Origin of the sequence: Pontibacter beigongshangensis, assembly GCF_014332515.1 — a bacterium.
In the GTDB taxonomy this organism is placed as follows: domain Bacteria; phylum Bacteroidota; class Bacteroidia; order Cytophagales; family Hymenobacteraceae; genus Pontibacter; species Pontibacter beigongshangensis.
The window spans coordinates 1-57,671 of sequence record NZ_VFSD01000017.1 but is presented as its reverse complement, the minus strand read 5'-3'; the positions used below and the strand labels follow the sequence as shown (position 1 = coordinate 57,671).

Below are 57,671 nucleotides of genomic sequence, written 5' to 3'. Positions count from 1 at the left end.
GTCTGCCAGATGCCGGTTACAGGCGTGTACCAGATAGACTCCGGTTTCTTTACCTGCTTACCGCGTGGTTGCGGGCCGTCGTCGCTGGGGTCCCAGACGCTGATGGTAATTTCCTGCTGATTGGTGTTGTTGAGCAGCGGCGTGATATCAAAACTGAAAGGGTCGTAGCCACCCTGGTGGCTGCCGGCCTTCTTGCCGTTCACATACACATCGCACTGCCAGTCTACGGCTCCGAAATGCAGCAGCACCTTCTGCCGACGCAGTTTGGCGGGCACCTGCACCAGCCGCCTGTACCACAGCACCTGCTCCGCTCCCACTGTTTTGCCAACGCCCGACAGCGCCGACTCTACCGGGTAGGGCACCAAGATGTTGCCATCGAAGGCAGTGGGTCTGGTTTCCTGCTGCGCCTTTGGCAGGATGGCGTACTCCCAAAGGCCATTGAGGTTCTGCCAGTTATTGTCGCGCACGAGCTGCGGACGCGGGTACTCCGGCAAGGGGTCGGCTGGATTTACTTTTTCGGCCCAGGGGCTCATAATCTTCCCTGCCACAGGCTGCCACTTGGAAGCTTGGGCGGCAAGTAAACCTGCCTGCAAGAGCAGGACAAACAGGAAAAGGATGCGTTTTTTTCTCATGTTTTTATGGGTATGTTGACGTGGCTGGTATGGGTATGATGAACTTTTATTGGCAGCTCTCTCAGTTCCATTTCAAAAAACAATCTCGGAGCAAGGGGAGCTTTTGCAAATTTTTTTGGCAGAACCTTTCTATAGGCCCCCTACCCCAAGAATTTATAGAATTTAAAAATTTCAGAATGCCCACAGCGCAAAACAGTTTTGTTTTATCCTTCTCTTTCAGAATAATTCTATACACTTCTAATTTTATATATAAAATTGAACCGCAATTATTCTAGTGCCTGCATATGTAAGGAGAGGCATATTCCAATACCTATTGGTGCCAACGGTCTTAGCTGCTGCTGGACTCGGTGCCTTTATGCTACCTTGTTGTATGGTGAAAGTCTTAGCGCTCACGGCTGGGATTCGTGAGATAGCCAGCTCAGGTCCTTCATTTCCAAATCTTCTCATCTTCAAATCTTTAAATTGAAAACTTCCAACTTGAACAATTAGTACATCAGCACATTAAACTAAATTATTCTAATGAAAACAGCCCTCCTGAGCCTCTGCCGGTGTTTCGTTTTTTTACAACAGGAACAGGTAAAGAATCAGAAAAGCACCAACTTTACCTTCAGAAAATCTAATTGCACTTATCGCTATTTCACCTCTCCTGATGGCCGGCTAATTTGGGAACTCAGGGAAACAGGCTCCCCAAAATTTGGCGTTCCGTCCGTGTTCCAGGTAAATTTTTGCATGCGGGGGCTGCGGCCACCACTGCAGCCCTGCCCCGGCGATGAGTTGGCGTGGTAAATGATCCAGTCTTCGGTGCCGTCAGGCGATGTAAAGAAGCCGTTGTGGCCCGGACCATAGGCATTGCCTGCCGGACTTTTTGAAAAGACAGGGTTCGGTTTTTTAGTCCAGTCGGCTGGCTTTAAGGGGTCTCCGCCCTCTTTTAAGGTCAGCATCCCCAGGGCGTAATCGTCGGTCCAGCAGCCGCTGGCGGAGTAGATCAGGAAAACCTGGCCAGCTTTGTTCTTCAGCACCTGCGGCCCCTCGTTTACCAGTCCATTCCGCTCCCAGGGGTACACCGGCTCCGATAGCATCACTCTTTCGCCTTCCAGGGTCCAGGGGTTGGTCATGCGGGCTATGTAGAGCTGCTGTACGCCGGGGTCATTGTCGCCGCGCCATCCCGACCATAGAAAATACTGTTTCCCGTTGTGCTCCAGCACGGTTCCGTCTATGGCCCATTTGTCGGAGGAGTCTGCAATCTTGCCTTTAAACTCCCAGGTGCCGGTGGTAGGGTCTGCCGAGGCGTTTTCCAGCACGTACATCCGATGGTCTTTGTCCTGCCCTCCATCAGCGGCAAAATAGACATACCACTTGCCATCGACAAAGTGCAGTTCCGGGGCCCACAGGTTGCGGGAGTAAAGCCACTGCGCAGGAGGAGTCCAGATGGTTTGCAGCGGCGCCTCTCTGAGCTGCGACATGTGCCTGGTCCTGGCCAGCGCAATGCGGTTTCCTAAGGTGTGGGTGTAGTAGTAGAAGCTGTCTTTCTGCGCCACCCAGGGGTCGGGGCCGCTGGGGAGCAGCGGGTTGGTAAAAGTTGTTTCGGGGCCGGCGGGTGGCGGGGTAGTGGTGTTCTGGCCAGGGTCTGAGTCGTTTTTGCAACCTGCGCCGCTACACAGCAGGAAACAATACAATGCGAAAAATAAAATTTGGGGAGTTCTCATAAGCATGTATGTCATATGCGCTTTTTTATGGGCAACTGTGCAGCTGCTCCCGGCACTTTTCCAGGGGTTCGGTGCCTACACCAGATGTTTCCTGTATACGGATTATTCTAATAAAAATGGCCCTCCGGAGGTTCTGCTGCTGCTCCGTGCCGGGTTGGCTTTTCATTATCCCGAAGTGCTGGCTCCACTTTTATCTGCCATCCGGACGCCTCTGAACATGGTTTGCCAAAGGATCAAAAAAAGTCAGGGCCCTGCCATGCCTTTTCAGACATAAAGCGGGCCCTGACAGGAAGCACCTTAAATTAGTAATTCGGGTTTTGTTTTAAGTTCGGGTTAATATCCACGTCTCGTTGCGGCAGCGGCAGGATCCTGTGGCGATCTAACCTGAACGTGCTGAAGGCCGGGTCCCGTTGAATAAGCACTTTCAGCTTTTCCTCATTTTCGAAATAGCCCCAGCGGTCCAGGTCGTTCCAGCGGTGGCCTTCGCCGGCCAGCTCGGTTACGCGCTCATGCTCTATCTGCAGGCGAAATGCCTCCTGGCTCAGGCCTGGTTTAGCCTGGGTGAGGGTGCGCAAGCCAGCTCTTTGACGTACACGATCCACATGCGGATAAGCCTCTGCCGTTCTGCCAAGTTCGTTCAGCACTTCAGCATACATCAGCAACACGTCGGCATACCGGATATAGCGGTAATTGTTGGCCGATCGGAAACCTTCGCCGTTACGTCCGGGCTCGGCATCATTAGAAAATTTGCGTAACCAGACTCTGTTGTCTGTGGCACCATACCGCTGCTCAAAGGTCTGCCCGTAAATCATAGTGGAGGCAGGACCTCTTTCATCCATAAAATCGAAGAAAAAGGAAGCCGCCACCCGTGGATCTCTCTGACCGTTGGCAGTTTGCTCGTTAAACTCATTCAGCACCCAGCGGTGTATTTCAGCATCGGAGAAACCAACGTTTGCCGGCGCAATAAACTGAGCGAGCGGAGAGCCATAGTTATGGTTTGGCGTCTGTACGTCGTTGTCTGTAAACTCTGACTCGTTGGTGGCAAACTGCCACTCGAACACCGACTCTACGTTGTTTTCGGTTGTTGAAAGGAAATTATGGCGGAAGTCAGGCACCAGGTTATACACATCCTTGCCCTCGCCGGTCACGAGCCACTCCAGCGGCACCCGTGCGGCATCCCAGTTGCGCTGCTGCATGTACACCTTCGCCAGCAATGCATAGGCGGCTCCTTTTGTAACACGGCCTAAGTCATTGCCCGAATAGCTGGTTGGCAAGACCTCTGCAGCTTCTGTGAGGTCTCTGGCTGCCTGTGCCCAAACTTCTGCTCTGGTGGCATTTTCCGGAAGGTCGGTTGGCCGTGATGGTTCCAAAATAAGCGGCACGTTTCCGTACAGGCTGGCCAGGTTATAGTAGAAGTAGCCTCTGAAAAACTTAGCCTCTCCTAATAACCGGGCTTTTAAGGTCTCATCCATTTCAATATCCGGAATATTGGCCAGCGCCTGGTTGGCTCTGAAAATACCGATGTAGTTATCGCCATATATCCAGTTAAGCTCCCCAAAATTGTAATTTGTAATCAGGAACTTATCCATGTTGTTGGGGATGTCTACCCGGGGGCTGCGGCTAAAGGCCTCATCGGATCGAACAGTGTAGTAGAACCATTGCCACAGCACAATCGGCCCGCGGTGCAGGGTACTGTAGATCGCATTTATGCCCTGTTGCGCATCGGTGCTATTTTGCCAGAACTGGTCTACAGTTGGGCTGTTTGGGTTCGGAATGTCCAGGTCGTTGTCGCAACTGGCCAGGAACATGCCGGCAGCCATAAATAGATATAGTATCTTTTTCATAAAGAAATCCTTTGCAATTATCCTTAAAACTCAAAATTCAACCCAACAGAATATACACGGCTGGCTGGCCAGTTTCCGGCATCCATCCCTCTCTCCAGAATACTTACGCCTGTTACGTCGGGGTCAAGGCCGCTGTAACCGGTAAAGGTCAGCAGGTTCTGGCCACTGATAAACACACGGGCATTGTTTGTATGGATTCTGCTCAGGAATGAGGCTGGCAGGTTATAGCCGATTTCGATGTTACGAATGCGTAGATAAGAAGCACTCTCCAGCCAGCGGTCGCTTTCACCTTTGTTGTTCAAAATGACACCTTCCTCTGTATTCCGGGCCAGTCTTGGGTCGGAAGTATTGGTATTTTCAGGCGTCCAGGGGCTGATGTCGCGACGGAAGTTGGTGTTTACATAAGAATCGAGGATTCTTCTTACGTCGTTGTAGACCGTGTGCCCAAACACGCCCACCAGTTGCAGGTTAAAGGTGAAGCCTCTGTATGCGGCGTTAAACTGAGCACCTGTCTGCAAAGTTGGCCAGGGCGACCCACTAAAAGTCCGGTCGTCGTCGTTGATCTGGCCATCATCGTTCAGGTCCTGAAAGCGGATGTCGCCTGGCTTGGAGAAGGGCTGAATAATGGTACCATCTGAGTTTACATGGTTTCTAACCTCCTCTTCACTCTGGAAGATGCCGTCTGTCCGGAGCACATACCACTCGCCTATACCCCGGCCTATTTGAGAACGGGTGTTTCCGGCCACGATATAGTCTATTCCTTCTCCCCTGTTACCAACATCTTCTACTTTATTCTTAATAGTGGTGAAGTTGGCCGACGCGTCCCATTTAAAGGCATTCTCCTGGCTGCGGTAAGTGGCAGAGAACTCGAACCCCCGGTTACTGATAGAGGCTGCGTTCACAAAGGGGTTGCCCCCCAGGTTTCCTGTATAGAAAGGAATCGGCAGATCAACCAGCACATCTTCTGACAGAGAATAATAATATTCGGCAGATAGCACTACTTTATTATTAAACAAGGAAGCATCAAAGCCTATATTTTGTGATGTTCTGGTTTCCCAGCGCAGGTCTTGGTTCACCAGGCTTGCCTGATAGGCACCTACAGTAATCACATCGTTATTTGGCCCAAAAACTGCTCGTGGGTTATTGTTTATTACGCCAATATATTCCCAGGCCCCCAGCGCTGCCGCAATACCTAACTGTCCGTACGAGGCTCTGAGTTTTAGGTCGGACACCCAGTCTGCGTTAAAGAAATTCTCATCACTTATTCTCCAGCCAAGTGCTATGGAAGGGAAGAATTTGCTGCGGTTATCGGCACCAAACCGTGAGTCCTGGTCGTAACGGCCAGTCAGGGTTAACAGGTATTTGTTGTCGTATGTATAGTTTAGGCGGCCTAGTGTACCTAAAATGCGGTAATTTTCAATTACGCCGCCTTCAGATGTCTGGTCGCCGATGGCAGACCCGATGGTGGTCAGGTACTCGCCGCCGAAGTTCACCAGCTCATTACGTCTTGCCTCCACTCTATCTCTGCGGCTGTACTGCTGCGTATACCCAACCACGCCATTAATATTATGGCGATCAAAAGTTTTATTGAAATTAAGGGTATGCTCTAACAGAATAGTGTTAAAATTCTGTCTGTCCTGATACACGTGCGTAGGCTCAAACGCCTGCGCCAGCACCCAGTTGCCCTGTCGGCGCACGTTCTGATGAAAATCGAAGCCTGCATCCAGACCGGCGTTAAAACGATACGTTAAGCCGTCCAGGATTTCCACATCAGCATAGGCATTTCCTACTACCCTCGAGTACTTATGCGTTGACTCAAAAAGCTCTCTCATGGCCAGGTAGTTCCAGCCATAAATAGGAGCAAACGTCTGGTCGCCTAAGCCCCAGCCACCAGGGTTTTCGGGCGTTATTAAGTTCGGATGCCTTACCGGAATAACCGGCAGCAGTTGTGGCATGTCGTAGAAAGGGTTCACCAGCAGCGGGCGCTCTTCCCAGGAGTGGGTCAGCACCAGGTTCTCGCCAAAGGTAAAGCGGCCTTTTTTGCCTTGCGTGTTTATACGTACACTGGCCCGGTCGAAGGTATTTCCTTTTACCACTCCATCGTTCGTGAAATAAGAACCGGAGATGAGGTAGTTACCTGCCTCGCCACCGCCAGATAAGGTCACGTTATAATCTGAGAGCGTTCCGAGCTGCGTTGTTTCGTCCTGCCAGTCGGTGTCTGTAACAGTCCAGTGCCTTACGCTGTTAGGGCCTGTGGCAGGGGGCGGCGTAAGCGAAACGCTGCCGGGAGGGGTATCGCCGGAATTAAGGAACTGCTGGCGTTGGGTGGTCGCAAATTCTTCGGCATTCATCACATCCCACAGCTTGGGTATTTGCTGCACACCCTGCTTAATAGAAACGCCTATTTTGGCAGGCCCCTCTGCTCCTCTTTTGGTGGTAATGATAATTACACCGTTACCGGCCCTGGAGCCGTAAATGGCAGCCGCCGAGGCATCTTTCAGGATCTGGATGGACTCAATGTCGTTTGGATTGATGGTAGGAGAAGCATCTGCGATCATACCGTCGATTACGTAGAGTGGGCTCGTATTAGAAAAGCTGGCAACACCCCGAATATCGATGGCAGCACCGGCACCCGGACGACCGGAGTTACGCACGGTAACACCTGGCGCCAGGCCCTGAATAGACTCTGCTACAGTAGCGGCCGTTACTTTGTTAGACTCCTCAGGAGCAATAACGGAGGCAGCACCGGTCAGGTCTTCTTTCCGGATGGTCTGGTAGCCGATCACCACCACCTCACCCAGAGTTCTGGAATCCGGTGCCATCTGGATATTAATAGAAGAGCGGTTGTTAACAGGAACCTCCTGCGCTGTATAGCCTACATAGGAGAACACCAGCGTGCCGTTTTCCTGTCCGTCAGGCACGTTCAGGGAGAAGTTTCCGTCCAGGTCGGTCACAGTACCCTGTGTTGTCCCTTTTAAGACAACCGTTACACCGGGCAGGCCGGCACCGTTTTCGTCTGTTACCTTGCCGGTTACCGTTATGGCAACCCTCAGGTCTGTGCTGATCGCGTGCCGGGAACGCAGGTAGTCGTTGTCGGCAGCCGCAGCGGTGCTGTGCAAAGCGAACTGAACCAGCATAATGGTTGCAGTTGTACTTGCCACACCTGTTAAGAGATTTGATAAAGTTCTGTTCATAAAGCTTTTGGCATGTAGGTAATTAAGTTATAAAACGAACCGGAAATGGCAGGATTCAGCCACCATAAACTGTAGAAAGAGCATGATGGGCAAAGGCTGTTTAAGTGGAAGGAAAAAGGGCGTTAGTAGTTTTTTTATCATATATGATCCGTGGTAGTTTGTGTCTAGTACGTTAAATAGAAAAAGTAGGTCTTAAACGTCTATTTGTTTTCTGTCTGGCTTACAAAAAGGGCTTTTGAGCTACCATTTCCGCCCCAGTTTTTTTATTCCCAGAACAGGCAATCTTATCATTTACAAGACTTACAAAACCCGTCGGCATCAGGCTAGTATTTTCAAATTAAGCAAGCTAATTTTGAAATTTCGTCAGCTAAATACGGGATAAATTAAAACGATTTTAATCTGTAAAATGTATCTTTGACACCTATTCTTACAGCTAGATTCTTCTTCGCCTTGAAATAATCAGGCTACTAAAACACAAACCTGGTCCTCACCTAAACAATCGCACGTTATCGACTTGATATGACATAAGTTACAGACAGGCTATTCGTTCTAGGGAGTTGTTAAGCTACGCGCTTTAATTAGAAAGTCAAGCATACCAACAAAGATGTTTTCTGCCATCTCAGTCAAAATACATTCCCCAAAACCTGAGCAATAATACGAAAATAATTTAATAATGTTAATCTGACATTTATAACAAACGATTGTTATTTTAAATAAGATTTTTAAACTTGTTGTCAGGCGGCCATGCAAGCTACCTAAGCCTTAACTATTTCGCACAATAGCGGTTATAAGCCCGGTTCAAAATCGAGCACGATGGAGTTCATGCAGTAGCGTTTGCCGGTGGGGGGCGGGCCATCATCAAACAGGTGCCCTAAGTGTGCATCGCAGCGGCCGCAGAGCACTTCTATCCGTTCCATACCGTATGAGTGGTCATCCTGGTATGAGACCCCATTTTTCCGGAGCACCTCAAAAAAGCTGGGCCAGCCACAGTCGCTGGCGAACTTGGCATCGGAGCGGAAAAGGGCGTTGCCGCAGGCCCCGCAGTAGTAGGTGCCAAGGCCGGTGTGGTTCCAGTACTGGCCCGTAAAAGCACGCTCCGTCCCTTTTCTGCGGGCTATCTGGTACACATCGGCCGGCAGCACTCTGCGCCAGGTAGAATCAGCGAGTTCGAGCCGGGCGGTATCGGTGCGGGAGTAGTAGGGGTTGTCTGGTCTTTGCTGGTTGCCAGTAGCTGCCGTGTAGCGCACATTTGCTCGTGCCGGCTCTTCCTGCCCGGTATCAGCAGGAGACTGGCAACCAAGCAGTGCCACCATGGTAAGCAGCATAAAGGTTATCATTGAGTTCATAAACAGGGGTTCATCGGTTAAATTATGTGGTTAGTCAGGCCTCAGCAGTAGGTTTATTAAAAAGGCAGCAGCCTAACATCGGGTTATGGCCTGCCGCTTTACTTTCAGGCATGCTCCTTGAGAGGATAATCGTGTTCCTCTTAAGACGTGGTGACCCGGCTGGCGGTAAGGCTTGCATAATATCTTATATACGTGAAAAGCTGAGCAGGCAGATTGTTTTCAGAAACAGGCAATTTATTTTTCGGGTTGGGTTAGGCCTGAGGTATGAACAGTGCGATTGTTCTACTGAAAAGGCCACTCCGCAGCTGATCTGACAGCGATAAATTGATTACTTGCCTGCTGCTGCTTATAACACAACAAAAGAGCTTTGCAGATTACCTTTCCGTTCACTGTCCCCTAAGAGTGAACTTCTGGATTGCCTGCTGCAGCCAATTATCTTACAAAACAACAAGGGCGTGCAGTTTGCTCAAGCGGCGCGAATAATTGGAGTGCATTACATATTTTGGGCGTGGCTATTCTGGTAAATATTGGTTCCATCTGTCTTAGCTGCTGCTTTATCCGAAGCCCTCTTAACTATCTTATTGCATAGATTAGGCCCCGAGCGCTCACGGCTGGGGAAGGGGCCCTCTATAAGCGAGGCCTCACCGCTGGCCATCGGCGCTGTGTTCGCTCCTGTCAGGGGTGCAGGCCCCCCTTCCCCCGGCGCGTCACGCCAGAGACTGGGATTTCTTCGATAGCCAAGGTCACTCATTTCCAAATCTTCTTATTTCCAAATTTACAAATTGAAAAATTAACACATTAAACTAAATTATTCTAATGAAATTTGTCCTCCGGAGGCTCTGCTGCTTTTGCTGCTGCTGAAATGGACTTAGGCAACAGGATTGCCTACCAAAAATGCTTCGGGATGTTCGACAACCTTTGTAGAGAGCCCCTTCTTCACAGATTTGTAATATGAAAGTACGTAGTCGAAATTACTACCTTATAACCTGGCGAAGTGTGCACATGCGCAGCAGTTGCATAATCGCGGCAGCCTGCCAGCAGCATACCCAAAATGGCCGCCTTTTCGTTAGCTAATTATCCGTAACCAAAAAACCTGCACATGACGCTTCGCAAAACGTTTATACTCCTGGGGATGAGCCTGTTCCTGCAACTGACTGCCTTGGCTCAACAACCCGGGCAATACCGCTTTACTCTCGACCTGACAAAGGTGCAGAACGACAGAGTAATGGTAAGCATGCTCGCCCCGGTTATCAGCCAGCAGGATATTGTGTATAACATGCCCAAGATCGTACCCGGCACCTACTCTATCTCCGATTTCGGCAAGTTTTTAACCGAATTCAAAGCGTTCGACAAGAATGGCACGGAACTCAAAACGGAGCAACTGGACCAGAACCGCTGGAAAATAAGCAATGCCACCGCCCTGCACAAAGTAACCTACTGGATAGACGACACCTTCGACACGCCGAAGCGCGAGGACGTGATTTTTGAACCGGCCGGCACCAACATAGAAGAAAACAAAAACTTCCTGCTCAACACCTTCGGCTTTATCGGCTACTTCGACAACATGAAGCAGGTGCCCTATGAACTCAACATCACCAAACCGTCGGGTTTCTACGGCTCCACTCCCCTGCAGGCCGTATCGACCACCGCCACCTCCGACAGGTTCCTGGTCGACAACTACGTGGATCTGGCCGATAACCCCCTGATGTACAACGTGCCCGACACTACCGTGCTGCGGCTCGGCAATACCGAGGTCCTGGTATCGGTGTACAGCCCATCGGGCAAGGTAACTTCCGGGCCCGTGGCTGCCAACGTGCAGGACATACTGGAGGCACAGCGCAGCTACCTGGGCGGCACCCTGCCCGTAGACAAATACGCCTTCCTGATCTACGTGCCGGAGAAAGTGGGCAAGTCCGGTTCGTACGGAGCGCTCGAGCATTCTTACTCCTCGGTTTATTTCCTGCCCGAAATGCCCGAAGCACAATTCACCTCCACCGTGCGCGATGTGGCGGCCCATGAGTTTTTCCATATCGTGACCCCGTTGGCCATTCATTCTGAGGAGATCGGCAACTTCGACTTCATAGACCCTAAAATGTCGAAGCACCTGTGGCTGTACGAGGGTGTTACGGAGTACTTTGCCTCCCATGTGCAGATCTACGAAAAGCTTATCTCCCTAGAAGAGTACATGGACAAAGTGCGCGAATACATCTACATGGCCAGCACCTACAACGACACACTACCCTTTACCGAAATGAGCGCCAGGGTACTGGAGGAACACGAAAAGCAGTACCCGAATGTATACCAGAAAGGGGCCCTGATCGGGCTGGCGCTGGATGTGCGGCTGCGGGAGCTGTCGGAGGGGCAATACGGGCTGCGCAACCTGATGCTGGACCTGGCCAAGACCTACGGCAAAGACCAGCCTTTTCAGGACGATGCCTTGTTTGATAAGATTACAGAGCTGACTTATCCGGAGATCAGGGAGTTCTTTAGGAGTTATGTAGAAGGTCCGGAGCCCTTGCCACTACAGGAGACATTTGCAAAAGTAGGCATCCACTACGAGCCCGACGGCACCCAAACCGTTAACTCCTATGGTGGCTTCGTGCCTGGCCTGGACCAGGAAACCGGTCGCATTACGGTGGCGGAGACAGGCGAGATGGATGAATTCGGGCGAAAGATCGGGTTCAGGCCCGGTGACCAGCTCCTCTCCATGAACGGCAAGGAAATAACTCCCGAAACAGTGCGCGACGTGATCGGTGTTGAGTTGCAGCAGGCCGCTCCCGGAAGCAAAATTGAGTTTATGGTGGCCCGGCCTAACAAGGCCGGCAAGCTGAAGAAAAAGAAACTCAAAGGCCGCGTAACCGCAACAGAAAGTTTTGTGATGCACCGCCTGGAGCCCGCCCCTGCTCCTACAGGCCCTCAGCTGGAACTGCTCAGGGCCTGGCTGAATTTGTAAGGCCAAGCGCCTGGCTGTCCGTCAGGTTAAAATATGTTGCTTCGGTATAAACAATCAGTTCCTTGGCCAGTTACTAAGACAGAAATCTATACCTTTAAACAACTTGTCGGATGCGGGGCCTGATTATAGTTCTAAGGTAACAGGCCGCATGCTTGTCGTTGTTCTAACAAAGTTCTGCCAGATGCAGCAGCCACAGGAGCAGCTAATTGCTCCGGAGGGCCATTTTGATTCGCATAATTTAGTTTAATGTGCTATTGGTTTAATGTGCTGATGTGCTAATTATTCAATTTGGGATTGTGAAGCACTGAAAGCTTTTGGAAAAGGAAATGAATGAGCAAACAAGAAACTTTTAACTATTAACTTACTACCCCCCTTCATGCGCCTGCCCTCTTACCTGCCTTCTTTATTCCTGCTTATGCTACTGTTCCTGGGTCCCGTAACTAGGGCGCAGGTTGTAAAAGCTACCATTAAAGGTCAGGTGCAAACGGCTTCTGACGGGCAGCCACTGCCTGGAGCAACCGTGGGAGTTCCCCAACTGGGCATCGGCGACATTACCGATGGCAAAGGTTTTTACAGCTTCGGGCTGCCGGCCGGCGACTATACGCTACAGGTTACTTTTATCGGCTACGAAACAATTTCCCGGCAAATCACGGTCAATAGCTCCAGCCAAACCATAAATTTCAGTTTACAGGATGCCGGCAATGTGCTGCAGGAGGTGGTGGTGGAGGCCAATACCCTGCGCCAGAAACTTAACACCCCCCGGATGAGTGTTGAGCTGCTTACCTCCACAGAAGCCAAACTCCTGCCTGCCCTGTTCGGAGAAGTTGACCTGATTAAAACGCTGCAGCTCAAGCCGGGCGTGCAGTCTGGCGGTGAGGGTGCTTCGGGGCTTTATGTGCGTGGCGGCGGCCCCGACCAGAACCTGGTGCTGCTCGATGATGCCGTGATCTACAACCCCGCCCACCTGTTCGGCTTCTTCAGTGTGTTTAACCCTGATGCTGTGCGGAGTGTAGAGCTTTATAAAGGTGGATTCCCGGCGCAGTTTGGCGGCAGGCTATCGTCGGTGGTGGATGTGGAGCTGAACAAGGGCAACCCCGAAAAATTTACGGCCACCGGAGGGCTGGGCCTTATTTCCTCCCGCCTTACGCTGGAGGGTCCTATGGCCAAAGACAAGGCCTCTTTCATCCTCTCGGGTCGCCGCACCTACTCCGATGTCTTTACCCGCCTGCTGAACAAGGCCAATGAGGGCAGCGCCGACTACAGCCCCATCCCCGACTATTATTTTTACGACCTCAACGGGAAGTTCAACTACCAGCTATCCTCCAAAGACGAACTGACCTTCAGCAGCTATTTCGGCAGAGACTTCTTTAACTTCAGCGACAACAACTTTAAAGTAGGGTTTGACTGGGGCAACTCCATGGCTTCGCTGCGCTGGCGCCACCGCTTTAACGCCGGGGCCTTTGTAACCACCTCCGTCTCCACAAGCAATTACCAGTACACCATAGCCAACCAGATAGAAGAGTTCTCCCTCCGCCTACGGTCCGATATACAGGACTTTACCCTGAAAACCGACTTTAACCTGACCCTGAACGACAGGCACCACCTGAAGGTAGGGGCCATGGCTACCAGCCACAGCTTTACGATTGGCCGCCTCAACTTCGGCGGGGGCGACGACAGGTTTTCGGTATCGGCCGGCAACAGTTTCAGGGCAACGGAGTTCGGCACCTACATTTCTGACGATTTTGAAGTGAACTCCCTTCTGACCCTGAACTATGGCCTCCGGTTTTCGGGGTTCAGCAACAAAGGCAAAAACTATTTCGGCCTGGAGCCCCGCGCCTCGGCCAAATACAACCTCACCGAGACCCTGGTGCTTAAGGCAAGCTTTGCCAGCATGATGCAGTATATCCATCTGGTGGCCAACTCCGGCGCCTCGCTGCCTACAGATGTGTGGTACCCATCCTCCCCCAACGTGAAGCCGCAGCGATCGCAGCAGGTAGCCGTAGGAGCCAGCAAGCTATTAGGAAAAGGCAAATACCTGCTCACCAACGAAGTCTATTATAAATGGATGCACAACCAGCTCGACTTCCGCGATGGCGCCAACCTTTTTGTAAACGACAGCCTGGAGAACGAGTTCTTGTTTGGCAAGGGCGAAAGCTATGGCAATGAGCTGTACCTGGAGAAGATAACGGGCAAAACCACCGGCTGGATCGGCTACACCCTCTCCTGGACCTACCGGCAGTTCGAGGGCATAAACGACAGCCGCAAGTTCCCGAACCGCTACGACCGCCGCCACGATATAAGCGTGGTGCTGCTGCACCGGCTCAACAAGCGCATCAGCCTGACAGGCGCCTTTGTGTACGGCACTGGCAACGCCTACTCGCTGCCAGTGGCCCGCTTTGCCATGCAGGATGTAGAGGGCCGCTCCGCCTCCATTATTCCCATCTACTCCGAGCGCAACAGCTTCCGGCTGGCCGCCTACCACCGCCTGGACCTGGGCATGGTGCTGAAGCTGAGGCCGAGGCGCGGCGAGTCTGACCTCACCTTCAGCGTGTACAATGCCTACAACCGGCGCAACCCGTATTTTGTGTATTTCGACCAGGTAAATGAAGAGGATGATAAGACGCCTGTCGCTTTTAAGGCCAAGCAGGTGTCGCTTTTCCCGGTTATTCCTTCTGTTACTTATAACTTTAAATTCTGATGAAGCAGAGGCTCTTTTTTTCTTATATGCTGCTGCTGGCGCTGCTGGCAACCGCCTGCGACCTTCAAAAAGACATAGAAGTGGAGTTGCCCCCTTACGAGCCGGAACTGGTGGTAGAAGGATACCTGGAATATGGTAAGCCCTACCGCATAACGGTGCTCGAAAGTTCCAGCTACTTCGACAAACCGGAGGTCCCGCTGGTGCCCGATGCAAAAGCCTATATTACTTTCCGTGGCCGCCGCATAGAGTTACATTACCAGCCTCACGCAGACCAGGTGCACAACAAATACTATACCCACCGCTCCGATGAGGTTATGCGGGGCCGGCCCGGCGATGTATACACCCTGGAAGTGAGCGATGACCGGGGTCGCAAGGTAACTGCCGTTACCACCATTCTGCCTCATGTGCCTATCGATACCATAGAATGGCGCTTTAACACCAGAGAGGAGGCACTGCTGCTGACTTCCTTCCAGGACGATCCGGACCGCGCCAACTACTACCGCTATGTAGTGCACCGCGACAGTGTGGAAAGAGCATCGGCCCGCGAAATTGTGACCGACGACGGCCTGACCAACGGCCAGCTGGTAACCCTGGGAGGCGGCTACAACTACGCCAAAAACGATACGCTCATTATCTCGCTTTACCATATCGAGGAGAAATACCACGACTTCCTGCGCTCGACCTCAGATGCCAAAAGCTCAAACGGCAACCCGTTTGCACAGCCATCCCGCATAAAGTCTACCGTGGAGGGTGGCATTGGCGTGTTCACGAACCTGGTGTACGACCGGAAGATGATCATCATCAAATAGCGGATATTATGCAGCAGCACCTGCGGAGGGGCTTTTTCATTCGAATAATCAGTTTAATGTGCTGATGTGCTAATTATTCAATTTGGGAATTCTTCCATTTGAAAATTTGGAAATGAATTATTCACATTTTTAATGAACGACTAACGCATACCTCTTATTTTTTAACTTTAGAAGAGTCTTTCGTCCTTTTTTGCCTCTGGAGGGCCCTTTTCATTCGAATAATTCCGCACCCAATTGGCAGTGGTAACACCCGCAGCGCCTACTGCTGCCTGATCAGCTCCCGGATCAGCAGGGTCATGCGGGGCTCGGCTTTGGCGGCTGCCTCCAGGATATCGGCCAGCGCTACTTTCTTTATTCTGTCGGGGGTGCACATGTCGGTTATCACGGATATGGCAAACACGGGCAGGTCCATGTGGCGGGCAGCAATCACCTCCGGCACCGTAGACATGCCCACGGCATCGGCCCCGATCATAGACAGGTAGCGGTATTCGGCCTTAGTTTCCAGCATGGGGCCGGGCACACTCACATACACGCCTTCCTGCAGATCGAAGTCAGCATCTTCGGCTATGACCATGGCCTGCCGGATCATTTTTTCGTCGTACACCTCGCTCATGTCGGGAAAGCGCACGCCCAGCTCCTCCAGGTTTCTGCCTACCAGCGGGTTGCCTGGCAGCAGGTTAATATGGTCGGTGAGCACCATCAGGTCGCTTGTTTCGAACTGTGGGTTCAGGCCGCCTGCCGCATTAGACACGAATAGCTTCTGCACCCCCAGCAGCTTCATCACCCGCACCGGAAACACCACCTGGTTCATGGTATAGCCCTCGTAATAGTGGAACCGCCCCTGCATCACCACCACGTTTCTTTTGGCCAGGGTTCCAAAAATCAGCCTGCCGGAGTGGCTCTCTACCGTAGAAACCGGGAAGTTTGGGATATCTGCATACGAAAGGCTGTACTGTACCTCTATCTCCTTTACCAGCCCTCCAAGCCCGGTGCCCAGTATGATCCCGAATTCAGGTGTAAACCCTTCTACCTGTTGCTGTATAAAAGCCGCTGATTCCTGTAGTTGCTGCATTTTTTAATGTTGAATTTTGATTGAATGATTGAGTGCGTTTAGAATGAGTGAATTTTGAAAAGGTGAATAAGTGCTTTAACCTGTGGCTTTTACGATGATGTTGCGCTGGCTTTGGCTGCTCTTCATCTGTTCAGAAGGCACTCTTCCAAATTATTATAATGAAAAAGGCCCTTCAAGGCAAATTCTGCCGCAGTTGCTGCTACAGTACAAAGCCTCGAAAGGCAGGTTATCTGTCTCGAACTCAAAATTAACAAATTCACGCATTTAATATTCATTCACTCATTCAAAACCAAAAGCCGCTCCCGGAATCAAATCCGGGGGCGGCTTTTGGGTGTTTCAGGCTGTTTCTGCAGCTTACTGTATCGAGAGCTCGTAGGGCATGCGGGCTTGTATGCCCTGCAGGTTCTCAACTTTCTTGTAGAGCTGGTACATGGGGTAAAGTTCACCCATCTCTGCTTTCACGGCACGTTCTTTTACCTGTGAGCCCATATCGCCCAACAGGCCTTCGAACAGGGATTTGGCGCGGGGCAGCTCCCGCAGGCGGTAATCGTCTTCTATGCCAGCCCGGGCAGCAGCAATCTCGATGGCTTTCTCCAGGCCGCCATGCACATCTACCAGTTTCCGCTCCTTGGCCTCGATGCCTGACCATACCCTGCCGGAGGCGAACTCCTTCAGCTGGTCCTGGGTCATGTTGCGCCCTTCAGCGGCTTTGCTGGTAAACACCTCGTAAATCTTGTTTATCTCGCGCTGTACCACCTCCTTCTCAAAGTCGGTCATGGGGCGGCTGATGGTCGGCACATCGGAGTACTGGCCGGTGCTCACCCTGTCGGTGGTAATGCCGAGCTTGTTCTTAAAAAAGCCTTCCATGTTGGGCACAATGCCAAACACCCCGATGCTGCCGGTAATGGTGTTGGGGTGCGCCACAATAGTATCGCAGCCCATGGCCAGGTAGTAGCCACCGGAGGCAGCCACATCAGACATAGAGGCAATAACGGGTTTTACTTTTTTGGTGAGCTGTATCTCGCGCCAGATCACATCGGAGGCAAGGGCGCTGCCGCCCGGAGAACTGATGCGCAGCACCACCGCCTTGGTGCGCTCGTCGAGGCGGGCCGTGCGTATGGCCTCGGCAAAGCGGTGGCTGCCGATGTTGTCCTCCTTGCCCTCGCCATCCACTATGTCGCCTTCCGCATAGATAACGGTAATCCTGTTTTTCGACGAAGATTTCTCCTCCGATCCTTCTGCCTTCTTGTATTTGCTGAGTTGGATCAGGTTCAGTTTCTCGTCATCCTTCAGCCCTGCCTGCTCCTTCATATAGGAAATGGCTTCGTCATGATACCCCACGTCTGTGATCAGGCCCAGCCTTCTGGCATCCTCGGCATCACGCACCAGCATGTTGTTCGATATATCTTTCAGTTCCTCCAGGGTCTTGCCTCTTGCCTGGGCAATGTTCTGCAGCTGGTAATCGTTTATGGAGTTCAGGAAGGAGTTCATCTGGGTGCGGTTGGCCTCGCTCATTTTTTCGAGGAAGAAAGGCTCCACGGCACTTTTAAAATCACCTACCTTAAAGATCTGGGCCTCGATGCCGAGCTTCTCGAGGGTGCCTTTAAAGAAAAAAACTTCGGAGCTGATGCCATTGAACTCCAGCGAGCCCAGCGGGTTCAGGTAAATCTTGTCGGCTACGGAAGCCAGGTAATAGGCTTTTTCGGAGGTGACATCGCCGTAAGACACAATGTATTTGCCCGACTTCTTAAACTCGATCAGTTCGTTGCGGATTTCCTCCAGCTTGCCCATGCCGGCATCCACAAAGCCCATGTTCAGGAAAATACCGTTTATGTTCTCATCCTGGGCAGCCTTGCGGATGGAGGCCTTTATCTGGTCCAGGCCATCGGTGCTGGAGAAGGAACCAAATGAAAAACCGAGCTCCTGAAGCGGGTTGTTCGGATCTCTTTCCGCAATTTTCCTATCCAGCTTCAATTCCAGCACAGAGTTCTCGGATATTTCTACTTTACCTTCGGAAGCGGTGGCGGCTACTATGCCGATCATGATCAGCATACCCACAAAAAAGAATATGAACAGGCCCAGTATAGTGGCAAGTACATACTTCAGAAAATTCAACATGCGTTATTTAAGGTTTTAGTAAGCGATAGAATGGCCGGTGCAGGCCTTTTACTACAATAAACAAATTTACTCCTAATAGTTCAACGGATGTACGTGCGTTTTTCTACTATTATACCAACAGGCCTTTTTTATAGACGAACTGATGGTTAAACATATTTTATTTCTGAGGGCTGATGTCCGGGCCAGGCACAAAAACGCTGCTCTCAGTACCGGTACTTGTTTCCCCACTGCGACTTCAGCTGCTTGCGCATGTCATTTTCCCGGGCATTCTGCCCCGGATCGTAGAGTATTCTGTTTACAACGCTATCGGGCATAAACTCCTGGGCCACAAAATTGCCGCTGTAATCGTGGGCGTATTTGTAGTTGCTGCCATAACCGATCTCCTGCATGAGCTTGGTAGGGGCGTTGCGCAGGTGCAGGGGCACGGGCAGGTTGCCGGTTTGCTGCACCAGCTGCTTAGCCTGTTTTATGGCCTTGTAAGAAGCGTTGCTTTTAGGCGATGTGGCCAGGTACACCGTTGCCTGCGACAGGATAATCTCTGCCTCTGGATACCCGATCATCTGCACCGCCTGGAAACAGGAAGTAGCCATGAGCAGGGCATTCGGGTTAGCCAGCCCGATATCTTCTGAAGAGGAAATGAGCAGGCGCCGGGCAATAAACTTGGGGTCTTCGCCGCCCTCTATCATGCGGGCCAGCCAGTACACGGCCGCATTAGGGTCGCTGCCCCGGATGGATTTAATAAAGGCCGACACCAGGTCGTAGTGCATCTCACCGGACTTGTCGTACATCACGATGTTCTGCTGTGCCACCTGCTGCACCATCTCGTTGGTTACCACCACCTGCTCGCCTTTTACCCCCTCGGCCACAATCTCGAGCAGGTTGAGCAGCTTGCGGGCATCGCCCCCTGATATGGTGAGCAGCGCCTCGTACTCCTGCACCGTCACGTTCAGGTTACGGAGCCATTCGTCTTCGGTCAGGGCTTTGTTCACCAGCGCAATCAGCTCGTCTTTAGACAAGTGCTTGAGTATGTACACCTGGCACCGCGACAAAAGGGCCGAGATTACTTCAAAAGAAGGATTCTCTGTAGTGGCGCCTACCAGCGTGACGGTGCCTTTTTCGACGGCGCCCAGCAGCGCGTCCTGTTGCGATTTGTTAAACCGGTGGATCTCGTCTATAAACAAGACAGTGCCGTGCCGCTTGCGGGCCTGCTCAATTACCTCGCGGATGTCTTTCACGCCGGAGTTTATGGCGCTGAGGGCTACAAAAGGCAGCTTCATCTGGTTGGCGATGATATTGGCCAGAGTGGTTTTACCTACGCCGGGAGGCCCCCACAGAATCATGGACGGAATGACCCCGCCTTCTATATAACGCCTGAGGATGCCGTTTGGCCCCACCAGGTGCTGCTGCCCTGCATATTGGTCGAGGGAGTGGGGGCGCATGCGCTCGGCCAGTGGTGTGTTCGGTTGAATCATCAGCAAAAATATTAGCCCCAAAGTTAATCAAAATGGAGCGGACTCCCTTTCAGGAGAAGCAGAAATGGGAAACTGCGATCTACCAAACCTGCCATCGGCAGCAGCAGCAGGAGCTGTCATGCTGCTGGAGGGGCTTTCTGATTGGAATAATTGATCACTCTTTCACCAGTTTCAGCACCTGCCTGTAGTTTTTGTTTGTGCGAAGCTGAACAAAATACTGGCCGGGCCGAAGCTGAGCATCCAGGTTCAGCGTCAGGTCGCCGGTGGCATTTGGTTGCAACTGCCCCCGCCACACCACACGGCCGGTAATGTCATGCACCAGCACCTGCACCGGCTGCCGCTCCCCTATTCCGCTAATGATTACCTGCCCGTTGGTGGTCGGGTTAGGGTACAGCATCACTTCCGGCGTGGCGGGGATGGCAGCCACCGCAGAAGTAGGCGTCATTACCTTTAAGGTGCCCGAAGCCTGACCTGCATAATTTTCATTTGTAATAACGGCCAGCACGGCATACTCGCCAGCTGCCACAGGTGCTTGGGTGCTGCCATTGTAGGTTACCAGCACCTCTAAGCCGGCAGGCGTAGTGGCATACGAAACCCGTATTGGTGCCCCTGTATGGGGTTGCTCCAAACCAGAAAGTGTAATTACAGCAGCGGCTTTGGTGATGGTCAGAGTGCCTGGAACATATGCAAACGAGTAGTTTTCATCCTCTCCACCTGCCACCAAAATCGGGTAAGTGCCTACCCTGCTGGCTGTGGTGGCCGTAGTGGTGGCAGATGGTGCTTTGCTTAGATCTGTGGCTTTATCGCCGATTACAAAACCGCTGTATGTTAACGAGAGTGTCGGGTTTTCCTGGCCAAACACCCGCTGCTTGTCATCGGCCTGCGCTGTGAGTTCCTTCTTAGAGACGGTAAAGCTGCGTTCTACTGCCGGAGCTGCATTATAATTGGCGTCCCCTGCTTTCGTAGCGCTTACGGTTACTACTCCGGCACCTGTTATAGTCAGGGTATGGCCGGAGAGCGTAGCAGGACCCGACACGATGCTGAAGCGAATGTCGGTATCTGCTCCGGTGCCTGAGGCCGATAGCGCAAAGGGAGCATCGCCATATTGCTTATTGGCCGGAGCCCCAAAAGTGAGTTGCTGGGGCGCTTTGCCGATAACCAGTTCTGCCGTGGCCTGCCCTGTGTAATTTGGGTCCGTGATAGTAGCGACTACAGGATAGGACCCGGCGTTTACGGGTGCTGTCGCCTGGCCGTTGTAGGTAATGGTGGTGCTGAGGCCGGCTGGTGTGGTGGTGGCTGTAACCGTGCGGGGCTGGCCGGTATAGAGCTGCTCCAAACCGGAAAATGCGATGGTGGCCATTGCCTTTACCACCGTCAGCACACCCGGCTCATAGCTAAGGGCATAGTTAGCAGCCTCGCCTCCGGCTACCACAATAGGATAAGTCCCGACAGGACTTGTGCTGGTGGCAGCCGTAGTAGCAGTTGGGACCTTTGAAAGGTCAACAGCGTTATCGCCGTTCACGAAACCACGGTATGTAAGGGTAAAAGCAGGATTTGCGGCACCGAAGGCCCTTTGCTTGTTATCGGCTGTAACGGTAAGCTGTTTTCTGGCAACGGAGAAACTACGCTCTACAGGTGTGGCGGCATTGTAGTTTGCGTTCCCGGCCTTGGCAGCCCTTACCTTTACTTCACCGGCTCCCGTTATGGTCAGTGTATTTCCTGCCACCGTCGCCGGCCCTGACACAATGGTATAGCTGATGGCCGTATTGGCTCCGGTGCTGCTGGCCGATAGCTCGAAAGCGGCATCGCCATAGGTTTTATCTGCCAGCGCCGGAAAGGTGATTTGCTGTGTTGCCTTGCCGACCACAAGTTCGCCGCTCGCCTGCCCGCTGTAGTTAGGGTCAGAGATGGTGGCCACTAAGGCGTAGGTCCCGGCAGTGGTGGGGGCAGCCGTTTTGCCATCGTAGGTGATGGTGGTACTGAGGCCGGCCGGCGAAGTGGAAGCTGTTACCGTGCGGGGCTGGCCGGTGTAAGTCTGCGTCAGGTCAGATAGGGTAATGGAGCCCGCAGCTTTCTGAATAAGCAGTTCGGCCTCTTTAGAAGCAGCTGCGTAATTTGCCTGTTCGGCCAGGGTTGCCCGGAGCTTTACGGTGCCAGCCTTTACCATAGTAACGGTTCTGTTTCCTGTGCCCGACAACTGCACTTCTCCTGTTCCTCCCGCCACTACACTGTAATTAATGGTTCCGGCTACATCTGCTGTTGCTGCCAGGTTAAAGGCGTTATCACCGAAGGTTTTGGTAATATTATTGAACGTGAGGTTTGGGGTGGCTTTCTTTACTACAAACGTTTGCTCCACAGCCTGCGCCGCATCAAAATTGATGTTTCCTGCCTGTGTGGCCCTGATCTTTACAGTGCCTGCACCGGTTACTGTTACTTTATTGCCAGCCACGGTGGCCGGCCCGGAAGTAACAGAAAAAACAACCGGGTTGCCTGAACCTCCTCCTGTAGCTGAAATTGTAAAGGGCGCAAGGCCGTATGTCTTATCCGGAATGGCAGGAAAAGCGATGGACTGGGTACCTTTTGTGATGGTAACAATAATATCGCGGTAAGCCTGGCGGTACTTAAAATCCTCGGCTACGGTGGCACGGAGCAGTACGGTGCCCTGCTTCACGGTTTGCAGCATCTGGTTGTTTGTGCCCGATAAGGTTGCCTCTCCGGTGCCGCCCGGCAATATGCTATAGGTAATAGTGCCCGAAGAGTTGGAGTAGGCCGTGAGCCGGACTGGGGTGCTTGAAAACGGCTGTTTATAATCAAAGAAATCGCTAATCTCAGGATATGGTTTTTCGCCCCCATTCTCCAAAAAACCTAAAGAGCCCGTTGATGTAGAAAAAGGTGCGCCTGGCGATGGTGCCGCCGCCATACCCCTGGCCAAACCAGGCAAGGCAAAAACCAGGGTCAATAGAAATGCAACGCTGCAAAAGTCTCTTAGAGGAAGATTATCAGGAGTAAAGCTTTTTCTCATATAGTATTCTTTGTCATTTGTCCTTCAGACGGCATCTTTTCACTTTTCGGGGGCTTGCTGGCGCACCAAAAGCAGCAGCGCCCGTCACCCCTCGAAATACGCATTATCAAAAATATAGCAGAAGAAATATAATCCTGTTCACATACCTTGCCCTGCCGAAAAGGTTGCAAATTACCAGAACAATGTAAATTAGAATATAAATCAAAATAATTGCTGCCAGAAAACAAGAAGCTATTTGCAGGTGGCAACTTCTTTATCCGGACCGGAAAAGAAAAAATAATGACTGATTTTACTTCCTTTCGCCAGATTTTTGCCTTCAAATATCTGATCTTGCCATAAAGCTATTCAGCAATCGATCACAAACAAGCATCCACCAAATTATACCAATCAAAAAGCCCCTCCGGAGGCGCTGCTACTCCTGCTGCTGCTCCAGGTTTTCGGTTAATCTATATACTATCCGCCATATTCTTCTTAAATTATGGCCGCAAATAAACGACTTATTATGATGCCCAAACACTTACTGACGCTCCTGCTTTGCTTAAGCTTTATGGTAACCTTTGCCCAGAAATCTGCTTTTCCTGTTCTAAAGGAAGGCAAGCCAGAGAGGGTTGGCATGAGCACAGAGCGCCTGAACCGGCTGAACCGGGTGGTGCAGGAGTATGTAGACAAGGGCCACATACCCGGCGCCGTGACCATGATTATTCGCAACGGTACCATTGTGCACTACAAGAGCACAGGCTACAGCGATGTGGAGCAGGCGACCGCACTTCGCCGCGACGATATTTTCAGGATCGCCTCCCAGACCAAAGCCATAACCAGCGTAGGTGTGATGCTGCTGTTTGAAGAAGGTCGCCTGCTACTCGACGACCCCATCTCGAAGTACATCCCGTCTTTCCGGAACCCGCAGGTGCTTGATCAGTACAACCCCGAAGACACCACTTATACCACGGTACCGGCCAAACAGGAAATCACGGTCCGGCAGCTGCTCACGCATACCTCCGGCATCAGTTACGCCGGCATTGGCCAAAAAAATGCGGTAGCCATTTATGCCAAGCACCAGATCCCGAGCGGCATAGGTACACCGGAGGGCAAACTATCCGATGCCATGCTGGCACTTGCCAAACAGCCCCTGGTGCACCAACCCGGAGAGCGCTTTACCTATGGCCTCAACACCGACCTGCTGGGCTACCTGATAGAGGTGGTATCGGGGCAGCCACTGGACCAGTTTTTCAGAACCCGCATTTTTGAGCCGCTCGGCATGAACGACACCTTTTTTTACCTGCCTGCCGACAAGCAAAACAGGCTGGTGCGGCTCTATACCGAAAACAAGGAGAAGCAGCTGCAGCTTACGCCCATGCGTGCCGGCCTTACGCCCGATTTCCCGAAAGAAAACGGCACCTACTTTTCAGGCGGAGCTGGACTGTCATCTACCGTGTACGACTATGCCATTTTTCTGCAGATGCTGCTCAATGGCGGCGAGTACAAAGGCAGGCGCCTGCTGAGCCCGGCCACCGTACGGCTGATGACGACAAACCAGATCGGAGACCTGAACCAGGGCATCAATAAGTTTGGCCTGGGCTTCTCTGTGGCCACCGACCGCACCGCTGCCCGTTTGCCTGTTCCGGAAGGCGCTTTTGAGTGGGGCGGCATTTTTGGCACCACCTACTGGGCCGATCCTGAAGAGGGAATTGTAGCGCTCATCTACACACAAAAGTACCCCAACAGCTACAACGACCTAAGCGACAAGTTTAAGGTGATGGTGTACCAGGCCATTACAAGATCTAACCAGCGTTAAAAACCTATATAGTGTTTTAAGCACCTGCCGTAAAACCTGTCTTGCAGCAGCCGGAACAGTAGCAGCATTAAAGGGCTCCGGAGGTCGTTTTTGATTGGAATAATTTATGCTCCGCGCTACACTGCCAAAGCCCCGGCAAAGCAGCGCTTTGGAGGCTGGTTCGGAACACATGTTTATTTGCCGTACCTTTGCACCATGAATAAGCAAGTGCAGGTGCATGGGGCACTTTTTCTGGTGGCCCTGATCTATGGCAGCAACTACAGCATAGCCAAAGAAGTGATGCCCGAGTATGTGGGCCCTTATGGGCTGATCGTGATTAGAGTAGTGTCGGCGGCCATTTTCTTTGGGCTGCTCTCGAAGTTGGTGGTGAAGGAGAAAATTACCGGCTGGGCCGATAACATGCGCTCGATAGCCTGCGGGGTAACGGGCATCGCCATAAACCAGCTCTGCTTTTTTGGCGGACTAAACCTTACCGCGCCCATAAATGCCGCTCTCCTTATGGTGATAAGCCCGGTTACGGTGCTGATCTTTTCGGCACTGCTGCTGAAAGAGCGTGTCGGATCGCGCAAGATTAGCGGCATTGTGGTGGCCTGCCTGGGCGCGCTCCTGCTTATCAGCGGTTCACAGAGCGCTGACGTACCCGGCAACTGGCTCGGCGATGTGCTTATTATCCTGAACGCGACAAGCTTTGGCATGTACCTGGTGCTCGTAAAGCCGCTTATGGCCAAGTACAAGGCCATTACCGTTGTGAGCCGCATTTTTCTGGTGGGTGCCGTTATAGTGCTCCCTTTCGGCTTTAACCAGGCGCTCACCCCCGAGTACAGCACTTTCCCGGCAGAAATCTGGGCTGCCATCCTGTTCATGATTATCGGGGTAACGGTTATTACGTACCTGCTCAATGCCTGGGCGCTGGCGTATGCAAACCCTTCGCTGGTAGGCATCTACATTTACCTGCAGCCTGTGCTGGCCATACTCATTGCCGTTTGGTTTGGGAAAGATGTGTTTACAGTGCAGAAAGCGCTGTACGCCCTAATGATTTTCGGAGGGGTGTACCTGGTCAGCAGAAACAACCAACCGGGTCAGCACAAATCTGAGGAGGCACCAGCCACCTGAGGCAGGCAACAGCCAAACAAAAAGCCACCAGGTAGTAGCAAGACTACACCCTGGTGGCTTTTTGTTTGTGGCGAGTTAATGATAGCCAGGAAAGGATAAGAGATTTTCCTGGCCATCCTACTCAGCCGCAAGGCCATCAGCAGAGTAGCGTATTGCCCGATTATTTGAATGAAAACAACCCTCCGGAGCTTTTGCTGTTCCGGCTCCTGCGCCATGTGTGGCTACAGGAAATAAGCGGCGTCAGTACCCTACCGTAAAGCGTTGCCGGATAAACCGGGGGTTCTCCAGTTCGTCCAGCAGCGCCACGGCATAATCATCGTACGAAATGGAGCTCTCTCCTTTTTCGTCGGTAACAGGGTTCTCGGTGCCTATCCTGAACTTGCCGGTGCGCTCTCCGGGGCCTATCATGATGGCGGGGCTGAAGAAGGTCCAGTCCAGGTCTTTCTCCTGCCTGTACACCTCCAGCGAGTCGCGCTGGGCAGAGGCTCCTTCGCGCCAGTCGGCCGGGAACGCAGGGCCATCTACGAGCTGCAGCCCAGGTGCTGCGTATAAACTTCCGGCGCCCCCCACATTGATCAGTCGTTTAACCCCAGCCTTTTTGGCAGCCATGATAGCGTCCCTGGCTGCCTGCACATGCAGGTTGTACTTTGTGCCTGGTCCCCAGCCCGGGCTATAGGCCACCACTACCGCGTTGTGCCCCTTAATGATCGTGGCAATTTGTTCGGGCTGCAACAAGTCGCCCTGGGTTACCACCAGGCTCTCGTTCTCGATGGTCAGGTTCTCTGGTTTGCGCACAATGGCCGTCACCTGATGCCCTCTGCTCAAAGCTTCTTTGGTAATATGGGAGCCTATATGGCCGCTGGCTCCTACAATGGCTATTCTCATGGTGTGTCTTATTATAAGCGATGTATATTTTTTTATTAATATTTACAATATATATTTTAAAACGGTAATTTTCTTGCAAAATCAACAATATAATTCATAAAATAGCGGCTCAAGTTGTAAACTTGTTAAAATTATATTTAAGACCGCTTTGTCTTTTTTGTTTTTAGTTTATACATTTGTGCTATACCTTCAATGGATGTACTACGTATAGAAACTAAGCAACGTGTGCTCAAAGAACACGGCATTAGAAGGACTAAAAAAAGCTGAATGACATGGTAACGAAACCAGATATAACCGAACTGGAGGACATAAAACTGATGGTAAATGAGTTTTACAGGCTCGTGCGTAATGACGAGTTGCTGGCCCCCATTTTTCTTTACGAACTAAACACCTACTGGGTAACGCACCTGGAGAAAATGTATTCCTTCTGGAATGCCGCCCTGTTCGGGGAAAAAGGATACTCAGGCAACCCGTTTGCCAAACATGCCACCGAGCTGATAAGTAAAGAGCATATTGAGAGGTGGCTGCATCTCCTACATGCTACCATTGATACTTTCTTTGAAGGATCAGTGGCAGAGGAGGCCAAGAATAAGGCAGTGGTAATGGCCACCACGTTCGAAGAGCGGATTGAAAACGCCAGAGACAAAGATATTATGGCGCTTGTGTAAACAGCTTGCCAGGCTAAAACTGGTAAAGGCAGACCGCTGAAAATAAAAGCTTCTTAAAAAATTAAGAATTATATGGAAATGAAGGAAATATATGGCAACCCGTCCTACAAGGTGCTAAAGCTTGTGTTAGCCTCCGGCGAGGTCATGCCGCGTCATTTCGTCACGTCAGATGCCTTTATCATGGTGGAGCAGGGTCAGGCGAACATTACCTTTAAGAGTGGCGACACTGTGCTGGCTTCCGGCGATACGCTGCACATCCCAGCCCGGGAACCGCACAGTGTAGCTGCCTCTGAAGATTTCAAAGCTTTCATCGTTTTTTAGCAACCCGCTCACCTCACCATTCCTCACCCTACGTTTTATGGAAAAGAAACCGATTAAAAGAAGTCCGCATATTGTGGTGCTATCGCGGGAGCATCATACCGGCCTGCTGTTCTGCTGGAAAATAAGGCAGGGCCTGAGAAAGGACACCGACACTGCCCGGATAAAAGCTTATGTGGCGTATTTCTGGAGCAACCACCTGGAGCAGCACTTTGCCGAGGAGGAAGAGCACCTGTTCCTGAAGGTGCAGGATGCCATGTGCCAGGAGGCCTTGCAGCAGCACACCGACATACGGTTGCTCATAAGCCAGATAACCGCTCCTGCCACCGCCCCCACCCCCGAGCAGCTCCACCAGCTGGCAGACACAGTAGACCGGCATATCCGCTACGAAGAGAGAGAGCTCTTTCCGCATCTGGAGCAAGTGCTCGATCAGCAGGAACTCATCCGTATTGGCGCCGCGCTGGAGGCCTCCCATAGCAATCCCCTCCCAGACGACTTCCCGGATGAGTTCTGGGTGAGAAACAAAAGCTAAGTGGCAGTACCAGGATGCCTATACTGATAGGTACTTGTGCATTTTCTTAAGTGGAAGATCTGGGAATTTGAAGATTTGAAGATGAGCAGGGAAACGTAAATCTTTGCCTGGTTTTTAAGTCCTAACTTAAGAAAAGTCCTGTGTCTTAGAAAAAGCCTTCGGAGGGCAGTTTTTATTTAAATAATTTCATTTCTGACCTGACAGAGGCTGGCTGTAAGCAACAGGAAACAGGCAAACAAATAAGATGATCTCTAAAGCATGTAAATATGGCATTAGGGCCACCGTTTTTGTGGCCTCCAAAGCGGGACCCGGTATTAAACTAAATGTGAAGGAGATTGCAAGAGAGGTAGACGCGCCAGAAGCATTTACAGCAAAAATACTGCAGATCCTGAACAAGCACCGCATCATCACCTCACTAAAAGGCCCTTATGGCGGCTTTTTCGTTGAAGACTACCAACTGGAGCAGCCAGCCATCCATATCGTAAACGCAATAGACGGCATGGCTGTGTTCCGGGAATGCGGCCTGGGCCTGAACCAATGCTCTGAGACCCACCCCTGCCCTATGCATCATAAATTTAAGGCAGCCCGGGACCTGCTGCGCGAGGTGTTCCAGAAAACCACCATCCGGCAACTGGCTGCAGAAGTGAACCAGGGCACCTCCTTTATCAACAACCTGCCCTAAAATGCTATAAGGCGGCAAATTAGCTTCCTAACCTACAACGTTCCGGACAGGGCGATCTCACCAAAAGACTATACTGCCAATATTATATCTGAAGATGGTGTAACGGCTATGCCTTCGCTATTGCCTCGGGCGCCTCCTGTTTATACCCCCTGAATTTCAGCTGTTGATCATCAGCTGCAGCAGGGCCTGCGCCTCCGGAGGGGGCTTTCCATTCAAATAATTGCTGGTTGCTGATTGTTACATGGTCTAATTGTTAAACGGGCGATTTTTGATTTGATGATTTGGAGATGTGAAAATTTGGAAATAAATTCTTCAGATTTTTAAAAAATAATCAATACTCAACTCATAACTCTTAACATCAGGAGAGCCCTGTGTCCATTTCAGCAGCAGCTGAAAGTTCCGGAGGGGGCTTTTCATTCAAATAATCGGTAGCGGCATCATAAAAGAAAAAAGCTTCCGGGAAGTTTTTTCCTCAGAAGCTTTTCCTGATTTGTGGCAGAAAATATTTTGCTAAGCGCCGGCCGTTTCTTTTGCTGCAATGTGGTCTACAATAAGAGTAGCGTGCTCGCGTGAGTTTTCAATAAACCAGACATGTGTATCCATGCCACCGCAGATTACGCCGGCCAGAAAAACATTCTTCATGTTCGTCTCCATGGTCTCGCGGTTATAAAGTGGGTAGCGCTTATAGTCGTTGGTGAGCTGCACGCCTATTTTTTCCAGGAACGAGAAATCGGGCTGATAGCCGGTCATGGCCATTACAAAATCGTTCTTGATCGTTACAATCCCGTCCAGCGTCTCAATATCAACCTCATGCTCCCGAATCTCGGTTATGCCAGCCTGGAAATACGCTTTTATGGAGCCTTCTTCGATGCGGTTTTCCAGATCGGGCTTTGTCCAGTATTTTATGCGGCCCAGGGTAGGCTCGCGCACCACCATGGTTACTTCCGCTCCCTTGCGCCAGGTTTCCAGCGCCACGTCGGCCGAGGAGTTGTTGGCACCCACCACCAGCACCTTTTGCTTGTAGAAATAATGCGGGTCGAAATAATAATGCCTTACTTTAGGCAGTTCCTCGCCCGGCACGTGCAGCAGGTTAGGAATGCCATAAAAGCCAATGGCTACAATAATATGCACGGTGGTGTAGGCACCCTTGCTGGTAAGCACCTGGTAGTCGCCGTTTTCCTGGGTTACCACGCCCGTTACCTCCTCAAAAAGGTTAACATGAAGCTGCTCTGCTTCGGCTACTCTGCGGTAATACTCCAGCGCCTCTGCCCGCCTGGGCTTTGCGTTCACCGACGTAAACGGAATCCCGCCTATCTCCAGCCGGTCGGCCGTGGAGAAAAAGGTCATGTTGAGGGGGTAGTTGAAAATAGAGTTCACCAGACAACCCTTGTCCAGGATCACATAGCGAAGACCTTTTCGTTTGGCTTCGATGCCAGCGGCCAGCCCGATAGGCCCGGCCCCGATAATGATGATATCCAGTTTATTATGCAAGGCTTACTTCTTCCTGATTTGCAGATGCTGTAACAGTATATTCAGAGACACCCGCTTCGGAGAGAACGTGCTTCATGACGTGCATGCCCCGAAACTCTTCTTTCATCTCTGGTGTATCCTGCACAAAGGTAGCACATTTCCTGAAACCGGACCGCTCATAAAACTGAATTACTTCCGGGCTGCTATCCATGGCTTTAAGCCAGACAATACGCTTACCTTGTTGGCGGGCATAATCCAGCGTAAACCTGACCGCCTCAGCACCTATCCCTGAACCGGAAACAGCCCTTATAATATAGACCCGCTCCAGCTCCAGGCATTCCTCTTGGTTGTACCCCTTCAGCACCTTATCGTTTATGAGTTTCAGGAAACCTACCAGGTTGCCCTGGTAATAGAGCATAAAAAAGGCTGATTTAGGGTCAGTCCACTCGCGCAGGATGGTATGATAATTAAAATGCTGTTTTACATATTGCATGCCGCCATCGTGCCACAGATAGGTGTAATGCTCGTTGTAAGAGGTAATAGCTATATTGATCAGATCGGGCAGATCTCCTTTGGTGCAAGGTGAAATGATGATATCTTTCATGATAATTTTTAATTTGATTTGTAGCTATGGCAATTTTGACCAGGCCCGCTACACTTTAAACAGTAATAGTAAAAAAACAGGCTGCAAACTTAATACCACTCTCTCAAACTTACTAGTTTTGGCTCTTTTATTTAGTAAGGGCATTTGCAGTATTTAATTTTCAGCACTTATATTTACCGCTATTTTATCATCCTGCATCACTTCAGGGCCTTTATTTTAACAAAATAACATTTATTGATTATAAGTGCAAACACAGGCCATATATGGTGTAAAATTGTTCTTTCCCTATAATTCCTGCTAAAGATAGGGTTCCCTTTTAAATAAAAAAAACTCCTGCCAGTACTATACCGGCAGGAGTTTTTTTTATTCTTGTACGAGCAGCTTACGCTTGCCTCGTTCTTGGCTTGTTATCCCAGCGTCTGTTGCCGCCTGCATTGTTACCTGCCGGCCTGGGCGATCCCGCTGCTGCGCCTTCCCTTCTGCCGCTTCCGGCATTCGCTGGTCTTCGGCCTCCGCCGCCACCGCGCTGCTTTTGCTGCTTCACGGTACTGGCCGCCTCGGCAAAGTCTTTGGCTGTCATGGGGTAAGGGTGGTTGTCGATTACCGGAACAGCCTTCGAAATAAGTTTCTGAATGCTTACCAGGTACGACGTCTCCTCGGCATCGCAAAACGAAAGGGCTGTACCGCTGGCTCCGGCGCGGCCTGTGCGGCCAATGCGGTGCACATAGGTCTCCGGCTCATTGGGGAGCTCAAAGTTGATCACATGGCTCAGGTCGTCCACGTCAATGCCGCGGGCTGCAATATCAGTTGCTACCAGTACCCTGGTGGAGCTGCTCTTAAAGTTGTTGAGGGCACGCACGCGGGCGTTCTGCGACTTGTTGCCGTGAATTGCCTCGGCCTGTATGCCTGCTTTGCTCATGTCTTTGGCCACGCGGTCTGCTCCGTGCTTGGTGCGTGTAAATACCAGCGCCCGGTCTATTTCGCCATCCTTCAGCAGGTGAATCAACAGGTTCTTCTTATCTCCCTTCTTCACGTAATACACTGACTGCTTAATCGTGTTGGCCGTAGACGACACAGGCGTAACCTCCACCTTGGCAGGGTTTACCAGAATGGTATCGGCCAGCTTCGTGATTTCAGGGGCCATGGTGGCCGAGAAGAACAGCGATTGTTTTTTCTCAGGAAGCACCTTCAGCACTTTCTTTACGTCATTCACAAAGCCCATGTCCAGCATGCGGTCGGCTTCGTCGAGCACGAAAAGCTGCACGTGTTGCAGCTGCACATACTTCTGCGCCATCAGGTCGAGTAAGCGGCCTGGTGTGGCAACCAGTATATCAATGCCAGCCCGTAGCGCGTCGGTCTGCGGACGTTGTGGAACGCCACCAAATATGACGGTGCTCTTCAGTCCGGTGTGCTTGCCGTAGGCTAATAAGCTGTCGCCGATTTGTATGGCCAGTTCACGAGTGGGAGTCAGGATCAGGGATCTTATTTTTCTGGGCCCGTTTTGCTGCGGCTGGCTATGCAGTAACTGCAGAATCGGGATAGAGAAAGCAGCCGTTTTGCCGGTGCCTGTCTGGGCGCAACCCAAAATGTCTCTTTGCTCCAGTATGTAAGGGATGGCTTGTGCCTGAATGGGAGTTGGTTGTGTATAACCTTCTGTTTGCAGAGCTCTTAAGATCGGCTCTATTAAATTTAATTTCTCAAATGTCATGTAATGGTTTTTCTTGATGCGTGCTGACCCTGCTTCTTTTTATGCGGATCAGTTAAAGTGATAGATGTGAACGTGCTTGTCAGTCTTACCTGTGTTTGGCGTTGACAAGAAGTATACACTCACTTATACTTTCATCAACCTTTAAACCAGCAGTAAAGTTCTGGTTTATGACTTAAGAGCGAAGAGTTGAGAGATATTGTACAAAAGGCATAGTATCTAATCTAACTCTAATAATTGTGGCAACAAAGGTAGCGCAAATAACATTCATTTCCTAACAAAACAACTTGGCCAAACATCCGGCCAGTCTGCGGCTTCCTATTCGGGCACTATAAAGTCGGTGGAAGATCAGCATTTCTCGGCGCTGCCGAGGTGCCCGGAAAATAACCAGACTGCGTATCAGGGCCCCGGACTTGTGCAGCTAAAAACACCTCCGGAAGGGCATTTTCATTTGAATAATTTGGTGTTGGTTGCTGATTGGTTGTTGCTGATTGTTGATGAGGAAATTTGAAGATGAACAGGAAAACACAAGTTGAATCTTAACTTTTCACTCATAAAGAGTCCTGTGTCTTCTGTCCTGAACAAGCCTCCGGAAGGCCTTTTCATTCAAATAATTGCTCCTAGGACACGCCCGTAATGCAGGGCTCCTTTGTTCAGGACTGTATCTTTGAGCTTAGCCGATGGCCTCGTTCCAGGCTGGCAGTTTGCCAAAGCGGTGGAGCGTGGCTATGTGTGAGCGAACCGCCCGCCCGAAGGTTTCATTCTCCAGGTAGGGTATGCCAAACTCTTCGGCTGTTTGCTGTACGATCGGGGCAATGGCGGGGTAGTGCACATGGCACACCCTCGGGAACAGGTGGTGCTCTATCTGAAAGTTAAGCCCGCCCACATACCAGGAGATAAACTTGCTTTTTCTTGCAAAATTAACCGTGGTGTTCATCTGGTGAATGGCCCAGTCATTTTCTATAATACCATCCTCCGTGGGCCGCGGATGCGTGGTGCCCTCTACCGTATGCGCCAACTGGAAGACCACCGTAAGCACGATGCCTGCCACAAAGTGCATCACAAAGAACCCGAGTAGCACCTCTGCCAGCGGAATATTGAAAAACAAAACCGGTACGGCCAGCACTATAAAAAAGTAAATCGCCTTTGTATAAATCAGCTTAAACAGGAACACCCTGTTTTGTGCCTTTGTATTGGCATTTACCCCATTTCTTTTAAAAAGCGCGTACTGCACAAAATCTTTGGCAACTACCCAATACAAGGTCAGCAGGCCGTAAAAAAAGAAGGCGTAAACCCACTGCAGCTTATGGTAAAACTTAACCTTGGTATGCGGCGAGAAGCGCAGCACCAGCCTGTCCTGAATGTCCTCGTCCATCTCCACCACGTTGGTGTAGGTGTGGTGCAGAATGTTGTGCTGCAGTTTCCAGTTAAAAGCGGAGCCGCCCACCAGGTTGAGTGTGTAGCCCATGCCCGCGTTTACGGCCTTGCTGCTAGAGTAGGCACCGTGATTGGCATCGTGCATAATACTCATACCAATGCCAGCCACACCCAACCCCATTACAAACCAAAGCATCAGGCTCACGCCTAACGACGGCTGCAGGGCCAGCAGCAGGATAAACGGCACTATATAACACAGCAAAAGCACTGCGCTTTTTATAATCATGGAATTGTTTGCATTGCGGGAGAGATTGTTCTCCTCAAAATAAGCGTCTACGCGTTTTCGTAAGGTGGGGAAGAACAGGCTCTTGTCTTTGCTAACAAATTTTATTTTGCCTTTTTGACTCATAGTTTTATTAAGATTGATTGGGGGAAATGGCAGGAACAGCCCAAAAGGAAAAGTAAAATCTTCTGGTAAAAATCACGGCACATGCATTACAATAACGGGTAATTTATAACTTTAAGTTCATAAAAATAAATATTCGCTAAAGTATTTATACGTATGTGCTGCATTACCCGGAGGCGTCTGGGTTGAAATTAAGTTAACAGACAGAATATTTTCCTCAGCGAACGCCTCAGAAAAGCAAAGTATTGGAAACCATCTTTTTTGACACTGGGCCGATTTCTGGAAGAGGAGAGTTTTACACAGGTGCGGTTGAAGTGAGTGGTTTTAATACGGACCAGCGAAAATCCATTTTTCATTTAAACAAAAAGCGGCAGAAAGAAATCTTCCCGCCGCTTTTTGCTTGTGTGACCGCTACATCCTACAGGTGGATCACTTCGTCGTAGGCAGCCGCTGCCGCTTCCATAATGGCTTCGCTCATGGTTGGGTGCGGGTGTACTGATTTGATGATCTCATGGCCGGTAGTTTCCAGCTTGCGGGCAACCACAACCTCGGCAATCATTTCGGTTACATTGGCGCCGATCATGTGCGCGCCCAGGAACTCGCCATACTTGGCATCGAATATCACTTTCACAAATCCGTCTTTGGCACCAGCGGCACTTGCCTTACCAGATGCAGAGAACGGGAATTTGCCTATTTTAATCTCAAGCCCCTGGTCACGGGCAGCTTTCTCGGTAAGCCCCACCGAGGCTACCTCAGGAGAGCAGTAAGTGCAGCCAGGTATGTTGTTGTAGTTGAGAGGCTCCGGCTTAAGGCCGGCAATTTTCTCTACGCAGATAATGCCCTCGGCAGATGCCACGTGCGCCAGTGCAGGGCCAGGCACAATGTCGCCGATAGCGTAAATGCCGTCTACATTGGTTTTGTAAAAATCGTCGACCAGCACACGGCCTTTGTCCGTTTTAATGCCCAGCTCTTCCAGGCCCAGGTTCTCCAGGTTCGTCTGGATACCTACTGCCGACAGCACAATCTCCGCTTCCAGCGTCTCTTCGCCTTTGGCTGTTTTTACTTTGGCTTTGCAAACCTCGCCGCTGGTATCTACCGACTCTACGCTGGCATTGGTCATTACCGCAATGCCCGCTTTTTTAAAGGATTTCTCCAGTTGCTTCGATACTTCCTCGTCTTCTACCGGCACAATGTTCGGCAGATACTCCACTACTGTTACCTTCGTACCGATGCTGTTGTAGAAGTAGGCAAACTCTACGCCTATGGCTCCTGAGCCAACCACGATCATAGACTTAGGCTGTTTCTCCAGCGCCATGGCCTGGCGGTAGCCGATAATTTTTTTGCCGTCAATCGGCAGGTTTGGCAGCTCTCGGGAGCGCGCACCGGTTGCCAGTATGATATTACCGGCTTCCACTATTTCTTTTTTACCTTCTGCGTTGGTAACTTCTATTTTTCCTTTACCGGCTAGCTTGCCGGTTCCCATAATCGCATCGATCTTGTTTTTGCGGAACAGGAACTGAATACCTTTGCTCATGCCTTCGGCCACACCACGGCTGCGCTTAATGACTGCGCCAAAATCAACAGAGGCTTCGCCTATGCTGATGCCGTAGTCAGCGGCATGGGTAATGTATTCGAATACGTTTGCGCTTTTCAGCAAGGCCTTGGTAGGAATACAGCCCCAGTTCAGGCAGATGCCCCCCAGCGACTCGCGCTCGATAACGGCTACTTTCAAACCTAGCTGCGAGGCGCGGATAGCCGCCACATACCCACCAGGACCACTACCAATAACTACTAAATCGTATTTTGATGCCATAATGTCTTTTATATAAGTGATTGAGCAAAATTAAACGATAATCCCAATAACGCAAAACCGCTTTTAGCTTCCGCAGCCTGGCCATTTTTAGCACTATTTCTGCTTGGTGCCTGCACAACCGCCCGGATAAAGCGCCATACCATAGAAAAACCTTTGTCCTTACGGCTGTTATGCTGAAATTTACATCGTAAATACAACAAGTTGTCTTTTCTTATGAAAAATCTTTTTCTGTTGCTGCTCAGTTCGTTTATCTCTTTTTCTGTTTTTTCGCAAAGCACCGCCACAGAATATTTCAACAGCGCCAACCAGAAGTTTAAGGAAGGCGACTTTGCCGGTGCCATAAAAGCCTATACTGAAGTGCTGAAGCAGGAGCCGGAGCATGTGGTAACCCTTACCAACCGGGGCATAGCCAGGGACCGTGTGCAGCAATACCGCCATGCCATCGAGGATTATAACCAGGCCCTGAAGTTAAAGCCGAATCACCTGCCTGCCCTCACAAGCCGCGGTCTCACCAAATACAATCTAAAAGATTACAGAGGCGCCCTACTGGATTATAACAAAGCCCTTGAGCGAAACCCCAAAGATGCCAGATCTTACAACAACCGCGGGCTCGCCCGCTATGGCCTGAAAGATTACAGTGGCGCGATAGAAGATTATACCAAAGCGGTGCTGCTAAAGCAGGACTATGCGGAAGCGTATTATAACAGGGGCGCCCCTAAATATAACCTCGGCGACAAAGCCGGCGCCTGCGCCGACTGGAACATAGCTAAAAGCCTTGGCCTGAAAGACGTAGATACCTATATCAGGAAATACTGTAACTAAGCAGCGGGTTAAAGTGCTGATTATTTGATGTGGAGATGAATGGCCAGTGCAGGCATATAAAAAAACAGATGCTGGATGTAGTTTCCGGCTACGCCCAGCGAGGAAGTAAAAGTCATGTGTCTTGTGTCTTTTTCAAAGCAGCAGCAGAGCCTCTGGAGGGGCTTTTTGATTAGAATAATTGTAGCGGCTGCATCAGCAGAATTAAAGCAGAAAAGCCAGTAGCTTTCGCTACTGGCTTTTCTGCTTTAAAATTCGAGAGAAAGTTCTGCGACTCCTGTTAAAGCTTCTCCATTTCTTCCCGCACAAAATCGGCGAGGCTTTGGATATAAACCGTGCTGAAGTCGAACTTGATGCCGGCTGCTTCATACACTTCAGCAATCGACACGGTGTAGCCGAGGCTGAGGGCACGTTTGTAAGCGGCGAGCCCTTCCTGCGGATTCTGCTTAAAGTTTTTCCAGACGGCAATGGCGCCAAGCTGTGCCATGGCATACTCTATGTAATAAAAAGGCACCTCGTAAATATGCAGCTGCTTTTGCCAGATAAATGGTTTGTACTGCTCCAGCCCCTGCCAGCCTACTTCCAGGTGGTTATAGGTTTCGAATATGCTGACCCACTGCTGATGGCGCTCCTCCTGGGTATGTTGCGGGTTTTCGTAGAGCCAATGCTGAAACTTATCGACGGTTGACACCCAGGGGAACGTTTCGAGTACCGTTCCGAGGTGTGTTTTTTTGGCGCGGCGCAGTTCATCTTCCTTTTCAAAAAAGGTGTCCCAGTAATCCATAGAAATAAGCTCCATGGACATAGAGGCCAGCTCTGCCACCTCACTTGGCGGATGCTTGAAGGCATTTAGCCTAAGGCCCCGGGTCAGGAAGGAATGCACGGCGTGACCGCCCTCATGCAGGATGGTTATCACATCGCGCAGGCTGGAGGTGGCGTTCATAAATATAAAAGGCACTCCTATCTCGTCGAGCGGGTAGTTGTAGCCGCCAGGCGCTTTGCCTTTTCGCGACTCCAGGTCCAGGTGCCCCATTTCGCGCATGGTAGCCAGGCAGTCGCCCAGGTAGGTGTCTAGTTTGTAAAACACCTGAATGGTTTTATCCAGCAGCTCATCCCCCGATTTAAACGGTTCGAGCGGTGCGCTTCCGGATGGGTCCACATCCAGATCCCAGGGCCGCAGCTCTGCCAGACCAAGCTTCTGTTTACGTTCCTGGTCCTGCGTGGTAAGCAGCGGCACAATGGTTTCTTTTACAGACTCGTGAAAGTCGAAGCAGTCCTGCGGCGTGTAGTCAAAGCGCCCCATGGCCGCAAACATGTAATCCCTGAAGTTTGGGAATCCGGCATTGCGGGCTACCTGGTCGCGCAGTCGCAGCAACTCGTCGAACAGGTCGTCTAGTTTCTGGCGGTCCTGCATGCGGCGGTTTTGTATGGACCGCCATGCTTCCTCCCGCACCTCCCGGTTGTTCTGTTTCAGGCGATCGGCGGCGCGCTGCAGGGTAAGTTCCTCGCCATCCAGTGTTACGGTCATGCTGCCGGTAATGGCGGCATACTGCTGCTGCTTGGTGCTGATGTCGGTCTGGAGCGGAATGTTTTCTTCCCGGAAAATCTCCAGGGCTTTGTTCACGCCCCGCAAGAAAATACGGTACTGTTCCTGGTCGAGCTCCTTTACATAAGGAGAGCTCATGAGTTTCTGATTCAGTTGATGATCAAAAGGGGCCACCTTTGGCTCAATCTCTGACACAAAATATTGAAACGCCTTGGTTACTTCCTCGTTGCGGGTATCGCAGGTCATGCGGATGTAACGCCAGCCCAGGTCCTCCGTCAGTACGCTCTCCAGTTCGCTGCGGTCGCTCATCCACTTTTCGAGCGCTTCAACACTATCTATGTCACGGCTAACCAGTTCTGTAAAATAAGGCTCTATGGCATTCCAGTTGTCCACTGAAAAGCTTTCGGAAAGATAGAGCCGGGGTTTCCGCTTCAGAATTTTAGTACTAATATTGGTAGGGTCCGTAGTTTGCATAGGTTTTTTCGCTGTATGGCTATTAATATAAGCAGTACTTCACAAAGTACAAAAAAAATAGAAACCTTCAAATCTCAGTTAGCTCCTTATTCTTATAATTGATAATTAAATTACCCAATTTCTATAATTACGTCTTTTGTTAGCGGGTGGCCGACACAATTCAGCACATAGCCCTCCTCGAGTTCTGCGTCAGAAAGGCCTTCCCGCTCATCCATGTGCACTTTTCCCTGCAGGCACTTGCCCCGGCAGGCAGTACAAAGGCCGGCCTGGCAAGAATAGGGCATGTCAATATCCTGGGCCAGAGCAGCCTCTAGTATGGTCTGGTCCGGCTGCACCTCCACCCTGTACTCGGCGCCTTCGTAAATCAAAGTAACGGTTTGTGTTATTATCGCTGCAGTACCACTGTCTGTATCTACGGCGCCAGGCGGTGCCTTGGTTTGGCTTGCCAGTTTTTCGCTTACAAAACTCTCCCTGAAAATACGGTCTGTCGGCACCTTGAGGAGCTTAAGCGCCTGCTGCACTTCTTCCATCATGCCAGCCGGCCCACACATGTAGTATAAGGCATTGGCAGGTTTGGTAAGTTGCAGACGTTCCAGAATTTTAAGCACGCTGCTTTTATTCATGCGCCCATGGTGCTCACAAACCTGCTGCGCTCTACCCTGCACGGCCCGCTTCAGGAAACCAAGAATGCCTGAGGCTTTTCTGGCAGGTGACTCCTCCCGCCTGGCGGCACAATGCTGACAGGGCCCAAGTGGCTGACTATAAATATACTCGATGTGCAAACGGTCAGAAAATTTTGCCTGCAACTGTTGTAGCTGTTGTTTAAAAATTACGTTATCTTCGTTGCGGTTGCCGTACAACAAGGTTACCAGGCTACCTGGCTCCTCCTGCAGCGCCGCCTTCAGGATAGACATGAGGGGAGTAATGCCACTGCCCGCGCCAAACAGCAAGAGCTGTCGCCTGCTTTCGGGCTGAGGTGTAAAACAGAATTTGCCCAGCGGGTCCAGCACCTTTACTTCCTGCCCTGTCTGCGCCTTATCTATCAGGTAGTTGGACACGACGCCACCGGGCACACGTTTCACGGTTAAAGACAATCTGGCACCTTCGTGAGGCGTACTGCAAAGAGAATACGAACGACGCACTTCTTTACCATTTAGAGTCAGGATCAGGGTAATAAACTGGCCAGGCTTATATACAACCAATTGTTTATCAACATGTTCCAGATGTATAGTAACAGCATCTGAAGTTTCGCGGGTAATATCTGCTATTTTCAGAGTACGATAAGGGCTACTCATTATATTTAAAATTTAAGCTAAATAATTTTCTAGCATATTAACACAATTTAAGGTCGAAAGTTACGATTATATAATAGGATCTTATATAGCAGAAAATAAATTAACTTTTGCCGATGTTCCCACGTACATTCAGAATCTATCTGAAAGTACGGCATGGAGATATAAAAAATATTCGCATTTTTACGGCGCAAATTTTCATATCTCAGTATAAGTTACCGAGTTCGGTTTTACGCCTATTATATTCCGTTCAATACCCTCAACCATTAATTACTGATGCTTTATAAACTAACACTCAAAAACTGTGAAAAAACCGTAATGGTAGATGACACCACTTACGAGTACATACAAAACAATGCTTATCTGCAGCAAATTGAATTCCTGAAGCACTTACGCATCCACTCCAACGGCTATGCTTTCTTTCAGAAGAACTGGCCCCTGAAAAACGGGAAATACCGCAACGAAACCATCTACCTGCACAAACTGATCGGGGAGCAGCTCCTCGAAAAACAGGAGAGCAACATCAGGCTCTACGTGCATTTCAAGAACGGGAACAAGCTCGATTGCCGCCGCGACAACCTGGAGTGGGCACCCCTCTGCAAAATTGTTCGCAATACCTCCAAAACCGAAAACAAGCTGGGCGTACGTGGTGTGCACAAAGAAGCACAGAAATATCGCGCCATTATCCACTATAACAAGCAACGCATCAACCTGGGCACTTTCGAGACGCTGCAGGAGGCGGCGCTGGCTTACAGCAAAAAGTCGGAGGAGCTTTTTGGCAAAACCAAGAGCCTTAAGACACTAACCAAAGCATTTGAAGAGGTTAAAGCGGTAGAAGAAGTAAGCTGATTCCGCAACAGGCGGCTTCCCATCCGCCTGCCTCATTTATTATGGAATATTTCGTGGACCTCAGTTCTGTACTAAGGCGGCATCGTGCTGCCTTTTGTCAGGTACTGGATACAGATCTGAACAGCGATGACGTGTGCCGCCTGGATTTTACAGCTGCCAACCAAGCGTTGCAGCGCGTAGACCTGCGCAACATCCAAGCCTTTAACGAAGTCGTGCAACAGATGCTGCTACAAAAGCGGGTATCCGTTGGCATTGGCGGCTACCTCGAAGACAGGTTTATCTATAGCCGCAGCCACCATTTTGATGTAGCAGCCGAAAGCCGCAACCTGCACCTCGGCGTAGACATCTGGCTGGAGGTCGGGGCAGCTGTTTACGCTCCACTTGCCGCTGTAGTGCACAGCTTTCAGGATAACGCAAACTTTGGCGACTATGGCCCCACCATTATCCTGCAGCACGAGCTGGATGGCGCGGCTTTTTATTCCCTCTACGGCCACCTGAGCCGCAGTTCCCTTAACGGCCTGTACCCCGGCAAGCCATTTGCCGGGGGCGAAAAAATAGCTGAAGTTGGCCCCTTTCCCGAAAACGGCGACTGGCCCCCGCACCTTCACTTCCAGCTTATCAGCAGCATGCAAGGCTATTCCGGCGACTTTCCAGGCGTAGCCACTAGCGGCGAGAAAGAAAAATACCGTACCCTCTGCCCCGACCCAAACCTGATCCTGCAGTGCCGCCACCTGCTTTAAGTAAGCTGAACGTTGAATCACCTTACCTCCTTCCTGGCTTAGTTACGGGTAATTATTCCAATGAAAAAGGCCCTACAGCGCTTTCAGCTGCTGAAATGGACACAGGACCTTTCTAAAGTTAAGAGATAAGAGGTATGAGTTGATTGTTCTTTAAAAGCCCGAAGAATTCATTCCCACTTTTTACACCTCCAGATCTTCAAATCAACCATTTACTAATCAGCAATTATTTGAATGAAAAAGCCCCTCCTGAGGCCTAAACAACCTTGAGCATGCCTGCCCTTGTTAATCAAACTTAATGGCTTTTACCGGTTTAATGCGGGCGACCATGGCGGCCGGTATCAGGATGGCGAGCATGGTGAGCACCAGGGTGAGCACGTTCAGAATAATGATGACACTGAAATTCCAGCTGATAGGCACTGTGTTCATGTAGTAGTTCTCGGGGTCGAGGGGAATAATTTTAAAGTAGTATTGCAGCACACAAAAGCCCAGCCCGATTACATTGCCCCACAACAAGCCCTTCAGCGTCAGCTTCAGCCCTCTGAAGTAGAATACCTGCCTGATCTGCGCATCGGTGGCTCCTACAGCTTTGAGCACGCCGATCATGTTGATGCGCTCTATGATCATGATAAACACCGTGGATACCATGTTGAAGGTCGCCACAAAAATAATCAGGATCAGGAAGATAATCACGTTTTTGCGCAGGAGCTGCAGCCAATCGAAAAGCTGTGCGTGCCGGTCGGTAATCTTCTCGAGCTGCAGGTCGTAGTTCATCTGGTCAAACACCTGGTTGGCGATCGGGTCTATCTGGTCGAAGTCTTTGAGCATGATCTCAACGCCACCTACCAGCGTGTCGGGCCAGTTGTTCAGCTCCCGCACCAGCTGCAGGTCCCCGATCACAAACACTTCGTCGAATTCTTCCAGACCCGTGTTGAAAATGCCGCTCACCTTCAGCTTTCGGGCGCGGGGCGGGTTCTGGATAAAGTAGAAAATGGCCTCATCACCCACCTTCAGGTCGAGTTTGCTGGCGATGCGCCGGCTTAGCATCACGTCTTTAGAAGAAGCTGTATCCGTAAACGAAACCAACTGACCTTCCTCCAGGTTCTGCCTCATCGATTGCAGGTTGTAGTTCTTATCTACCCCCTTCAGCACCACTCCCAGCACTTCGTTTTCGGTTTTTATGATGGCGGTTTTCCGGGCAAATGCCTGAATGCCTGCAATACCCGCAATATCGTCGGTGGAGTTTATGCCGGTGTAAATGCTGATAGGTGCCCCTTCATAAGAATTGTTCGTATCATACTTGCTGATCTGCAGGTGCGCCCCGAAGCTGAAAATCTTGGCCCGGATCTCGTTCCGGAAACCCTCCAGAATGGCAAACGACACAATCATGATGGCGATGCCTGCGGCTATGCTTATAATTGCTATTTTTGTGACCGACGACGTAAAAGAGCCGGCCTGTACTTCTGATATTTTATCGGATATGTATTTGGAAATGTTCACGCACCTTGTTTTATACAGCCATTGACCATATTTAAAATTCATCCTTTGCGCTGCGAAATGTCCATAAAGGAACCTGGCTTCACACTTTTATCGCCCCATAGCGCTGCTATGAGGCTCAAAAACTGTTTCGCCAGACCCCTTTCTGACCACTTCCCGCTATCAAAAACGAAATTCAAATATGGTCTAAATATAGGTATGAAATTTGACTTCTTCCCTATTACGATGATACAGCTACTTGTTATACTTTATTCTTCGCTCCTGCTTGGCCTCACGAACTGCTCCCCCAGGCAAGACACCGACAGCACCGGCACTGGCAACGAAACCGAACAGCCCCGGGCAGAGGAGCCGCAAACACCACAGCCAAAGCCGCTGCAGACCGGCGCTGCACAAACAGGCCGCTACCTGAAGCTACTGCAGGGCAAGCGCGTGGGGCTGGTGGTAAACCAGACCTCCGTTATCGGAAAAACGCACCTGGTCGATACGCTGCTGAGCCACGGCATCAGGATCACCACCATTTTTGCCCCCGAACATGGTTTCCGGGGCGAAGCCGATGCAGGAGCTCATATAAAAGATGCCAAAGACACCAAAACCGGCCTCCCGATTATCTCGCTGTATGGTAGTAACAAAAAGCCACTGCCGGAGCAGCTACAGAACGTAGATGTGGTTGTTTTCGATATCCAGGACGTAGGTGTTCGCTTCTACACCTACATCAGCACCATGCACTACGTGATGGAGGCCTGTGCCGAGAACAATAAACCGCTGCTCGTGCTGGACCGCCCTAACCCCAACGGCCACTACGTAGACGGGCCGGTGCTGGAGCTGAAGAAAGAAACCACCTCGTTTGTAGGCATGCACCCGATTCCGCTCGTGCACGGACTCACGGTAGGAGAGCTGGCCAAGATGATTAACGGCGAAAAGTGGCTGGGAGGGCAGCGGCAATGCCAGCTTACGGTTATTCCCGTTGCCAACTACAACCATAAAATGCCTTACCAGTTGCCGGTGCGGCCATCGCCGAACCTGCCCAATGCGCAGGCTATTCTGCTGTACCCATCATTGGGCCTGTTTGAGGGCACCAACGTGAGTGTGGGCCGTGGCACCTCCACTCCATTTCAGGTTATCGGCAGCCCCTTTTACAAGAACAAAGACTTTTCTTTTACGCCTAAACCCATGCCTGGTGCCCAGGACCCGCCTCACAAAGGCAAGACCTGCTATGGCCTGGACCTGACCAGTGCGGAGCAGGCACAACCCTTTACCCTGTCCTTCCTGCTGGAGATGTACCATAACTCCACAAACCAGGACAAGTTCTTTCTGACCTCAAACTTTATCGATAAGCTTGCCGGTACCACCAAGCTGCAGGAGCAGATTAAGGCAGGTAAAAGCGAAGCCGAAATAGAAGCCAGTTGGCAGGCAGACCTGGCCAAATACAAAACCATGCGGAAACGCTATTTACTATACCCAGACTTTGAATAAAACTATGCCCCAGGACTTACGCATCGTGTTTATGGGTACGCCCGATTTTGCCGTACCTACTCTGCAAATATTAGTTGAGAACAAGTACAAGATAGTAGCCGTGATTACAGCGCCCGATAAACCGGCCGGCCGTGGTCAGAAGCTGCAGCAGTCGCCGGTGAAGGAGTATGCCGTTTCGCAACAGATTCCGGTGCTGCAACCTACGAACCTTAAATCAGAGGATTTTCTGGAGGAGCTGCGGAGCTACCGTGCTAACCTGCAGATCATCGTGGCCTTCCGGATGCTGCCGGAGGTGGTGTGGGCTATGCCGGAGCTGGGCACTTTTAACATTCATGGCTCGCTGCTGCCCCAGTACCGCGGCGCGGCTCCCATTAACTGGGCCATTATTAACGGCGAAAAGGAAACTGGCGTCACCTCGTTCTTCCTGAAACACGAAATAGATACCGGCGATCTGCTGTTCCAGGAGCGGGTGCCTGTGCTGGAGGAGGACGATTTCGGGACGGTGTATGAGAAGCTGAAGCACGAGGGGGCCAAACTCGCCCTCCGGACAGTGCAGGCCATTGAGCAGGGGCAGGTGCAGCCACAGCCACAGCAGCACACCGGAGAGATGAAGCATGCGCCCAAAATCTACAAGGAAACTTGCCAGATTAACTGGAACCAGCCGGCCGTACAGATCCGCAACTTTATCCGGGGCCTCTCCCCCTACCCCGCCGCCTGGACCCGCCTGCAGGACAAGACCTTCAAGATCTTTAAAACGGAAGTTCTCCCGGATGCCGCCTATGACCTGGCCCCCGGGCAGATCAGAACCGACAATAAAACGTTCCTGCATGTACAAACGGCAGATGGCGCCCTTGCCATACACGACCTGCAGATGGAGGGGAAGAAGCGCATGCAACTGGCCGATTTCTTAAGAGGATTTAATTTTACCGAGTAGCACGATGATAGCCATAGTAGTAGCAGCCGACGAGCAGAATGTAATCGGCAAAGACAACCAACTCATCTGGCACCTGCCCGCGGATCTTAAACATTTCAAGGCCATCACCATGGGGCACCCCATTATTATGGGGCGTAAAACATATGAGTCGATAGGCAAACCCCTGCCGGGCCGCACCTCCATCATCATTACCACCCAGCACAATTACAAGGCAGAAGGCTGCCTGGTGGTGCACTCGGTGCAGGAGGCCATAGACCAAGGCCGGGAGCTGGATAAAACGATCTGCATAATTGGCGGAGCCGAGATTTACCGGCAGGCACTGCCCTACACCGACACCATTTACCTCACCCGCATCCACCATACCTTTAAAGGAGACGCATTTTTCCCGGAGCTGAAAGAAAGCGAATGGAAGCTGGTGGCTGAGGAGCGGCACGAACCTGATGAAAAGAACAAATACGCCTACAGCTTTACCGAGTATCACCGGAAATAGGGACTTGGGGAGATGGCTTCGTGCCGGATACGACCTCTCAGTTTCTGGGCAATTATTGTAATCAAAAAGTCCCAGCATCAGCAGGATGCACTGCTGATGCTGCCGCACAATGGTCAGGAGCTTTTGCCAAGCTTCATACTCCAGAGATTCCGGGCAAGAAAATATATCGGCAGCAGGTGCATCAGGAGCAGTGAAGCTTGACAGAGGGGCGTTTTCATTTAAATAATTCGTTTGCCGGCCCTGCCAGATCTATCACGCAGGTGCTGTGGCTTTTCTCATTACCGGATAGCGCTCCACCCAAATTAGGTGAACAGGAAATAATTGTGTTACTTAAGCTGGAGTTTTAGCACAAGCGTCTATTCCTGTGATTTTTTCAATACCACTTCCCTTACAAAAGGCCCTTCGGATTTGCAGTGTCATTTTTTTACTTGCTGCACTTACCTCTGCAGAACTGCTGGCACAGCCTACTCCCCCTGCCGATAAAGTCCCCTGGTCGTTTGGTGCAAATGGGTATTATGGTGCCTTGTTCCGGTACCGGAGCGGCCTTTCCCCGCTTAATTTTACTCACCCCTTCAGCGTGGAGCTTTATGCCAACCGCCATACCATTGGCAAGCGGCCCTGGGAAAGTAAGTACCGGCATCCGCAGATAGGCTTTGCGCTGGCCTATTATAATTATGGGGTTCCCGAAGAACTGGGAGAGGCGGCATCGCTTACGGTTTCATTAGATAATTCGCTGTTCCGGACTGAAAGAGGAAATCTTCGGTTTAACCTCGGCTCCGGCCTTGTATACTCCACCAGGCATTATATAACCGGCGAAAATGAGCAGAATATGGCCATTGGCAGTCAGTTCTGCTTTGCCCTTACAGGTGGCTTCCGGTACGAATACCAGCTCAGCGACAAACTGTTTCTGAACACGCATCTGTCTTTCAGGCATTTCTCTAACGGCGGATTAAACAAACCCAACAACGGCATGAACTTCCCGCTGGTGGGCCTGGGGGTGCGGTATCAACCCAGAGAAGTAAAACTTCTGCCTCACACCGATAGCACCACCTCTGCTCCAGACAAAAGAATTCGCCTGAATCTTAAACTAGCGATGGGCAGACGGGAGGTTTTGTACGAAGATGTAAAGACTACGGTCCACAGCATTTCGCTATATGCCAGTAAGCGTGTTTCTCAAACCAATAGTTTATTATTCGGGGCTGATGCCTTACATGATGTAGCCATGACAAAGGAGTACCCCAATGCCTTACTGCCGTGGCCCGAAGAAGAATCGGATCCAAGAATGTTCGGGCTAACAGTCGGGCATGAGCTGTTTTTTGACAGATCCTCCTTTCTTTTTCAGTTTGGTCATTACCTCTACCAGCCCACCCGCCTGTTCCCGAACACGTACCAGCGCTATAGCCTCAAGCACCTGCTTACCAAAAACGTATCTGCAAACGTGGCGTTGGTAGCACACACTAAACGTGCCTATGTAATAGAATGGGGAGTCGGCTTGCATCTGTAAATGAATGGCTGTTTTAAAAGGACAAAGAACCTTTGTGTGTTTCAAAGCCTGCCCGAAATTCATCTCTAAATCTCCAAATTGAGAAATAGCACATCAGTGCATTAATTTATTAGCACATTAAAAAATTATTCTAATGAATTTGCCCCTCCGGACGCTTTGCTGCTGCTGCTGCTGCTGCTGCTGCTGCTGCTCGTCTGACCTATACAAACGGGCCTTTTACATCTATATCATAAAAAAGAGGCTGCCCCAACGGAACAGCCTCTTTTCGCTACTTGAATCTGCAGGCAATCACCTTAAGATATAAAGCTTGCCATAGCCGTTCTTAAAGGCTTTATCGCCGGAGGTGGCCCGATGCTTCATCTCTTCCTCTGTCTGGCCCATTACCACCCGGTACAGGTACACGCCATTAGCCAGCCTGTCGCCAAAAGTATCGGTGCCGTCCCAGGCATACTCCGATTTGTTGTTGCCGATGCGGATAGGCCCCAGCTCCTCCTTCATGATCTCCTTCACAACCTTTCCTGTCACCGTCATGATCTGGATTTTAAGGTCCCTCGGAATCTCTACCCCTGTTAAGGTAAAGATAAAGTTCGTTTTGGTGGAGAATGGGTTCGGGAACGGATAAAAATTGGTGATACTTGATTCCCTCACCACCTCAAACCCTATCCGGTAGGGCGAAATACCTGATGGTCTGCCGGCCACATCGCGGGCCCTTACCTCCATGGTATATTTGCCATTGCTCAGCAAGGTAGGTTTGTACTCCAGGCGGAAATCGTTCTTCTCGTCGGCCGGGAAATACTGCACCTCCTGCGGGTTGCTCGTCAGGTTCACATCCGTCTCCACACCAGCCTCGTTCACCAGCACCAGCGACATGCCTGCTGGGTCCTGCAGGTAGTTGTGCCTGTTCTCGTCTTTTACCGTGATGCTGATCAGCGGGCTTGGCGACACGAGCTCCCCGTCCAGAATATGGATACCGTCGAAGGCCACATTCACGATGGGCTGCAGTTTAGGGCTCACTTTAAACGGCACCTCAAATATGTTGTTATAGTACTGCTGCTCCAACTGCAGCCGCGGGTTCACATACAGGCTCACTTTGTAGTTGCCACTCAGCGCCAGCGTGTTCATGGTATAGCTGAAGTAAGCCGTTTGGTTGCTTTCGAGCGGCGCAATTTTAAGATTAGAAGTGATGGGCTGAATGCCATCTCCTGTTACGGTAACCTCTACCGTGAGCGAATCCTTGAACGCATAAGCAGACACATTCTGGAAAGCCATCGGCACCGCAATCGTTCCTCTGTTAGCCTGCTCAGTCAGAATCTGCTCACTTACTTTTACAAGGTCTGGCCTGATAACGCCCTCCGGAGCCCCTTCGTACTCCACCATCCACTGCTTGAGCTGCGGTGCGGTACGGGAGAGCGTGTCGGCCAGAGAGACAGAAAGCTGCAAATAAGGATATTCTGCCGCATTAACAGCTGAAAGATCAAGCAAGCTGCCCGAAGTACTTACCGCCACCTGCTGCTGTTCGCCGGAGGTTGAAATACCATTGATACGAAGCTCAAACTGGTCGCCACTATCTGTACGCTTGATGTCGCTGAAAACGCTGCCCCAGCTTTGGGCAGGGCCTATTACGGATGAGGTGATAGTACCGGCAGGCTTCCTCGACTCTAACACGACACGCAACACAGCCGCTTGCGATGTGGCTGGGGTTTCGTCTTCTTCTGTAGCCGTCATCTCCTGTATAGTGCCAGGGGCAGCACCTTTGCGCCCGACCATAGCAAACGGATGCCCCGTCTGCAGGTTATTGATCAGGGAAGAACCTAAGCTTCTGAACGCGGCCCGCAACGTGGCCGGGAAAGTGCTGAAAGGCACATTGTTAATGCTCATCACCGCTACATGGTACCCCGCAGGAACTGCTTTCAGGAAGGCTTCCACTTTTGCCAGGTTGGCAGCCGTTCTTAAATCTCCAAATTCGTACAGATATGGTGTGGATGAACACCCCACATGACCTGGTATATCAGCCACCTTCTCCAGCGTAATATCACTGAAGACGATAAAATACAGGCGCGGTAAAGCAGATGTATGCGGGCTTCCACAATTTAACTCGTAGGCATTATCCATAAACAGCCCATAAGTAGGGGGGGTAAATCTTACATCGCCACCTACGGTTCTTATTTCGATAACCGATTGAAAGGGATTGAACTCCCAGGTAAGTGTTTCGTCGCCTTTATTCTCTATGTCCGTTGTTACAGCCTTATCAAACTGCCCAAAATGGCTTTGCGACCAGCCTTTAAAGTTACCAGGCACATACCGAAACGAACTGGCTGCCCAGAGTGTGTCTTCACCAGCTTCGTAATGCTGAAAACGGGCACGCCAGTAAAATACAGTACTGTCACTGCCACCGCCGATGTTAGGCAAGGTAACCTCCCAGCTTGGCAGCATGCTGCTCTGAACAGTATGTGTCTGTTTAAGGCTGCTGTTAAAGGCTCTGGTGGTGTCTGCTTCAAAGAAATATCCTTTGCCTTTATTTTCCTGATCGGTTGCTTGTATGGTAAGCCTCACTTTGTTTGCGTTTACCACACCATATTCCTCCGGGCTTAGCACCAGCAGGCCACTGAGCGGAAAAAAGTGCTGGAACCGCACCACATTGTTCTCTTTATCCAGTTCCTCTATCAAATTTTCAGGATCCAGGGTAACTTCAAACGAGTTCATGCCCATAGCGGATACGTCCTTGTTATCCAAGGCAAGCTGAATCCGGTCTTTCTTTAAAATGGGCTTTACCTTGATCGAATCGATCAGCAGGGTGGTATTATCAGACAAGGTTCTTTTTACCGATACGTAGATGGAATCCGGTAAAGCCTTGCCCAGGTTATTCACACCTAAATCAATTATAAACTCCTCAGTTGCGGCAGTCAGCACAGCTCCATCTGCAGCTTGTATCGCTACTTCTCCATCCACAAACTGGTAATCCGGTTTGGGAGGCGAATAGGGCCTTACGGCAGGGTCGCCCTGCAGCACAAATTGCGTCATCATGGCCACGGCCAGGTCGCTGGTACTGGCACTACCAACTCTCCTTATGGTTTCCTGCTGTATCTGACCAAGTGATTTTCCATAAAACTCAGGATTCTGAAAAGCAGTAGAATAAAAATTGGAAGTATACAAGTTAAGAAAGTTCGGATATCCTAACCCTGCGTGCGCCAAAAAAGCGATGGCTCCCCTATCAGGGGTATGTAACCAATCTTCCCCAAAAGAAATATTTCCGGGAGTAAAGGCATCTCCTGCATTACATCCGTTCATGATCATAATTGGGTATTTACCTTTATTTCGGTAGCCTAATACAGAACTAGACACAAACCCAATGTCCAGGTCGGTTGTTCCGGGAGAGCTGTGCCCAAAAAACGTTATAAGCGATAGGCCTGTGTTAACCTCCTCCGACACGTTGATTGTTTCTACCACCTCGCTCACGTTCTGGCGATATTTTTCTATCACGTTGGCACCCAGAAGAGGGCCTTGCGCAATCTGCGCGTAATTCCGAAGATAAGAGGATATCTGTGTGATCTCACCTGTGAGCTTTCCGCCACCTAATTGCAATATGTTTTTTCGCCATGGCAGCGTTTCGGGGAGGGCTTCATACTCTTTTACCTTATTAAGATAATGAATAATACTTTCTGGCGTGGTTACAGCCAACCGACCTGTTGGTACCGGCGGCACATAAGAGGAATTATGAAAATCGGCTGTAAAAAAAACATCCGAAACAGGAGCCAGACCAGTAGGCACCAGATCCATCTCATGCACCTTTGGATGCCGGGCGCCCGGATGGTAGTAACCAAATTTCCCTTTATAATACGTCCAGTCATATTCCTCTGAAGCATATTTTAGTCCTTTACCTATAATGAACAAATGTTTTGGCCGCTCAGACGTCATCATAAATTTCATCATGCGCCGGACCGAATTGGAGGAAAACTCTCCATAATGAAACTGATCTACAATCTGGTCCATGTGCATCAGCAATGTATCATAGCCGCCACCAGCCTGTGAAGCTCTATAGGCGGCAAATTCCACAGGAGCAGCTGCTGATGTCCCGGACACTTGTTTCATCAACCTTTTATTTGTGATGATAATATAATTTTGCGCATCGGGCACAATTTGCCTAAACCCTATTTGCTCTGGTTTACCTACCGGTTTAAAAGGAAGCGTAGTATTAGCTAAAAGAACTTTATGCGATGTTGAACTAGTTGGCACAACAAAGCCTTTACTTGTACCCCGGCTATACCCCTCTATGCGTAAAACATCGGAAGGATCTGTCACATCATAAGCCACGACACTTCCGGGAACATTAGAGAATTCAAAAAATGGGTTCTCGGTTCTTGTAGAATCTGTGTAGAAAAACATTGAATTCCCTGTAAAAATACATTTTTGCGGGAATATTACTTTTGCATAACCAAAGCTTATAGCGTTATATTTGGTGGGTTCTGCAACCGGCAGAACCTGTAAAACAACCCGCCCTTGCGCATTTACTTCATCGAAATTCAGCTGTTGCTTGTCCTTACCTGGCCAATACGGTTCGTAGCTATAGGTACCTAACCTCCTTGCAGCAGTACCTATAAGTGCATTTACATGAAAATTTTGCTGCAGATGCGTCACCCCGACGGTACCATATTCCACTATTGGTTTTGGACCCGTTGGTTCAACATTTATAACCCCCGTTATGGTATAGTTTCTGGCACTAATGGAATAATGTGAAGAGTAGCCCTCTCCTACATCCATCCAAGGCATGGTATAATTATTAAACGGTTTACTAAAAATGTACCTGTCTGCATTTACATAGGTTACCTTCTGCAAATGGTACGGCTCAGGCGTCCGGCCGTCAACAGATGGGTTAACTACACGCATACGCTTGCCCCCCTGCGGAGAATAGGTTAAAAAATAGGCAGCTGTATCTGTGTAAAGGCTATGCAATTGGTGCAACTGGTGCGCCGGGTTCTTGTATAGTTCCCGGTCTAGGGCACCATCATTCCGCTCTCCGTAGAACTCAATAAAACTCTGTGCATTTAACTGGCCTGTTTCTTCTCCGGCCACATGGATGGAGACCTCCTTACCTCGCCTGAAGATCTGAAACTGCCTCGGATCTACGGTAGATAAGCCCAGGCTGTCCAGCAACCTAAAATCCAGCCGGTGCAAACCGGTATTAACTACTTTTAATTTGAAATATGGCTGGGAATAATTAATCCACTCGTTACCATACACTGCCTGTGCACTGGCAGGAATGTCCGCTAGCCCGCAAATAAAGAATAATGCCGCGGCTAAAAACCGCTGAGCAAATAAATTAACACTCATTTTGACTGTTATACCTGACTGTGATTAATTAAAAGAATAGCCCAGCGATACGATGACAGATGAGATGTTGCTCCCGGCAACGGTGTTACTCTCAGAGTCATTTATTCTGGAAAGGGCGAGGTCGATGTTGAGACCATTGGTTTTAAGACCTACTCCGAAGTTTGGTTGCATCCGTGAGGAAGTTCCGCCATTAAAATTCCGTGTTTCCTGGTAGTTGTTAATGCCTCCACGTATAAAAACCGTATTTGCGTAAGCCAACTCCAGTCCCACATGCGGATCTACCGACACCACATCAGTCTTTAGCAGGACATTGCGCTTGCCATCGAAGGTAAAATCAATGTCGGTGGCTACAAGAGCCCTTAGCTTATCGGTGAAATTGAAGGTTTTGCCTACCCCCAGCACCACCCGTGGCAGTGTAAGCTCGGCTGTGTTCTCAGGCAGGTCGTTGCCGGTTTGCAGATAGGCCTCCTCCAGCGCCTCCACATTATGGGTCCAGGCGGTAAAGGTGGTGGTAATGTCTTTGGCCATAACGCCAAACTGCCAGGTGCCTCGCTGCAACTGCGCGCCGGCATCCAGCCCAAAACCCCAGGCATTGGCAAACTCCCCCACATTGCGATAAATGACCTTGGCATTGGCTCCTAATTGCAAACCCTGGATCAGGTTGCTCTTTTTGGCGTACGAAAGCAGGAAGGCATAATCAGCCACCGAGAAAAACCGGATACTGTCGTACTGGATGTAGCCAAACTCATTCTGCAACCTCCTGGTATCGGCAATGTCATCTACCCCCAGCCTGATAACTGACAGGGCCAGGGTGCTGGTGCTATCGAGGCCCATGGCAAAGCTCGCATAGTCGTTTTTGGCAATTCCGGCAAACAGCTCAGAGTGCATCAGGGCAACATTGTACCGGTTGGGCATGCGCAACAGGCCAGCCGGGTTCCAGTAGCCAGCCGTGGCATCGTCGGCAAGGGCAGCCTGCACGTTGCCCATACCCAGGGCACGGGCTCCGATACCAATATTCAGGAATTCATTGCTGTACTTGGGAGTAGAAACTTGTGCCTGTGCAGAGGTCCAGCTCCAGCCACACAAGACTACAAAAAAACACTTCAGGGTAAATTTAAACATATAGGCAGGTACAGGTTTAGTATTCTATGCTTCCGGGCGGAATGAATCACATTTGAAACGGCTTCATCATCCTAAAATTGCAACTGTAACACCTCCCAAGGCTAATTAGTTGACAAATGGCAGACTTTATTTTAGGCAAATTTACTCATTAATGTGAACAATCCTTTTTAACAAAACACTGAACGTGAAAATAATTCAATAAAATTACATACAGTACCTTGCGTTACATAGTACCTTTCATTATATTTGCTAATCGATTAACCAGTAGCATCATGAAAGTAGAGAACACACAAGTGCAGATGCGGAAGGGAATTCTGGAATTCTGTATTCTGGAAATCATTTCTCGGGGGGAGGTTTATGCCTCGGATATGCTGGAGGAGCTGACAGCAGCCAGGATGATAGTGGTGGAAGGAACACTGTACCCACTGCTTACCCGCCTCAAAAATGCCTCCCTCCTGGACTACAACTGGGTAGAGTCCTCCTCCGGGCCACCCCGCAAGTATTACACCCTCACCGAGACCGGCCGCGCATTTCTGGAGCAGCTGCGGGAAACATGGCGCGATCTGGTAGCATCAACTGAACACATCATCCAAAACAAGAAAACACAGGAATCATGAAAAAGAACATAAGCATAAACCTGCAGGGCGTCCTCTTTCATATAGAAGAGGACGGTTACGAGCTGCTTAGCCGCTACCTCGATTCCATAAAAACATACTTTTCCAACTACGAAGGGCACGACGAGATCGTGGCCGACATAGAAGCCCGGATTGCAGAGATTTTCTCGGCGCGCCTGACGCCGTTAAAGCAGGTTATCTCGCTGGCGGACGTGGAAGCACTGATTACGCAGATGGGTAATGTGACAGATTTTGAGGCCGACCCGGTGGAGGAAGAGCACCAAAGCCATGGCACCGGTAGCGGCTATAATGCCGCCTCCGGCGAAACAGGAGGTGCCGCTACGGCAGGGGCAGGCGCTTCTTTTTACGACCAGGCCATGCACGGCCCAAAGAAGCTAACCCGGGACATGTCCAGGAAAATGATCAGTGGCGTAGCTGCCGGCATTGCCAACTACCTGAACGTGGACCCGATCTGGATCAGGCTGCTGTTCATTTTGCTGGTGTTCGGCGTTTCGTTTACCAGCACCATTTTCTGGGACAATAGCAATTTCACCTTCTCGGTGGGCGGACTTTTTGTTTACATCGGGCTTTGGATTGCGCTGCCTGTAAATTATAACCTGCCCGAAGTAAGCGTGAAGCGGCTTTTCCGGGACCCCCTAGACAAAAAACTGGGCGGCGTGGCAAGCGGGATCGCCCTGTTCTTCGGTGTAGATGCCACAGTGGTACGCGTGCTTTTCCTGCTCTCGATCCTGATTGGCGGGGCAGGCATTATGCTCTACATTATTCTCTGGATTGTGGTGCCGGAAGCAACTACCCTTACCGAAAAGATGCAGATGCAGGGAAACCCGGTTACGCTGTCGGGCATAGAGCAGTCGCTAAAAGACAACCTGAACCTGAAGGACCAGTTCAGCAAAGACAGCACTACAGCCAAGGTACTCCTGTTTCCGTTCCATCTGCTGTCGCAGCTCGTTCACTTTTTAAGCTCGGTGCTTGGCCCCATCTTCCTGTTCCTGATCAGCCTGATCAGAGTAGGGGCCGGCATTATTCTATTGGTCATCTCCATCGGCATCGCCATTGCGCTGTTTACCTCGTTGTTCGTGTCGATGGGGCTGATACATGAACCCGAGAATTTTATGTTAGGCGCTTACCCGGCCTCCCTGCTCATGGAGGGCTTTCCCCGGCTCGGACTGGTGGCAGGTTTTCTGGTAGGCCTTATACCAGCAATTTTTCTGATGCTCTTGGCCATAGGACTGCTCTCGAAGCACTTTCTGCTGCGCGCCACAGTAGGCTGGTCGCTGTTTGGGGTGTGGCTCATAAGCCTGTTCTCGCTTGTAGCCGTGATTGTAATCTACAGCCAAAACTTTATGCGCACCGGTGAACACGAAGTTGTGAAGCAGTTTGATGTTGCGGCCTATCCTACCCTTACGCTGGACGCCTACAATACCAACCTCGACTACCAGCACCTCTCTATAGCAGGCATAAAGAGCCACACCGGAAATAACCTGGAGGTAATTCAGCGGGTAACAGCCAAAGGCAGAAACGAAGCCGACGCCAAGCGCAACGCCCAGATGATAACTTACGCGGTGGTACAGCGAGACTCGGTGCTGCGATTCGACAACAGCTATGAATTCAAAAAAGGGGCTGCCCTCCGCGATCAGGAGCTAAACCTGACATTGCTGATTCCGCAGGACAAGCCCCTGCGGTTAACCAGGAGTTTCCTGAGGATGTTGCCCAGTTCCCTCTTTGAGGTTGAGTACAGCCGCGACAAGATCCTGCGTAACACCTGGCAGGCCAAAGGCGATTACCTGGCCTGCCTCACCTGCGATGCTGATACCCTGAACACCGCAGATGCTGCTGACTATTCGCTGGCCAGCGCCTCAGAAACAACGGGTGCCGCAGGAAGTGTGCTCCTGGCCCTGGACCGCTACAGCAGCCACGTGAGCACTTACAACGAAAAAGATTTCGACAAAATTAAAATATCAGGAAACTACCACCTTCAAATTAAGCAGGGCAGTGACTATGACGTGCAGATTCATGCCGAAGAGGAAGACCTCGAGAAACTGACGGTGACCAACAGCCGCCGGGAATTGGTTATTGAGCCACGTCAAAAATATTTCAATATCTTTGAAGACAGCGATCCGGTGCTTATTCTGATCACGGTGCCTGACTTACGCAGGCTGGAGTTAAGCGGCGCCTTGAAAGCAGATATCGGCAGGCTGGAGGTCAACACGCTGGACCTTGCCATAGCCGGAGCCACCAAATCGTTGATCCATCTACAGGCAAACCGCGTGAACCTCGACATTTCGGGAGCCTCCAGCACCACCCTAACCGGACAGGCAAACCGGTTACACCTCGATTTATCTGGAGCCAGCAAGCTAAACGCTGCCAGTTGCAAAGCCGGACAAATCGACATAGAGGCATCCGGTGCCAGCAAGGCAGAGATCCACGCAAACCGCCACCTAAAAGCCGAAGCCTCCGGCGGAAGTTCCATCACCTACAGCGGCACCCCTGGCTATTTGTCCACCGATGTGTCTGGCGCTGGCAAGATCAAAAGAATGTAGTTTAATGATAGCAGCAGAAGCGGCTAAAGCTCCGGAGGGCTATTTTCATTCAAATAATTGCTGCTTGTTTGTTGTTGATTGTTAAATGCGGGATAGCTAAATGGTTGATTTTTCAATTAGAAGCTTTGGAGATGAGCAGATTTGGGAATGAATGACCGGCGCAGGTTATTAAAAATAAACATTTCTTCACTCTTAAC

The 57,671-nt window shown here is 50.6% G+C and carries 38 protein-coding genes (1 of these 38 running past the window's edge); 18 read left to right on the top strand and 20 right to left on the bottom strand.

Annotated elements, in window-relative coordinates; translation table 11 throughout:
* From FJM74_RS14380 to msrB, 5 genes are all read right to left on the bottom strand, one after another.
* Positions 1–632, bottom strand: partial view of a glycoside hydrolase family 2 protein gene (locus FJM74_RS14380; protein ID WP_187263317.1) — the 5' portion only. It extends 1,228 nt beyond the left edge of the window; the window shows 632 of its 1,860 coding nt (coding positions 1–632); the start codon lies at positions 630–632; its stop codon lies off the left edge, out of view.
* 632 nt (positions 633–1,264) lie between these two features.
* Entirely contained in the window at positions 1,265–2,338 is a 1,074-nt protein-coding gene (locus FJM74_RS14375) for a glycoside hydrolase family 43 protein (protein WP_187263316.1), read from the bottom strand.
* Positions 2,339–2,640: 302 nt separating this feature from the next.
* Positions 2,641–4,182 carry a RagB/SusD family nutrient uptake outer membrane protein gene (locus FJM74_RS14370; protein ID WP_187263315.1) on the bottom strand — a complete coding sequence of 514 codons (1,542 nt, stop codon included), beginning with the start codon at positions 4,180–4,182 and terminating at the stop codon, positions 2,641–2,643.
* A 23-nt stretch (positions 4,183–4,205) separates the two neighbouring features.
* Complete coding sequence (locus tag FJM74_RS14365; protein ID WP_241739178.1) at positions 4,206–7,376, bottom strand: SusC/RagA family TonB-linked outer membrane protein; 3,171 nt, start codon at positions 7,374–7,376, stop codon at positions 4,206–4,208.
* Between the two features lie 785 nt (positions 7,377–8,161).
* On the bottom strand, positions 8,162–8,722 hold the full coding sequence (gene msrB, locus FJM74_RS14360) for a peptide-methionine (R)-S-oxide reductase MsrB (RefSeq protein ID WP_187263314.1): 561 nt from the start codon (positions 8,720–8,722) through the stop codon (positions 8,162–8,164).
* Between the two features lie 1,099 nt (positions 8,723–9,821).
* On the opposite strand from msrB, the gene FJM74_RS14355 reads away from it, so the two are divergent.
* From FJM74_RS14355 to FJM74_RS14345, 3 genes are all read left to right on the top strand, one after another.
* Positions 9,822–11,675, top strand: coding sequence for a M61 family metallopeptidase (locus FJM74_RS14355; protein ID WP_187263313.1), 1,854 nt, complete (start codon positions 9,822–9,824; stop codon positions 11,673–11,675).
* 415 nt (positions 11,676–12,090) lie between these two features.
* Entirely contained in the window at positions 12,091–14,373 is a 2,283-nt protein-coding gene (locus tag FJM74_RS14350; RefSeq protein ID WP_241739176.1) for a TonB-dependent receptor, read from the top strand.
* Positions 14,373–15,182, top strand: coding sequence for a DUF4249 domain-containing protein (locus FJM74_RS14345; protein WP_187263311.1), 810 nt, complete (start codon positions 14,373–14,375; stop codon positions 15,180–15,182). Before FJM74_RS14350 ends, FJM74_RS14345 begins: the two co-directional genes overlap by 1 nt.
* 259 nt (positions 15,183–15,441) lie before the next feature.
* Here the strand turns inward: FJM74_RS14345 and FJM74_RS14340 are convergent, their stop codons facing one another.
* The 4 genes from FJM74_RS14340 to FJM74_RS14325 form a co-directional block, all read right to left on the bottom strand.
* Entirely contained in the window at positions 15,442–16,254 is an 813-nt protein-coding gene (locus tag FJM74_RS14340) for a purine-nucleoside phosphorylase (RefSeq protein ID WP_187263310.1), read from the bottom strand.
* Positions 16,255–16,608: 354 nt separating this feature from the next.
* Positions 16,609–18,372, bottom strand: coding sequence for a signal peptide peptidase SppA (gene sppA, locus FJM74_RS14335; RefSeq protein ID WP_187263309.1), 1,764 nt, complete (start codon positions 18,370–18,372; stop codon positions 16,609–16,611).
* 203 nt (positions 18,373–18,575) lie between these two features.
* Positions 18,576–19,844, bottom strand: a complete 1,269-nt coding sequence (locus tag FJM74_RS14330) for a replication-associated recombination protein A (protein ID WP_187263308.1) — start codon at positions 19,842–19,844, stop codon at positions 18,576–18,578.
* A 154-nt stretch (positions 19,845–19,998) separates the two neighbouring features.
* Positions 19,999–22,866 (bottom strand): MBG domain-containing protein, encoded by a 2,868-nt coding sequence (locus FJM74_RS14325; RefSeq protein WP_187263307.1) that lies wholly within the window; start codon positions 22,864–22,866, stop codon positions 19,999–20,001.
* A gap of 502 nt (positions 22,867–23,368) precedes the next feature.
* Between FJM74_RS14325 and FJM74_RS14320 the strand changes: the two genes are divergently transcribed.
* Positions 23,369–24,661 (top strand): serine hydrolase domain-containing protein, encoded by a 1,293-nt coding sequence (locus FJM74_RS14320; RefSeq protein ID WP_317175562.1) that lies wholly within the window; start codon positions 23,369–23,371, stop codon positions 24,659–24,661.
* 195 nt (positions 24,662–24,856) lie between these two features.
* Positions 24,857–25,774 carry a DMT family transporter gene (locus tag FJM74_RS14315; protein ID WP_187263306.1) on the top strand — a complete coding sequence of 306 codons (918 nt, stop codon included), beginning with the start codon at positions 24,857–24,859 and terminating at the stop codon, positions 25,772–25,774.
* A 240-nt stretch (positions 25,775–26,014) separates the two neighbouring features.
* Here the strand turns inward: FJM74_RS14315 and FJM74_RS14310 are convergent, their stop codons facing one another.
* Positions 26,015–26,659 carry an NAD(P)-dependent oxidoreductase gene (locus FJM74_RS14310; RefSeq protein ID WP_187263305.1) on the bottom strand — a complete coding sequence of 215 codons (645 nt, stop codon included), beginning with the start codon at positions 26,657–26,659 and terminating at the stop codon, positions 26,015–26,017.
* A gap of 272 nt (positions 26,660–26,931) precedes the next feature.
* On the opposite strand from FJM74_RS14310, the gene FJM74_RS14305 reads away from it, so the two are divergent.
* The 4 genes from FJM74_RS14305 to FJM74_RS14290 all read left to right on the top strand — a co-directional run bounded on the left by FJM74_RS14305 (position 26,932) and on the right by FJM74_RS14290 (position 28,859).
* On the top strand, positions 26,932–27,327 hold the full coding sequence (locus FJM74_RS14305; protein WP_187263304.1) for a group III truncated hemoglobin: 396 nt from the start codon (positions 26,932–26,934) through the stop codon (positions 27,325–27,327).
* Between the two features lie 78 nt (positions 27,328–27,405).
* Positions 27,406–27,648 carry a cupin domain-containing protein gene (locus FJM74_RS14300; RefSeq protein WP_241739174.1) on the top strand — a complete coding sequence of 81 codons (243 nt, stop codon included), beginning with the start codon at positions 27,406–27,408 and terminating at the stop codon, positions 27,646–27,648.
* A gap of 37 nt (positions 27,649–27,685) precedes the next feature.
* Positions 27,686–28,177, top strand: coding sequence for a hemerythrin domain-containing protein (locus FJM74_RS14295; protein ID WP_194350013.1), 492 nt, complete (start codon positions 27,686–27,688; stop codon positions 28,175–28,177).
* Positions 28,178–28,421: 244 nt separating this feature from the next.
* Positions 28,422–28,859 (top strand): RrF2 family transcriptional regulator, encoded by a 438-nt coding sequence (locus FJM74_RS14290; protein WP_187263302.1) that lies wholly within the window; start codon positions 28,422–28,424, stop codon positions 28,857–28,859.
* Positions 28,860–29,369: 510 nt separating this feature from the next.
* Here the strand turns inward: FJM74_RS14290 and FJM74_RS14285 are convergent.
* The 5 genes from FJM74_RS14285 to lpdA form a co-directional block, all read right to left on the bottom strand.
* Positions 29,370–30,350, bottom strand: coding sequence for a YpdA family putative bacillithiol disulfide reductase (locus tag FJM74_RS14285; protein ID WP_187263301.1), 981 nt, complete (start codon positions 30,348–30,350; stop codon positions 29,370–29,372).
* Complete coding sequence (locus FJM74_RS14280) at positions 30,343–30,933, bottom strand: GNAT family N-acetyltransferase (RefSeq protein ID WP_187263300.1); 591 nt, start codon at positions 30,931–30,933, stop codon at positions 30,343–30,345. Before FJM74_RS14280 ends, FJM74_RS14285 begins: the two co-directional genes overlap by 8 nt.
* A 382-nt stretch (positions 30,934–31,315) precedes the next feature.
* Positions 31,316–32,641, bottom strand: coding sequence for a DEAD/DEAH box helicase (locus tag FJM74_RS14275; RefSeq protein WP_187263299.1), 1,326 nt, complete (start codon positions 32,639–32,641; stop codon positions 31,316–31,318).
* A 670-nt stretch (positions 32,642–33,311) separates the two neighbouring features.
* Positions 33,312–34,424 carry a fatty acid desaturase family protein gene (locus FJM74_RS14270; RefSeq protein ID WP_187263298.1) on the bottom strand — a complete coding sequence of 371 codons (1,113 nt, stop codon included), beginning with the start codon at positions 34,422–34,424 and terminating at the stop codon, positions 33,312–33,314.
* 415 nt (positions 34,425–34,839) lie between these two features.
* Positions 34,840–36,234 (bottom strand): dihydrolipoyl dehydrogenase, encoded by a 1,395-nt coding sequence (gene lpdA / locus FJM74_RS14265; protein ID WP_187263297.1) that lies wholly within the window; start codon positions 36,232–36,234, stop codon positions 34,840–34,842.
* Between the two features lie 213 nt (positions 36,235–36,447).
* On the opposite strand from lpdA, the gene FJM74_RS14260 reads away from it, so the two are divergent.
* The gene (locus FJM74_RS14260; RefSeq protein WP_187263296.1) at positions 36,448–37,056 is read left to right on the top strand and encodes a tetratricopeptide repeat protein; all 609 of its coding nucleotides are present in this window, start codon (positions 36,448–36,450) and stop codon (positions 37,054–37,056) included.
* A gap of 277 nt (positions 37,057–37,333) precedes the next feature.
* On the opposite strand, the gene FJM74_RS14255 is transcribed toward FJM74_RS14260, so the two are convergent.
* Together FJM74_RS14255 and FJM74_RS14250 are read right to left on the bottom strand one after the other, a co-directional pair.
* Positions 37,334–39,073 (bottom strand): M3 family oligoendopeptidase, encoded by a 1,740-nt coding sequence (locus tag FJM74_RS14255; protein WP_187263295.1) that lies wholly within the window; start codon positions 39,071–39,073, stop codon positions 37,334–37,336.
* 110 nt (positions 39,074–39,183) lie between these two features.
* Positions 39,184–40,368 carry a ferredoxin--NADP reductase gene (locus tag FJM74_RS14250; protein ID WP_187263294.1) on the bottom strand — a complete coding sequence of 395 codons (1,185 nt, stop codon included), beginning with the start codon at positions 40,366–40,368 and terminating at the stop codon, positions 39,184–39,186.
* A 273-nt stretch (positions 40,369–40,641) separates the two neighbouring features.
* On the opposite strand from FJM74_RS14250, the gene FJM74_RS14245 reads away from it, so the two are divergent.
* Positions 40,642–41,214 carry an HNH endonuclease gene (locus FJM74_RS14245; protein WP_241739172.1) on the top strand — a complete coding sequence of 191 codons (573 nt, stop codon included), beginning with the start codon at positions 40,642–40,644 and terminating at the stop codon, positions 41,212–41,214.
* Positions 41,215–41,255: 41 nt separating this feature from the next.
* On the top strand, positions 41,256–41,954 hold the full coding sequence (locus tag FJM74_RS14240; protein ID WP_187263293.1) for a peptidoglycan DD-metalloendopeptidase family protein: 699 nt from the start codon (positions 41,256–41,258) through the stop codon (positions 41,952–41,954).
* A gap of 282 nt (positions 41,955–42,236) precedes the next feature.
* Here the strand turns inward: FJM74_RS14240 and FJM74_RS14235 are convergent, their stop codons facing one another.
* On the bottom strand, positions 42,237–43,451 hold the full coding sequence (locus tag FJM74_RS14235) for an ABC transporter permease (protein WP_187263292.1): 1,215 nt from the start codon (positions 43,449–43,451) through the stop codon (positions 42,237–42,239).
* A 222-nt stretch (positions 43,452–43,673) separates the two neighbouring features.
* Between FJM74_RS14235 and FJM74_RS14230 the strand changes: the two genes are divergently transcribed.
* The 4 genes from FJM74_RS14230 (at position 43,674) to FJM74_RS14215 (ending at position 47,849) form a co-directional block, all read left to right on the top strand.
* Positions 43,674–44,921, top strand: coding sequence for an exo-beta-N-acetylmuramidase NamZ family protein (locus tag FJM74_RS14230; RefSeq protein ID WP_187263291.1), 1,248 nt, complete (start codon positions 43,674–43,676; stop codon positions 44,919–44,921).
* Positions 44,922–44,925: 4 nt separating this feature from the next.
* Positions 44,926–45,855, top strand: coding sequence for a methionyl-tRNA formyltransferase (gene fmt, locus FJM74_RS14225; protein ID WP_187263290.1), 930 nt, complete (start codon positions 44,926–44,928; stop codon positions 45,853–45,855).
* Between the two features lie 4 nt (positions 45,856–45,859).
* Positions 45,860–46,345: a dihydrofolate reductase gene (locus tag FJM74_RS14220; RefSeq protein ID WP_187263289.1), complete on the top strand. Its 486-nt coding sequence runs from the start codon at positions 45,860–45,862 to the stop codon at positions 46,343–46,345.
* 364 nt (positions 46,346–46,709) lie between these two features.
* Complete coding sequence (locus FJM74_RS14215) at positions 46,710–47,849, top strand: acyloxyacyl hydrolase (RefSeq protein WP_187263288.1); 1,140 nt, start codon at positions 46,710–46,712, stop codon at positions 47,847–47,849.
* Positions 47,850–48,137: 288 nt separating this feature from the next.
* Here the strand turns inward: FJM74_RS14215 and porU2 are convergent, their stop codons facing one another.
* Positions 48,138–53,177 (bottom strand): putative type IX secretion system sortase PorU2, encoded by a 5,040-nt coding sequence (gene porU2 / locus FJM74_RS14210; protein WP_187263287.1) that lies wholly within the window; start codon positions 53,175–53,177, stop codon positions 48,138–48,140.
* Between the two features lie 24 nt (positions 53,178–53,201).
* Positions 53,202–54,299: a putative type IX sorting system protein PorV2 gene (locus tag FJM74_RS14205; RefSeq protein ID WP_187263286.1), complete on the bottom strand. Its 1,098-nt coding sequence runs from the start codon at positions 54,297–54,299 to the stop codon at positions 53,202–53,204.
* 272 nt (positions 54,300–54,571) lie between these two features.
* Between FJM74_RS14205 and FJM74_RS14200 the strand changes: the two genes are divergently transcribed.
* Both FJM74_RS14200 and FJM74_RS14195 read left to right on the top strand, forming a co-directional pair.
* Entirely contained in the window at positions 54,572–54,916 is a 345-nt protein-coding gene (locus tag FJM74_RS14200; protein WP_187263285.1) for a PadR family transcriptional regulator, read from the top strand.
* Positions 54,913–57,474: a GIN domain-containing protein gene (locus FJM74_RS14195; RefSeq protein ID WP_187263284.1), complete on the top strand. Its 2,562-nt coding sequence runs from the start codon at positions 54,913–54,915 to the stop codon at positions 57,472–57,474. The genes FJM74_RS14200 and FJM74_RS14195 overlap by 4 nt, the downstream gene beginning before the upstream one ends.
* Positions 57,475–57,671: the final 197 nt, after the last annotated feature.

Coding starts and splice junctions, on each gene's coding strand:
- FJM74_RS14315 (WP_187263306.1), top strand. CDS start 24,857: ATGAATAAGCAAGTGCAGGTGCATGGGGCACTTTTTCTGGTGGCCCTG.
- sppA (WP_187263309.1), bottom strand. CDS start 18,372: ATGTTGAATTTTCTGAAGTATGTACTTGCCACTATACTGGGCCTGTTC.
- FJM74_RS14305 (WP_187263304.1), top strand. CDS start 26,932: ATGGTAACGAAACCAGATATAACCGAACTGGAGGACATAAAACTGATG.
- FJM74_RS14345 (WP_187263311.1), top strand. CDS start 14,373: ATGAAGCAGAGGCTCTTTTTTTCTTATATGCTGCTGCTGGCGCTGCTG.
- porU2 (WP_187263287.1), bottom strand. CDS start 53,177: ATGAGTGTTAATTTATTTGCTCAGCGGTTTTTAGCCGCGGCATTATTC.
- FJM74_RS14300 (WP_241739174.1), top strand. CDS start 27,406: ATGAAGGAAATATATGGCAACCCGTCCTACAAGGTGCTAAAGCTTGTG.
- FJM74_RS14230 (WP_187263291.1), top strand. CDS start 43,674: ATGATACAGCTACTTGTTATACTTTATTCTTCGCTCCTGCTTGGCCTC.
- FJM74_RS14330 (WP_187263308.1), bottom strand. CDS start 19,844: ATGATTCAACCGAACACACCACTGGCCGAGCGCATGCGCCCCCACTCC.
- FJM74_RS14205 (WP_187263286.1), bottom strand. CDS start 54,299: ATGTTTAAATTTACCCTGAAGTGTTTTTTTGTAGTCTTGTGTGGCTGG.
- FJM74_RS14255 (WP_187263295.1), bottom strand. CDS start 39,073: ATGCAAACTACGGACCCTACCAATATTAGTACTAAAATTCTGAAGCGG.
- FJM74_RS14200 (WP_187263285.1), top strand. CDS start 54,572: ATGAAAGTAGAGAACACACAAGTGCAGATGCGGAAGGGAATTCTGGAA.
- FJM74_RS14350 (WP_241739176.1), top strand. CDS start 12,091: ATGCTACTGTTCCTGGGTCCCGTAACTAGGGCGCAGGTTGTAAAAGCT.
- msrB (WP_187263314.1), bottom strand. CDS start 8,722: ATGAACTCAATGATAACCTTTATGCTGCTTACCATGGTGGCACTGCTT.
- lpdA (WP_187263297.1), bottom strand. CDS start 36,234: ATGGCATCAAAATACGATTTAGTAGTTATTGGTAGTGGTCCTGGTGGG.
- FJM74_RS14195 (WP_187263284.1), top strand. CDS start 54,913: ATGAAAAAGAACATAAGCATAAACCTGCAGGGCGTCCTCTTTCATATA.
- FJM74_RS14370 (WP_187263315.1), bottom strand. CDS start 4,182: ATGAAAAAGATACTATATCTATTTATGGCTGCCGGCATGTTCCTGGCC.
- FJM74_RS14310 (WP_187263305.1), bottom strand. CDS start 26,659: ATGAGAATAGCCATTGTAGGAGCCAGCGGCCATATAGGCTCCCATATT.
- FJM74_RS14365 (WP_241739178.1), bottom strand. CDS start 7,376: ATGAACAGAACTTTATCAAATCTCTTAACAGGTGTGGCAAGTACAACT.
- FJM74_RS14340 (WP_187263310.1), bottom strand. CDS start 16,254: ATGCAGCAACTACAGGAATCAGCGGCTTTTATACAGCAACAGGTAGAA.
- FJM74_RS14240 (WP_187263293.1), top strand. CDS start 41,256: ATGGAATATTTCGTGGACCTCAGTTCTGTACTAAGGCGGCATCGTGCT.
- FJM74_RS14355 (WP_187263313.1), top strand. CDS start 9,822: ATGACGCTTCGCAAAACGTTTATACTCCTGGGGATGAGCCTGTTCCTG.
- FJM74_RS14270 (WP_187263298.1), bottom strand. CDS start 34,424: ATGAGTCAAAAAGGCAAAATAAAATTTGTTAGCAAAGACAAGAGCCTG.
- FJM74_RS14325 (WP_187263307.1), bottom strand. CDS start 22,866: ATGAGAAAAAGCTTTACTCCTGATAATCTTCCTCTAAGAGACTTTTGC.
- FJM74_RS14290 (WP_187263302.1), top strand. CDS start 28,422: ATGATCTCTAAAGCATGTAAATATGGCATTAGGGCCACCGTTTTTGTG.
- FJM74_RS14280 (WP_187263300.1), bottom strand. CDS start 30,933: ATGAAAGATATCATCATTTCACCTTGCACCAAAGGAGATCTGCCCGAT.
- FJM74_RS14220 (WP_187263289.1), top strand. CDS start 45,860: ATGATAGCCATAGTAGTAGCAGCCGACGAGCAGAATGTAATCGGCAAA.
- FJM74_RS14275 (WP_187263299.1), bottom strand. CDS start 32,641: ATGACATTTGAGAAATTAAATTTAATAGAGCCGATCTTAAGAGCTCTG.
- FJM74_RS14260 (WP_187263296.1), top strand. CDS start 36,448: ATGAAAAATCTTTTTCTGTTGCTGCTCAGTTCGTTTATCTCTTTTTCT.
- FJM74_RS14375 (WP_187263316.1), bottom strand. CDS start 2,338: ATGAGAACTCCCCAAATTTTATTTTTCGCATTGTATTGTTTCCTGCTG.
- FJM74_RS14295 (WP_194350013.1), top strand. CDS start 27,686: ATGGAAAAGAAACCGATTAAAAGAAGTCCGCATATTGTGGTGCTATCG.
- FJM74_RS14245 (WP_241739172.1), top strand. CDS start 40,642: ATGCTTTATAAACTAACACTCAAAAACTGTGAAAAAACCGTAATGGTA.
- fmt (WP_187263290.1), top strand. CDS start 44,926: ATGCCCCAGGACTTACGCATCGTGTTTATGGGTACGCCCGATTTTGCC.
- FJM74_RS14320 (WP_317175562.1), top strand. CDS start 23,369: ATGATGCCCAAACACTTACTGACGCTCCTGCTTTGCTTAAGCTTTATG.
- FJM74_RS14250 (WP_187263294.1), bottom strand. CDS start 40,368: ATGAGTAGCCCTTATCGTACTCTGAAAATAGCAGATATTACCCGCGAA.